General features: G+C 72.4%; 51 protein-coding genes (2 of these 51 cut by a window edge). 33 read left to right on the top strand and 18 right to left on the bottom strand.

The genetic code is table 11. The features are described 5' to 3' along the window. The 8 genes from ACZ42A_RS31685 to ACZ42A_RS31650 form a co-directional block, all read left to right on the top strand. On the top strand, positions 1-485 hold the 3' portion of the coding sequence (locus ACZ42A_RS31685; protein ID WP_468530733.1) for a TetR/AcrR family transcriptional regulator. 133 nt of this gene lie to the left of the window's left edge; only the last 485 of its 618 coding nucleotides appear in the window; its start codon lies off the left edge, out of view; it ends in the stop codon at positions 483-485. 98 nt (positions 486-583) lie between these two features. Next, positions 584-2,854, top strand: coding sequence for a molybdopterin oxidoreductase family protein (locus tag ACZ42A_RS31680; RefSeq protein ID WP_468530732.1), 2,271 nt, complete (start codon positions 584-586; stop codon positions 2,852-2,854). Between the two features lie 155 nt (positions 2,855-3,009). Then, positions 3,010-4,425, top strand: coding sequence for a CitMHS family transporter (locus ACZ42A_RS31675; RefSeq protein ID WP_468530731.1), 1,416 nt, complete (start codon positions 3,010-3,012; stop codon positions 4,423-4,425). Positions 4,426-4,465: 40 nt separating this feature from the next. Beyond that, positions 4,466-5,698: an MFS transporter gene (locus ACZ42A_RS31670; RefSeq protein WP_468530730.1), complete on the top strand. Its 1,233-nt coding sequence runs from the start codon at positions 4,466-4,468 to the stop codon at positions 5,696-5,698. A gap of 67 nt (positions 5,699-5,765) precedes the next feature. Next, complete coding sequence (locus tag ACZ42A_RS31665; RefSeq protein WP_468530729.1) at positions 5,766-6,221, top strand: DUF3574 domain-containing protein; 456 nt, start codon at positions 5,766-5,768, stop codon at positions 6,219-6,221. A gap of 141 nt (positions 6,222-6,362) precedes the next feature. After that, positions 6,363-7,751, top strand: coding sequence for an aldehyde dehydrogenase family protein (locus ACZ42A_RS31660; RefSeq protein WP_468530728.1), 1,389 nt, complete (start codon positions 6,363-6,365; stop codon positions 7,749-7,751). A 15-nt stretch (positions 7,752-7,766) separates the two neighbouring features. Further along, entirely contained in the window at positions 7,767-8,852 is a 1,086-nt protein-coding gene (locus tag ACZ42A_RS31655) for a Zn-dependent alcohol dehydrogenase (RefSeq protein WP_468530727.1), read from the top strand. A 133-nt stretch (positions 8,853-8,985) separates the two neighbouring features. Beyond that, positions 8,986-10,311: an MFS transporter gene (locus ACZ42A_RS31650; RefSeq protein ID WP_468530726.1), complete on the top strand. Its 1,326-nt coding sequence runs from the start codon at positions 8,986-8,988 to the stop codon at positions 10,309-10,311. Here the strand turns inward: ACZ42A_RS31650 and ACZ42A_RS31645 are convergent. The 3 genes from ACZ42A_RS31645 to ACZ42A_RS31635 form a co-directional block, all read right to left on the bottom strand. Then, a complete protein-coding gene (locus tag ACZ42A_RS31645; RefSeq protein ID WP_468530810.1) occupies positions 10,303-11,232 on the bottom strand; it encodes a DMT family transporter in 930 nt (309 codons plus the stop codon). The genes ACZ42A_RS31650 and ACZ42A_RS31645 overlap by 9 nt on opposite strands. Positions 11,233-11,320: 88 nt before the next feature. Further along, positions 11,321-12,043: an ArsR/SmtB family transcription factor gene (locus tag ACZ42A_RS31640; protein WP_468530725.1), complete on the bottom strand. Its 723-nt coding sequence runs from the start codon at positions 12,041-12,043 to the stop codon at positions 11,321-11,323. A gap of 35 nt (positions 12,044-12,078) precedes the next feature. After that, positions 12,079-12,720, bottom strand: a complete 642-nt coding sequence (locus ACZ42A_RS31635; protein WP_468530724.1) for a TetR/AcrR family transcriptional regulator — start codon at positions 12,718-12,720, stop codon at positions 12,079-12,081. A 91-nt stretch (positions 12,721-12,811) separates the two neighbouring features. Between ACZ42A_RS31635 and ACZ42A_RS31630 the strand changes: the two genes are divergently transcribed. From ACZ42A_RS31630 to ACZ42A_RS31620, 3 genes are all read left to right on the top strand, one after another. Then, complete coding sequence (locus ACZ42A_RS31630; protein WP_468530723.1) at positions 12,812-13,963, top strand: acyl-CoA dehydrogenase family protein; 1,152 nt, start codon at positions 12,812-12,814, stop codon at positions 13,961-13,963. Positions 13,964-14,038: 75 nt separating this feature from the next. Next, the gene (locus ACZ42A_RS31625) at positions 14,039-14,263 is read left to right on the top strand and encodes a YiaA/YiaB family inner membrane protein (RefSeq protein WP_468530722.1); all 225 of its coding nucleotides are present in this window, start codon (positions 14,039-14,041) and stop codon (positions 14,261-14,263) included. Positions 14,264-14,556: 293 nt separating this feature from the next. Then, positions 14,557-15,186, top strand: coding sequence for a TetR/AcrR family transcriptional regulator (locus ACZ42A_RS31620; protein ID WP_468530721.1), 630 nt, complete (start codon positions 14,557-14,559; stop codon positions 15,184-15,186). On the opposite strand, the gene ACZ42A_RS31615 is transcribed toward ACZ42A_RS31620, so the two are convergent. After that, complete coding sequence (locus ACZ42A_RS31615; RefSeq protein ID WP_468530720.1) at positions 15,177-15,638, bottom strand: MaoC family dehydratase; 462 nt, start codon at positions 15,636-15,638, stop codon at positions 15,177-15,179. The genes ACZ42A_RS31620 and ACZ42A_RS31615 overlap by 10 nt on opposite strands. Positions 15,639-15,729: 91 nt before the next feature. Between ACZ42A_RS31615 and soxR the strand changes: the two genes are divergently transcribed. After that, a complete protein-coding gene (gene soxR, locus ACZ42A_RS31610; RefSeq protein ID WP_468530719.1) occupies positions 15,730-16,257 on the top strand; it encodes a redox-sensitive transcriptional activator SoxR in 528 nt (175 codons plus the stop codon). A 516-nt stretch (positions 16,258-16,773) separates the two neighbouring features. Here soxR and ACZ42A_RS31605 read toward each other — a convergent pair. Then, positions 16,774-17,508, bottom strand: coding sequence for a 3-keto-5-aminohexanoate cleavage protein (locus ACZ42A_RS31605; RefSeq protein ID WP_468530718.1), 735 nt, complete (start codon positions 17,506-17,508; stop codon positions 16,774-16,776). Between the two features lie 110 nt (positions 17,509-17,618). Then, positions 17,619-18,221 carry a hypothetical protein gene (locus ACZ42A_RS31600; RefSeq protein WP_468530717.1) on the bottom strand — a complete coding sequence of 201 codons (603 nt, stop codon included), beginning with the start codon at positions 18,219-18,221 and terminating at the stop codon, positions 17,619-17,621. Positions 18,222-18,451: 230 nt separating this feature from the next. Here ACZ42A_RS31600 and ACZ42A_RS31595 point away from each other — a divergent pair, with 230 nt between their 5' ends. Continuing rightward, positions 18,452-21,238, top strand: coding sequence for a penicillin acylase family protein (locus tag ACZ42A_RS31595; protein ID WP_468530716.1), 2,787 nt, complete (start codon positions 18,452-18,454; stop codon positions 21,236-21,238). A gap of 32 nt (positions 21,239-21,270) precedes the next feature. On the opposite strand, the gene ACZ42A_RS31590 is transcribed toward ACZ42A_RS31595, so the two are convergent. Both ACZ42A_RS31590 and ACZ42A_RS31585 read right to left on the bottom strand, forming a co-directional pair. Continuing rightward, positions 21,271-22,587 (bottom strand): serine-threonine protein kinase, encoded by a 1,317-nt coding sequence (locus tag ACZ42A_RS31590; protein WP_468530809.1) that lies wholly within the window; start codon positions 22,585-22,587, stop codon positions 21,271-21,273. Between the two features lie 80 nt (positions 22,588-22,667). Then, positions 22,668-23,900, bottom strand: coding sequence for an exo-beta-N-acetylmuramidase NamZ family protein (locus ACZ42A_RS31585; protein ID WP_468530715.1), 1,233 nt, complete (start codon positions 23,898-23,900; stop codon positions 22,668-22,670). Between the two features lie 182 nt (positions 23,901-24,082). Here ACZ42A_RS31585 and ACZ42A_RS31580 point away from each other — a divergent pair, with 182 nt between their 5' ends. Genes ACZ42A_RS31580 through ACZ42A_RS31570 form a run of 3 tightly spaced genes read left to right on the top strand, consistent with a single transcriptional unit; the run spans position 24,083 to position 27,140 of the window. Beyond that, positions 24,083-24,847 (top strand): SDR family oxidoreductase, encoded by a 765-nt coding sequence (locus tag ACZ42A_RS31580; protein ID WP_468530714.1) that lies wholly within the window; start codon positions 24,083-24,085, stop codon positions 24,845-24,847. Further along, positions 24,844-26,520 (top strand): class I adenylate-forming enzyme family protein, encoded by a 1,677-nt coding sequence (locus ACZ42A_RS31575; protein WP_468530713.1) that lies wholly within the window; start codon positions 24,844-24,846, stop codon positions 26,518-26,520. The genes ACZ42A_RS31580 and ACZ42A_RS31575 overlap by 4 nt, the downstream gene beginning before the upstream one ends. Positions 26,521-26,546: 26 nt before the next feature. After that, the gene (locus ACZ42A_RS31570) at positions 26,547-27,140 is read left to right on the top strand and encodes a TetR/AcrR family transcriptional regulator (protein WP_468530712.1); all 594 of its coding nucleotides are present in this window, start codon (positions 26,547-26,549) and stop codon (positions 27,138-27,140) included. A 54-nt stretch (positions 27,141-27,194) separates the two neighbouring features. On the opposite strand, the gene ACZ42A_RS31565 is transcribed toward ACZ42A_RS31570, so the two are convergent. From ACZ42A_RS31565 to ACZ42A_RS31535, 7 genes are all read right to left on the bottom strand, one after another. After that, positions 27,195-28,409: an acyl-CoA dehydrogenase gene (locus ACZ42A_RS31565; protein ID WP_468530711.1), complete on the bottom strand. Its 1,215-nt coding sequence runs from the start codon at positions 28,407-28,409 to the stop codon at positions 27,195-27,197. Positions 28,410-28,414: 5 nt separating this feature from the next. Beyond that, positions 28,415-29,437 carry a phosphotransferase family protein gene (locus tag ACZ42A_RS31560; protein WP_468530710.1) on the bottom strand — a complete coding sequence of 341 codons (1,023 nt, stop codon included), beginning with the start codon at positions 29,435-29,437 and terminating at the stop codon, positions 28,415-28,417. A gap of 153 nt (positions 29,438-29,590) precedes the next feature. Continuing rightward, the gene (locus tag ACZ42A_RS31555; protein ID WP_468530709.1) at positions 29,591-29,887 is read right to left on the bottom strand and encodes a hypothetical protein; all 297 of its coding nucleotides are present in this window, start codon (positions 29,885-29,887) and stop codon (positions 29,591-29,593) included. 223 nt (positions 29,888-30,110) lie between these two features. Then, positions 30,111-30,437 (bottom strand): DUF202 domain-containing protein, encoded by a 327-nt coding sequence (locus ACZ42A_RS31550; RefSeq protein WP_468530708.1) that lies wholly within the window; start codon positions 30,435-30,437, stop codon positions 30,111-30,113. Next, positions 30,434-30,826, bottom strand: coding sequence for a YidH family protein (locus ACZ42A_RS31545; protein WP_468530707.1), 393 nt, complete (start codon positions 30,824-30,826; stop codon positions 30,434-30,436). The genes ACZ42A_RS31550 and ACZ42A_RS31545 overlap by 4 nt, the downstream gene beginning before the upstream one ends. Before the next feature lie 37 nt (positions 30,827-30,863). Further along, a complete protein-coding gene (locus tag ACZ42A_RS31540) occupies positions 30,864-31,379 on the bottom strand; it encodes an NUDIX hydrolase (protein WP_468530706.1) in 516 nt (171 codons plus the stop codon). Positions 31,380-31,487: 108 nt separating this feature from the next. Further along, a complete protein-coding gene (locus ACZ42A_RS31535; RefSeq protein WP_468530705.1) occupies positions 31,488-32,381 on the bottom strand; it encodes a DMT family transporter in 894 nt (297 codons plus the stop codon). A 329-nt stretch (positions 32,382-32,710) separates the two neighbouring features. Between ACZ42A_RS31535 and ACZ42A_RS31530 the strand changes: the two genes are divergently transcribed. The 4 genes from ACZ42A_RS31530 (at position 32,711) to ACZ42A_RS31515 (ending at position 36,822) form a co-directional block, all read left to right on the top strand. Beyond that, positions 32,711-33,664: a hypothetical protein gene (locus tag ACZ42A_RS31530; RefSeq protein ID WP_468530704.1), complete on the top strand. Its 954-nt coding sequence runs from the start codon at positions 32,711-32,713 to the stop codon at positions 33,662-33,664. 83 nt (positions 33,665-33,747) lie between these two features. Then, a complete protein-coding gene (locus ACZ42A_RS31525; protein ID WP_468530703.1) occupies positions 33,748-35,313 on the top strand; it encodes an APC family permease in 1,566 nt (521 codons plus the stop codon). Between the two features lie 179 nt (positions 35,314-35,492). After that, on the top strand, positions 35,493-36,218 hold the full coding sequence (locus ACZ42A_RS31520) for a molybdopterin-dependent oxidoreductase (protein WP_468530702.1): 726 nt from the start codon (positions 35,493-35,495) through the stop codon (positions 36,216-36,218). Continuing rightward, positions 36,202-36,822 carry a cytochrome b/b6 domain-containing protein gene (locus ACZ42A_RS31515; protein ID WP_468530701.1) on the top strand — a complete coding sequence of 207 codons (621 nt, stop codon included), beginning with the start codon at positions 36,202-36,204 and terminating at the stop codon, positions 36,820-36,822. The genes ACZ42A_RS31520 and ACZ42A_RS31515 overlap by 17 nt, the downstream gene beginning before the upstream one ends. A gap of 80 nt (positions 36,823-36,902) precedes the next feature. Here ACZ42A_RS31515 and ACZ42A_RS31510 read toward each other — a convergent pair whose 3' ends face one another. Together ACZ42A_RS31510 and ACZ42A_RS31505 are read right to left on the bottom strand one after the other, a co-directional pair. Then, a complete protein-coding gene (locus ACZ42A_RS31510; protein ID WP_468530700.1) occupies positions 36,903-38,300 on the bottom strand; it encodes a GntT/GntP/DsdX family permease in 1,398 nt (465 codons plus the stop codon). A 108-nt stretch (positions 38,301-38,408) separates the two neighbouring features. Then, positions 38,409-38,927, bottom strand: coding sequence for a gluconokinase (locus tag ACZ42A_RS31505; protein ID WP_468530699.1), 519 nt, complete (start codon positions 38,925-38,927; stop codon positions 38,409-38,411). A 139-nt stretch (positions 38,928-39,066) separates the two neighbouring features. On the opposite strand from ACZ42A_RS31505, the gene ACZ42A_RS31500 reads away from it, so the two are divergent. Further along, complete coding sequence (locus tag ACZ42A_RS31500) at positions 39,067-39,768, top strand: FadR/GntR family transcriptional regulator (protein ID WP_468530698.1); 702 nt, start codon at positions 39,067-39,069, stop codon at positions 39,766-39,768. A gap of 49 nt (positions 39,769-39,817) precedes the next feature. On the opposite strand, the gene ACZ42A_RS31495 is transcribed toward ACZ42A_RS31500, so the two are convergent. Continuing rightward, complete coding sequence (locus ACZ42A_RS31495) at positions 39,818-40,243, bottom strand: YchJ family protein (protein ID WP_468530697.1); 426 nt, start codon at positions 40,241-40,243, stop codon at positions 39,818-39,820. A gap of 366 nt (positions 40,244-40,609) precedes the next feature. On the opposite strand from ACZ42A_RS31495, the gene ACZ42A_RS31490 reads away from it, so the two are divergent. The 12 genes in view from ACZ42A_RS31490 to ACZ42A_RS31435 are tightly spaced (at most 49 nt apart) and all read left to right on the top strand, a layout consistent with a single transcriptional unit that may run on beyond the window. Beyond that, the gene (locus ACZ42A_RS31490; RefSeq protein ID WP_468530696.1) at positions 40,610-42,475 is read left to right on the top strand and encodes a phage tail sheath family protein; all 1,866 of its coding nucleotides are present in this window, start codon (positions 40,610-40,612) and stop codon (positions 42,473-42,475) included. Between the two features lie 34 nt (positions 42,476-42,509). After that, a complete protein-coding gene (locus tag ACZ42A_RS31485) occupies positions 42,510-43,034 on the top strand; it encodes a phage tail protein (RefSeq protein WP_004003113.1) in 525 nt (174 codons plus the stop codon). Between the two features lie 20 nt (positions 43,035-43,054). Next, the gene (locus tag ACZ42A_RS31480; protein ID WP_468530808.1) at positions 43,055-43,783 is read left to right on the top strand and encodes a T4 family baseplate hub assembly chaperone; all 729 of its coding nucleotides are present in this window, start codon (positions 43,055-43,057) and stop codon (positions 43,781-43,783) included. Beyond that, positions 43,776-44,513, top strand: coding sequence for a hypothetical protein (locus ACZ42A_RS31475; protein WP_468530695.1), 738 nt, complete (start codon positions 43,776-43,778; stop codon positions 44,511-44,513). The genes ACZ42A_RS31480 and ACZ42A_RS31475 overlap by 8 nt, the downstream gene beginning before the upstream one ends. A gap of 49 nt (positions 44,514-44,562) precedes the next feature. Beyond that, the gene (locus ACZ42A_RS31470) at positions 44,563-45,420 is read left to right on the top strand and encodes a Pvc16 family protein (RefSeq protein WP_468530694.1); all 858 of its coding nucleotides are present in this window, start codon (positions 44,563-44,565) and stop codon (positions 45,418-45,420) included. A 33-nt stretch (positions 45,421-45,453) separates the two neighbouring features. After that, positions 45,454-47,421 carry an ATP-binding protein gene (locus ACZ42A_RS31465; protein ID WP_468530807.1) on the top strand — a complete coding sequence of 656 codons (1,968 nt, stop codon included), beginning with the start codon at positions 45,454-45,456 and terminating at the stop codon, positions 47,419-47,421. Continuing rightward, a complete protein-coding gene (locus ACZ42A_RS31460; RefSeq protein WP_468530693.1) occupies positions 47,412-47,699 on the top strand; it encodes a hypothetical protein in 288 nt (95 codons plus the stop codon). The genes ACZ42A_RS31465 and ACZ42A_RS31460 overlap by 10 nt, the downstream gene beginning before the upstream one ends. Further along, positions 47,696-54,535, top strand: coding sequence for an eCIS core domain-containing protein (locus tag ACZ42A_RS31455; protein ID WP_468530692.1), 6,840 nt, complete (start codon positions 47,696-47,698; stop codon positions 54,533-54,535). The genes ACZ42A_RS31460 and ACZ42A_RS31455 overlap by 4 nt, the downstream gene beginning before the upstream one ends. Positions 54,536-54,544: 9 nt before the next feature. Then, positions 54,545-55,246, top strand: a complete 702-nt coding sequence (locus tag ACZ42A_RS31450; RefSeq protein ID WP_468530691.1) for a hypothetical protein — start codon at positions 54,545-54,547, stop codon at positions 55,244-55,246. Then, positions 55,243-55,929: a hypothetical protein gene (locus ACZ42A_RS31445; protein WP_468530690.1), complete on the top strand. Its 687-nt coding sequence runs from the start codon at positions 55,243-55,245 to the stop codon at positions 55,927-55,929. The genes ACZ42A_RS31450 and ACZ42A_RS31445 overlap by 4 nt, the downstream gene beginning before the upstream one ends. Before the next feature lie 11 nt (positions 55,930-55,940). Beyond that, entirely contained in the window at positions 55,941-56,309 is a 369-nt protein-coding gene (locus ACZ42A_RS31440) for a hypothetical protein (RefSeq protein WP_468530689.1), read from the top strand. Then, positions 56,302-56,467, top strand: the 5' portion of a protein-coding gene (locus tag ACZ42A_RS31435) for a hypothetical protein (protein WP_468530688.1). 974 nt of this gene lie beyond the right edge of the window; only the first 166 of its 1,140 coding nucleotides appear in the window; the start codon lies at positions 56,302-56,304; the stop codon falls past the right edge of the window. The genes ACZ42A_RS31440 and ACZ42A_RS31435 overlap by 8 nt, the downstream gene beginning before the upstream one ends.

The raw sequence follows: 56,467 nt of genomic DNA, 5'->3' as shown, positions 1-56,467 counted from the left end.
GTGCCGTCGCCCAGCGCGCCGGAGTCCCCATCGGCTCCGTCTACCGCTTCTTCGGCAACAAACGGCAGATGGCGGACGCGCTCGCCCAGCGCAACCTGGAGCGGTACGCCGAGCGTGTCACGGGGCGGCTGAAGGACGCCCGCGCCGGTGACTGGCGGGCGGCCATGGACGCCGTGCTCGACGAGTACCTGGCCATGAAGCGCACCGCGCCCGGCTTCTCCCTGGTCGACTTCGGCAACCAGATCCCCGTCGGCGCCCGGCAGGGCGAGCCCAACCACCGGGTCGCCGACCGGCTGACCGACCTGCTCTCCGGCTTTCTCGGCCGTACCCCCGACGACGATCTGCGCCGGACGTTCCTGATCGCCGTGGAGACCGCGGACACGCTCGTCCAGCTGGCCTTCCGGGTGGATCCGCAGGGGGACGAGCGGATCATCGGGGAGATGCGGGAGCTGCTGCGGTCCTATCTGGGGCGGGTCCTGGACTGACAGCCGGTGGTACGGGAGCCCTCCCCTCCATGCCTACCGGTCGGTATGCTCGGCCACGTCGCGCGTCGCCGTAGCCGCCGGAACCCCGGGAGGACCCCGTGCCCCGTACCGCTCTGCGTATCTGCCCGTTGTGCGAGGCCACCTGCGGGCTGACCCTCACCATCGAGGGCACCACGGTCACCGGCGCCCGAGGTGACCGCGACGACGTCTTCAGCCAGGGCTTCATCTGCCCCAAGGGCGCCTCCTTCGGAGCCGTCGACGGCGACCCGGACCGGCTGCGCACCCCGCTGGTGCGCCGCGACGGCGCACTGCGCGAGGCCACCTGGGACGAGGCCTTCGACGCGGTGGCCGCCGGCCTCCGTCCGGTCGTCGAGCGGTACGGACCGCACGCCGTGGGCGTCGTCCTCGGCAACCCCAACGTGCACACCATGGCCGGCGCCCTCTACCCGCCGGTCCTCCTCGGCGCGCTCGGCACCCGCAGCCTGTTCACCGCCTCCACGGTCGACCAGATGCCCAAGCACGTCTCCAGCGGTCTGCTCTACGGCGACGCCAACGCCATCCCCGTGCCCGACCTGGACCGCACCGACCATCTGCTGCTGATCGGCGCCAACCCGCTGGAGTCCAACGGCAGCCTGTGCACCGCCCCCGACTTCCCGGGCCGGCTGAAGGCCCTCAAGGCCCGCGGCGGCACCCTCACCGTCATCGACCCGCGCCGCACCCGCACCGCGAAGCTCGCCGACCGGCACATCGCCGTCCGCCCCGGCACCGACGCGCTCCTCCTCGCGGCGACGGCGCACGTGCTGTTCGCCGAAGACCTCGTCGACGTCGGCGAACTGGCCCCGCACCTGCACGGCCTCGACGAACTCCGGGAAGCCCTGCGCGACTTCACCCCCGAGGCGGTCGCCGCGGCCTGTGACGTGGACGCCGAGGTGCCGCGCCTGCTCGCCCGCGAGCTGGCCGCCGCGCCCACCGCGGCCGTCTACGGCCGCATCGGCAGCTGCACCGTCCCGCACGGCACCCTCGCCAGCTGGCTCGTCGACGTCCTGAACATCCTCACCGGCAACCTGGACCGGCCCGGCGGCGCCCTCTTCCCGCAGGCCGCCACCGACAAGACGCCCCGCCCGGCCGGTCCCGGCAAGGGCTTCGCGCTCGGCCGCTGGCACTCCCGGGTGAGCGGACACCCCGAGGCGAAGGGCGAGTTGCCGATCTCCGCGCTCGCCGAGGAGATCGACACCCAGACGGAGGAGGGCGAGCCGATCCGGGCGCTCGTAGCGATCGCCGCCAACCCGGTGCTCTCCGCGCCCGACGGCGACCGCCTCGACAAGGCCCTCGCCTCGCTCGACTTCATGGTCAGCGTCGACCCCTACCTCAACGAGACCTCCCGGCACGCCGACGTCGTGCTGCCGCCGCCCCCGCCCGCGCAGAGCCCGCACCACGACTTCGCCTTCAACACCCTCGCGATCCGCAACCAGGTCCGCTACACCCGCCCCGCGATTCCGCTGGAGCCCGGGCGGATGGCGGAGACGGAGATCCTGTCCCGGCTGATCCTCGCGGCGACGGATTGGGGTCTCCCCTGCTCGAGCGAAGCCGAGAGCTTGGGGAAGCACGGAGCCGAACCCGCCGCCGTCGACGCCATGGTCATCGACCAGACCCTCGCCAAGGCGGTCCAGGACCCCCACTCCCCGGTGCACGGCCGCGACCCGCGCGAGCTGGCCGCACAGCTCACCGGCGAGAACGGCCCCGAGCGGCGGCTCGACATGATGCTGCGGCTCGGCCCCTACGGCGACGGCTTCGGCGCCCGCGAGGACGGAGTGACCCTGGAGAGGCTGCTGGCGCATCCGCACGGCATCGACCTCGGCCCCCTGCGCCCGCGCCTGCCGCAGCCGCTGAGGACCCGCACCGGCAAGGTGGAGCTGCTGCCCGGCCCGATCGCCGCCGACCTGCCCCGGCTGAGGCGGGCCATGGCCGAGCGGCCCGCCGGACTGCTGCTCGTCGGCCGCAGGCATCTGCGCTCCAACAACAGCTGGATGCACAACATCCCGGCCCTCACCGGCGGCACCAACCGCTGCACTCTGCACATCCACCCCGACGACGCCGAACGGCTCGGCGTGCGCGACGGGGCGCCGGTGCGGGTCAAGGGCGCCGGGGGAGCGGTGACCGTCCCGGCGGAGATCACCGACGGGGTGCGCCGGGGCGTGGTCAGCCTGCCGCACGGCTGGGGTCACGACCGTCCCGGCACCCGGCTGCGCCATGCCGCCGCCGACCCCGGGGTCAACGTCAACCAGCTCCTCGACGGCAGCCTGCTCGACCCGCTGTCGGGCAACGCGGTCCTCAACGGAGTTCCCGTCGAGCTGGCCCCGGTGGCCTGAAATGCATAGGCCGCTGACCTGAGCAAAGCTGTGACCAGCAGTTTTGCGCTTATTGCTCGCACGTCAACGTCTTGTTAACGCTGCTTGACGGGACCTAACGTCGTCGCACCGCCGGCCCAGGTGGGAGTTCAAGGGCGAACGTTAGGTATCCACTCATGCTGACCATCCTCGGCTTCGCCATGATCGCGACCTTCCTGGTCCTGATCATGATGAAGAAGATGTCGCCGATCGCGGCGCTCGTGCTGATTCCCGCGCTTTTCTGCGTGTTCGTCGGCAAGGGCGCCCAGCTCGGCGACTACGTCATCGACGGCGTGACCAGCCTCGCCCCCACCGCGGCGATGCTCATGTTCGCGATCGTCTACTTCGGCGTCATGATCGACGTCGGTCTCTTCGACCCGATCGTCCGCGGAATCCTCAAGTTCTGCAAAGCGGACCCGATGCGGATCGTCGTCGGCACCGCCGTCCTCGCCGCGATCGTGTCGCTGGACGGCGACGGCTCGACCACCTTCATGATCACGGTCTCGGCGATGTACCCGCTGTACAAGCGCCTGAAGATGAGCCTGGTCGTGCTGACCGGTGTGGCCGCCATGGCCAACGGCGTGATGAACACCCTGCCGTGGGGCGGTCCGACGGCCCGCGCCGCGACCGCGCTCAAGCTCGACGCCAGCGACATCTTCGTTCCGATGATCCCCGCGCTCGCCGTCGGCCTGCTGGGCGTCTTCGTCCTCTCGTACTTCCTCGGCCTGCGCGAGCGCAAGCGCCTGGGCGTGCTCACGCTGGACGAGGTCCTGGTCGAGCAGAAGGTCGAGGAGAAGGAGACCGAGACGGTTCTCGTGGGCGCCGGCGGCTCCGGTGAGGCCAAGACCCCGGTGAGCACGGGCGGCTCCGGCTCCGGCACCGACGCCGAGGACGACGAGGAGGACGAGCGCTTCCTGGCGCTCGACCCGAACCGGGCCACCCTGCGCCCCAAGCTGTACTGGTTCAACGCGCTGCTCACGGTCGCGCTGCTCACCGCGATGATCATGGAGTGGCTGCCGATCCCGGTGCTGTTCCTGCTCGGCGCCGCGCTCGCGCTCACCGTGAACTTCCCGCGCATCCCCGACCAGAAGGCCCGCCTGGCCGCCCACGCCGACAACGTCCTCAACGTCTCCGGCATGGTCTTCGCCGCCGCCGTCTTCACCGGCGTCCTCCAGGGCACCGGCATGGTGGACCACATGGCCAAGTGGATGGTGGACGTCATCCCCGAGGCGATGGGCCCGCACATGGCCCTGGTCACCGGTCTGCTGAGCCTTCCGCTCACCTACTTCATGTCGAACGACGGCTTCTACTTCGGCGTCCTCCCGGTCCTCGCCGAGGCCGGCGCGGCGCACGGCGTCTCCCCGCTGGAGATGGCCCGCGCCTCCCTGGTCGGCCAGCCGCTGCACATGTCGAGCCCGCTGGTCCCGGCCGTGTACGTCCTGGTCGGCATGGCCAAGGTGGAGTTCGGCGACCACACCCGGTTCGTGGTGAAGTGGGCGGCGCTCACCTGCCTCGTCATCCTCGCGGCGGGGATGCTGTTCGGAATCATCTGATACGCAAGCACCGTTCCGGGATTTCCGAGAGGACACGATCATGGCGCCCGGTGGGAACCGCGGCTGGCTGCTCCGCCTCGTCATCGCCTTCAGCTTCGCGCAGGGGGCGGTGTCGATGGCCCGGCCCGCCGTCTCCTACCGGGCGCTCGCGCTGGGTGCGGACGAGCGGGCGGTCGGTGTCATCGCGGGTGTGTACGCCCTGCTCCCGCTGTTCGCCGCCGTCCCGCTGGGCCGCCGTACCGACCACGGCCGCTGTGCGCCCCTGCTGCCGATCGGCGTCGTGCTGATATCCGGCGGCTGCGCGCTCAGCGGCGTCGCCGACTCCCTCTGGGCGATGGCGGTCTGGAGCGGGGTCATGGGCCTCGGCCACCTCAGCTTCGTCATCGGCGCCCAGTCCCTGGTGGCCCGCCAGTCCGCGCCGCACGAACAGGACCGCAACTTCGGCCACTTCACCATCGGTGCCTCCCTCGGCCAGCTGGTCGGCCCGATCGCGGCCGGCGCGCTGATCGGCGGCCACGACATGGCGGGCAGCAGTGCCCTCGCCCTGCTCGTCGCGGGCGCGGGCGCCGCGGTCGCGTTCACCTCGCTGTGGCGCATAGAGCACCGCCGTACGACGCCCGCCTCCCGCACGGGACCGGGCGACCGTGTCCCCGTCCGGGGCATCCTGCGCTCCCGGGGTGTACCGGCCGGCATCCTGATCAGTCTCTCCGTGCTGTCGGCCACCGACATCCTCACGGCCTATCTGCCGGTGGTCGGGGAGGACCGGGGCATCGCCCCGGCCGTGATCGGCCTGCTGCTCAGCCTGCGGGCGGCGGCCACCATCGCCTGCCGTCTGGTGTTGACCCCGCTGCTGCGGCTGCTCGGCCGCACCGCGCTGCTCACCGTGACCTGTCTGCTGGCCGCCGTGCTCTGCGCGGGCATCGCGCTGCCGGTGCCGGTGTGGGCGCTGGCCCTGGAGCTGGCGGTGCTCGGCTTCTGCCTCGGCGTCGGCCAGCCCCTGTCCATGACGACGGTCGTCCAGGCGGCCCCCGACGGCGCCCGCTCCACCGCCCTCGCCCTGCGGCTGACCGGCAACCGCCTCGGCCAGGTCGCCGCCCCCGCGGCGGCGGGCCTGGTCGCCGGAGTCGCGGGCGTGGCCGCGCCGTTCGTGATGCTCGGCGGCCTCCTCCTGCTCTCCTCGGGCGTGGCCCTGCGCTCCCCGGCGAAACCGGCGGCCGAGGAGGAGGGGAAGCGGGTGCGTGAATCCCGTGTCCCCCGCAGGAGCGACGCCTGAGCGCACACCCCGAACGCCTCGGCGCGGCTCCGGGACCCGGCTGTGCGTATCCCGTAAGGGAAGGCGCATGACCACGCACTTCACCAGCCGCACTCGGACCGCCCTGGCGGCGGCCGGGCTGCTGCTCGCGGTCGCCGCGCCGACCGCCTACGCCACCCTCGACGACGACGCCCCGGCCGCACCGCCGCGCGGGACGCCGTACGTCGAGACCCAGCTCTTCTTCGGGACCGAGCGGCCCGACGGCGGCCCGGCCGTCACCGCGCGAGAGTTCACCGAATTCGTGGACCTGGAGGTGACGCCCGACTTCCCCGACGGGCTGACCGTGCAGGAGGGGCGCGGGCAGTGGCGGGACGCGCACGGCATCGTCGAGAAGGAGCGGTCGTACGAGCTGATCCTGCTGTACCCGGTGGCCGAGGCGGAGACGAGCGACCGGAAGATCGAGGAGATCCGCCGGGCCTACGAGAAGCGGTTCGCGCAGGAGGCGGTGGCGCGCGTCGACATCCGGACGCGGGTGGACTTCTGACCGTGGTCTTCTGACGGGCCCGGGTCGACTTCCGGCCCGCTGCCGGGCAAGGTGAGCCGTGCCATGGGGGACGCCCCTGGTGCCGTAAAACTAACGGCGCTAGTTTGGGGGCGACGACGAGGCACGCCCGGAAGGAACGCGATGAAGGCACATCACGGCATGTACATCGACGGCGCCTGGCGCCCGGCCGCCGGACCGGACGTCATCGACGTCGTGAACCCGGTCGACGAGCAGGTCATCGGGCAGGTGCCGGCCGGCACCGCCCTGGACGTCGACAACGCCGTACGGGCCGCCCGCGCCGCCCTTCCGGGCTGGGCCGCCACCCCGCCCGCCGAACGGGCCGCGCGCCTGACCGCGCTGCGGGACACCCTGGTGGCGCGGGCCGAGGAGATCGCCGAGACGGTCACCGCCGAACTCGGCGCCCCGCTGAAGCTGTCGCAGACCGTCCACGTCGGCGCGCCCGTCGCGGTCGCCGGCTCCTACGCCGAACTGGCCGCCGAGTACGCCTTCGAGGAGAAGGTCGGCAACTCCACCGTCTTCCACGAGCCGATCGGCGTGGTCGCCGCGATCACGCCCTGGAACTACCCCCTGCACCAGATCGTCGCCAAGGTCGCCCCGGCGCTCGCCGCGGGCTGCACGGTCGTCCTGAAGCCCGCCGAGGACACCCCGCTCACCGCCCAGCTCTTCGCCGAGGTGGTCCACGAGGCGGGCCTGCCCGCGGGCGTCTTCAACCTGGTCACCGGGCTGGGACCGGTCGCCGGTCAGGCGCTCGCCGAGCACCCGGACGTCGACCTGGTCTCCTTCACCGGCTCCACGGCCGTCGGCCGGCAGATCGCCGCGGTCGCCGGGGCCGGCATCAAGAAGGTCGCCCTGGAGCTCGGCGGCAAGTCCGCGAACGTGATCCTGCCCGGCGCCGACCTGGCCAAGGCCGTCAACGTGGGCGTGGCCAACGTGATGTCCAACTCCGGCCAGACGTGCAGCGCGTGGACCCGGATGCTGGTCCACCGCGACCAGTACGAGGAGGCGGTCGAGCTGGCCCGGACCGCCGCCGCCAAGTACGGGGAGCGGATCGGCCCGCTGGTCAACGCCAAGCAGCAGGAAAGGGTGCGCGGTTACATCCAGAAGGGCATCGCCGAGGGCGCCCGGCTGGTCGCGGGCGGCCCGGAAGCCCCGCGCGAGCAGGGCTACTACGTCAGCCCCACCGTCTTCGCCGACGTCACCCCCGAGATGACCATCGCCCAGGAGGAGATCTTCGGCCCGGTCCTGTCGATCCTGCGCTATGAGGACGAGGAGGACGCGCTGCGCATCGCCAACGGCACGGTCTACGGCCTGGCCGGCGCGGTCTGGGCGGCCGACGAGGCGGAGGCGGTCGCCTTCGCGCGCCGGATGGAGACCGGGCAGGTCGACATCAACGGCGGCCGGTTCAACCCGCTGGCACCCTTCGGCGGCTACAAGCAGTCGGGCGTGGGCCGGGAACTCGGCAGCCACGGCCTGGCCGAGTACCTCCAGACCAAGTCCCTCCAGTTCTAAGGGAGTTCCCTCATCATGGCCGTCCGTGCCGCCGTCGCGCCCGCCATCGGCGCCCCGCTGGAGATCACCGGCATCGAGCTGCCCGACCCCGGACCCGGGCAGGTCCGGGTCCGGCTCGCCGCCGCCGGTGTCTGCCACTCCGACCTGTCCCTGTCCAACGGCACCATGAAGGTGCCGCTCCCGGCCGTCCTCGGCCACGAGGGCGCGGGCACCGTCCTCGCCGTCGGCGAGGGCGTCACCCATGTCGCCCCCGGGGACGGAGTCGTCCTCAACTGGGCGCCGTCCTGCGGCAGTTGTCCCGCCTGCGCGCTGGGCGAGGTGTGGCTGTGCGCCAACGCCCTCGGCGGCATCGGCGCCGTCCACGCCCGCCGCGCCGACGACGGCACCGAACTGCACCCCGGTCTGAACGTCGCCGCGTTCGCCGAGGAGACCGTCGTGGCGGCGAACTGCGTGCTGCCCGCCCCGGACGGCGTGCCGCTCACGGACGCCGCCCTGCTCGGCTGCGCCGTGCTCACCGGCTACGGCGCCGTCCACCACTCGGCGCGGGTCCGCCAAGGCGAGTCGGTGGCGGTGTTCGGCGTCGGCGGGGTGGGCCTCGCCGCCCTCCAGGCCGCCCGGATCGCGGGCGCGTCGACGATCGTCGCGGTGGACGTCTCCCCGGAGAAGGAGGAGCTGGCCCGCGCCGCGGGCGCCACCGACTTCGTCCTCGCCTCCGAGAACACCCCGCGCGAGATCCGTGCCCTGACCGGCAAGCAGGGCGTCGACGTGGCCGTGGAGTGCGTGGGCCGGGCCGTCACCATCCGCGCGGCCTGGGAGTCCACCCGGCGCGGCGGCCGCACCACGGTCGTCGGCATCGGCGGCAAGGACCAGCAGGTCACCTTCAACGCCCTGGAGATCTTCCACTGGGGCCGCACCCTCTCCGGCTGCGTCTACGGCAACTCCGACCCGGCCCGGGACCTGCCGGTGCTCGCCGGACACGTCCGCGAGGGCCGCCTGGACCTGGGCGCGCTGGTGACCGAGCGGATCGCCCTGGACGGCATCCCGGCGGCGTTCGAGAACATGCTGGCGGGGAAGGGCGGCCGGGCGCTGGTGGTCTTCTGACCGGCTGACCGGGGATCTGGGGGCCCAGCCCCCAGATGCTCCGGGCAACCTTCGTGCACACCCGTTGACCCCATACCGTCCGGTCAGTATGTTCCCTCGGAACGTCCCCACGCACCCACCGGAGTGTGCACGTATGGACACCACCCCTTCCGCTCAGCCCCTCCCCACCACCAGAACCCTGCCCGCGGCCAACCGCCGCCGCGTGGCCACGGCGGCGGCGCTCGCCTCGGCCGTCGAGTGGTACGACTACTTCGTCTTCGGCATCGCCGCCGCCCTCGTCCTCGGCGACCTCTACTTCCCGGCCGGCAGCCCCACCGCCGGGGTCCTCGCCTCCTTCGCCACCTTCGCCGTCGGCTTCCTGGCCCGCCCGCTCGGCGGCATCGTCGCCGGACACCTCGGCGACCAGCGCGGCCGCAAGCCGATGCTGGTCCTCGCGCTCACCCTCATGGGCCTCGCCACCACCGGCATCGGCCTGCTCCCGACGTACGAGACGATCGGCGTCGCCGCCCCGATCCTGCTCGTCGCCTTCCGTGTGATGCAGGGCATCGCCGTCGGCGCCCAGTGGGGCGGCGCGATGCTGATGGCCACCGAGTACGCCCCCGAGGGCAAGCGCGGTATCTACGGCAGCTTCGTCCAGCTCGGCGTCCCCATCGGCGTCGTGACCGCCAACACGGTGTTCCTGCTGGCCGGAGCGTTCACCACCGACTCCGCGTTCGCGGCCTGGGGCTGGCGCGTGCCGTTCCTCGTCGGCCTCTTCGTCCTCGTACTCGCCTGGTACATCCACACCCGCGTCGAGGAGACCCCCGAGTTCCGCGAGGCGGAGAAGGCGCTGGCCGAACAGGAGAAGGCCGAGCAGTCCTCCCCGCTGCGCACGATCCTGAAGGGCCACCTCGGCACGGTGCTCCTCGCCGGCGGCTCCTTCGCCGTGAACACCGCGACCTTCTACATCATCATCACCGGCGTGCTCGACTACACGACCCGCGAACTCGGCATGAAGAAGAGCGCCGTCCTCACCGTCTCGCTCTGCATCAGCCTCACCCAGCTGGTGCTGATCCCGGCCGCCGCCGCGCTCTCCGACAGGATCGGCCGCATCCGCATCTACGCGATCGGCGCGGCGGGCATCGCCCTGTGGGCCGTCCCGCTGTTCCTGCTGATCGACACCGGCTCGCTGCTGTGGCTGGCGGTCGGCACGTTCGTCGCCAGCTGCTTCCTCAGCATCATGTACGGCCCCCAGGCGGCCCTGTTCGCCGAGCTGTTCACGCCCGAGATGCGCTACACGGGCGCCTCCCTCGGCTACCAGATCGCGGCCGTGCTCGGCGGCGGCCTCGCCCCGTTCATCATGGTGCTCCTGCTGGAGGCCACGGGCACCTCGATGGCCGTCTCCGGCTACATCATCGTCCTCGCGGTGATCGCCCTGCTGTCCATCAAGGTCCTTGCCAGCAGGGCGCGTTCACGCTGACTCCCGGGTCTGCTCGGGTTGTGGCGAGGCCGCCACGACCCGAGCGGCCCGCGTCCGGGACCGCGACACCGCGACTCCGGCCAGGCACAGCGCGCCGCCCACCAGCGTGAGCGGCCCGGGCACCTCACCCAGCGCCAGCCACGACATCAGCACGACCAGCGCGGGCACCGCGTACGTGGTCGCGCCCATGCGGCTGGCGGTCGTACGGGCCAGGGCGTACGCCCACGTGGTGAAGGCGAGCGCCAGCGAGAAGACGCCGAGATAGACCATGTTGAGCGTGGCGGAGACGGAGGCGTCGGCCACCTCGCCGATCAGCTGCCCGGCGAAGGGCAGGCAGAGGACGGCGCCGACGAGACACCCGTACGTCGTCACCTGGAGCGGACTCGCATGGCCGAGCGCGGGCTTCTGCGCCACGACACCGCCCGCGTACCCGACCGCGGCGAGCAGGCACAGCACCACCCCGAGCACCGATGAGCCGCCCCCGCCCGACATCGACAGACCCACGGTCACCGCACCCGCGAACGACACCGCCATCCCCGCCAGCAGCCGCGGCGGCATCGGGTCACCGAGCAGCCGGGCGCCCAGCAGCGCGATGAGGAGGGGCCCGATGTTCACCACGAGAGCCGCCGTACCGGCGTCCACCTGCTGCTCGCCCCAGTTCAGTACGACGCTGTAGAAGCCGAACCACAGCAGCCCCGATATCGCGATCCCGGGCCAGGCCTGCCGAGGAGGCGGCCCCTCCCGCCGGACGAGGCAGATGACGCCCAGCACCAGCGCGCCGACGAGCAGCCGCCCCAGCGCCAGCGCGCCCGGCGAGTACTCCTCGCCCGCGCTGCGGATGGAGACGAAGGCGGAGGCCCAGAGGACGACGGTGATGGTGGCGGCGCCGGCTGCGAGGAGTTCGGTGCGGCGGGGGTTCATCATGCTCCAGAGGTTAGGGAGGGCGGGGGTTCGGAGGCTCGCGGATTTCGGACTGGGTGTTGATGGGGCCCGGGTCCCTTTGGGGCGCTCAGCGCAGCGTTGCCTCGTCGATGCCCAAAAGCTCGGACAGGGCCCGCTCGCCGGTCGCCGTTACCTTCACGGCTCGCTCGGTGCCGATGCGGACGCACCAGCCCATGTCCAGGGCGTGCCGGCACAGGGCCGCGCCCGCGACGCCCGCCAGGTGGGGGCGGCGTTCGGTCCAGTCGAGACAGGGGCGGGCCAGTGGGCGACGGCCTGTGCGGTCGAGGGAGATGCCGGTGTCCTCGAACCACCGCAGTCCCGCATCCGTCAGAGCGAACCCTGTGTCCTGGCGCAACAGCCCGCGCGAGGTCAGGGCATCCGTGACCGTGATGCCGAGTCGCCCGGCGAGATGGTCGTAGCAGGTGCGGCCGCGGGTCATCGCCGAGCCGGCGCTGGACTCCCGTAGATTCCGGGGCCGTCGGGCCGTCCCCGGGGCCACCTGCGCGGCCAGGTCCTCCACCAGCTGGGCGACCCGGGCGTCGGCCAGCCGGACGTACCGGTGCCGCCCCTGCCGTTCCTCGGCGAGCACCCCGCCCGCGACGAGCTTGCCCAGATGTTCGCTCAGCGTGGAGGGGGCGACGCCCGCGTGCCGCGCCAGCTCACCGGCGGTCCAGGCCCGCCCGTCGAGCAGTGCCAGCAGGCAGGCGGCCCGGGTCTCGTCGGCGATGAGTCCCGCGAGCCGGGCCAGCCGCGAAGCCTGCGGATTCCTGGTGGTCATGCGTCCCAGCATGGAGCACGGATCCTTCGGTACCTGCCGAAGTGTGGCTAGGCGGGCCGTCCGACCTGCTCGTACTGCCGCGCCAGCCCGTCCAGCAGCGCCGCGAGCCCCGTCTCGAAGGCACGCTCGTCGACCTTCTCCTGCTGCTCGGCGAGGCGGTGCGCCTGGCCGAGGTGGGGATAGTCGGCGGGGTCGTAGGCGCTCGCGTCGTCCGGGAAGCCCCCGGCGAACGAGCCGAGCGCGGAGCCCATGATGAAGTACCGCATCAGCGCGCCGATGGAGGTGGCCTGCGCGGGCGGCCAGCCGGCGTCGACCATCGCGCCGTACACCGCGTCCGCGAGCCGCAGCGCGGCCGGACGGCGGCCGGGGCCGCGGGCGAGGACCGGGACGATGTTGGGGTGGTCGCGCAGCGCGGCGCGGTAGGAGACCGCCCAGTCGTGCAGCGCGGTCCGCCAGTCCCGGCCGTCCTCGAACATCGACAGGTCGACCTGCGCGCTCACCGAGTCGGCGACCGCCTCCAGGATCTCGTCCTTGGTGCGGAAGTGGTTGTAGAGCGAGGGCCCGCTCACCCCCAGCTCGGCCGCGAGCCGCCGGGTGGACACGGCCGCCAGGCCTTCGGTGTCCACGAGTTCCCGGGCCGTCTCGACGATCCGGTCGGTGCTGAGCAAGGGCTTGCGCGGTCGGGCCATGGCGCACATAGTAGGGCTGTGCCTTGAAACTAGCAGTGCTAATTTAAATGTGCGACTTTCAATTGGTGACCTACCTGTGGGGTGACGCGCCGTGAACCTGGAGCTCAGCGAGGAACAGACCGCCGTACGGCAGCTCGCCCGGGACTTCGTGGAGCGCGAGATCGCCCCCAATGTCATCGCCTGGGATCGTGCCGAGGAGGTCGACCGGGCCATCGTGAAGAAGCTCGGCGAGGTCGGCTTCCTCGGGCTCACCGTCGACGAGGAGTACGGCGGCTCCGGCGGCGACCACCTGGCGTACTGCCTGGTGACCGAGGAACTGGGCCGCGGGGACTCGTCGGTGCGCGGCATCGTGTCCGTCTCCCTCGGCCTGGTCGCCAAGACCATCGCGGCCTGGGGGAGCGAGGAGCAGAAGCGGCGGTGGCTGCCGGGGCTGACGGCCGGCGAGCTGGTCGGCTGCTTCGGCCTCACCGAGCCCGGCACCGGCTCCGACGCGGGCAGCCTCGCCACCCGCGCGGTCCGCGACGGCGACGAGTACGTCGTCAACGGCACCAAGATGTTCATCACCAACGGCACCTGGGCCGACGTCGTGCTGCTCTTCGCCCGCTCCACGGACGCCCCCGGCCACAAGGGTGTGAGCGCCTTCCTGGTGCCCACCGACACCCCCGGCCTGACCCGCCGCACCATCCACGGCAAGCTCGGCCTGCGCGGCCAGGCGACGGCGGAACTCGTCCTGGAGGACGTCCGCGTGCCCGCCTCGGCGATGCTCGGGGAGGAGGGCAAGGGCTTCTCCGTCGCCATGTCGGCCCTGGCCAAGGGCCGGATGTCGGTGGCGGCGGGGTGCGTCGGCATCGCGCAGGCCGCCCTCGACGTGGCGGTGCGCTACGCGGGCGAGCGCGAGCAGTTCGGCAAGTCCATCGCCCACCATCAGCTGGTCCAGGAGCTGATCAGCGACATAGCCGTCGACGTCGACGCGGCACGGCTGCTGACCTGGCGGGTCGCCGACCTGATCGACCGCGGCCTGCCCTTCGCCACCGAGGCCTCCAAGGCCAAGCTCTTCGCCTCGGAGGCCGCCGTCCGCGCCGCCAACAACGCCCTCCAGGTCTTCGGCGGCTACGGCTACATCGACGAATACCCGGCGGGCAAGCTCCTGCGCGACGCCCGCGTGATGACCCTCTACGAGGGCACCAGCCAGATCCAGAAGCTGCTCATCGGACGGGCGCTGACGGGCGTCTCGGCGTTCTGACCACTTTCCGTCTGAGTACTTCTCTGAGTACGGCGGCGGATGTGGCGCGGGCCACTTCCGCCGAGGCTTGTCCCCATGAGCGACAAGCAGCAGAACACGGCCGCCTTCTACGGCCAGGCCGTCGCGTCCTTCGCCGTCGCCATGGCGGCCACCGCCATCGGCATCTACCAGCTGGACGCCGACCCGTGGGTGCGGGCCTTCCTCGCGATCGCGGTCCTCTATCTGGTCACCTCCGCCTTCACCCTCGCCAAGGTGATCCGGGACCGCCAGGAATCCAGCCGGTTCCCGACCCGACCCTAGGCCCTGTCGTTTGGATCATCCCGGCGTCGCGGGGTCTGGCACGCACATCTGCCGCGTTGTCGTCACTCTCCCCCACGCTCGGCTTCGCTCGCGCGGGGGCACCCCCATCGCTCCGCGTCGACTCCCTCCTCCGCCTTGCAGCTGCACGCACCAGACCCCGCTCGAGTCGGCCAAGACGCACCGCACCTCACAGCCGGGCTGATCCAAACGACAGGGCCTAGCGGGGCGTCTAAGCGGGCGCTCAGGTTCAGCGGTATGGTGGTGCCCCTGTCGGTGAGAGGGGCGAGCGAGCGATGAGTACGGCGGAGGAGACGGCCGGCGGCGAGAGTCAGCCGTGGGCCGAGGTCACCCCTGACGCGGCCCGGCGACTGCTGATCGCCGCCGTGGAGGCCTTCGCCGAGCGCGGCTACCACGCCACCACGACCCGTGACATCGCGGGCCGCGCCGGTATGAGCCCGGCCGCGCTCTACATCCACTACAAGACCAAGGAAGAGCTGCTGCACCGCATCAGCAGGATCGGCCACGAGAAGGCCCTGGAGATCCTGCGCACGGCGGCCCGCCGCGAGGGCACCGCGCGGGAGCGCCTCGCCGACGCGGTCAGCTCCTTCGTCCGCTGGCACGCCGGGGGCCGTACGACCGCCCGGGTCGTCCAGTACGAGCTGGACTCGCTCGGCGAGGACGCCCGCGCCGAGATCCTGGCCCTGCGCCGGGAGTGCGACGCCGAGGTGCGCCGGATCATCGAGGACGGTGTGGCGTCCGGCGAGTTCGAGGTGCTCGACGTCAAGGGCACCACCCTCGCCGTGCTCTCCCTCTGTATCGACGTCGCCCGCTGGTTCAACGTCGAGGGGCCCTGGACGCCCGACGAGGTCGGCGCGCTCTACGCCGACCTCGTGCTGCGGATGGTGGGCTGCCCTCAGAAGTAGTAGCGGGCCACCGACTCGGCGACGCACACCGGCTTGTCGCCGCCCTCGCGCTCCACGGTGAAGGCGACGGTCACCTGGACGCCGCCGGTCACGTCCTCGACGCCGGCGATCCTCGCGGTGGCGCGCAGCCGGGATCCCACGGGTACCGGAGCGGGGAAACGAACATTGTTCGTCCCGTAGTTGACGCCCATCTTCACGCCCTCGACCCCGATCAGCTGCGGCCCGAACAGCGGCAGCAGCGACAGGGTCAGATACCCGTGCGCGATGGTGGTCCCGAACGGCCCGGCGGCGGCCTTCTCCGGATCGACGTGAATCCACTGGTGATCACCGGTGGCCTCCGCGAAGAGATCGATCCGCTTCTGGTCGATCTCCAGCCAGTCGGTGTATCCCAGCTGCTCGCCCACCGCCGACTTCAGCTCGTCGGCACCTGCGAAGATCCTCGGCTCTGCCATGTACCGCCTCCTGGTCGCAAACTCTAAGCGACTGCTTAGCATGGTCGGCCTCGGGGTCCCTGTCAACGGAGGCGTGGGTAGGGTTCGAGGGGTGCCCCAGATTCCAGAGAAGATCCACGAGCTCACCGTCGGCCAGCTCTCCGCGCGCAGCGGGGCCGCTGTCTCCGCCCTGCACTTCTACGAGTCCAAGGGTCTGATCAGCAGCCGCCGCACCACCGGCAACCAGCGCCGCTACAGCCGGGACACCCTGCGCCGGGTCGCCTTCGTCCGGGCCGCCCAGCGGGTCGGCATTCCGCTGGCCACCATCCGCGAGGCGCTCGCCGAACTCCCCGAGGAGCGCACCCCCACCCGGGAGGACTGGGCCCGGCTGTCGGAGGCCTGGCGCTCCGAACTGGACGAGCGCATCAAGCAGCTCAACCGGCTGCGTGACCATCTCACCGACTGCATCGGCTGCGGCTGTCTCTCCCTGGACACCTGTGTGCTCACCAACCCCGACGACGTCTTCGGCGAACGCCTCACCGGCTCCCGCCTCCTGGTCGAACCCCCGGGCGCCCGCCGACGAGGGGCGCCACGAACACGCCAGACCACGACCGACACGAAGCCGGGGAAGCACCGCTAGCCCGACGGCACGCTGTCGCTCACGGCGGGCCGGCCTGGCTGGGTTTGGTGGCTCGCCGCAAGTTGGCATGGCTGGGTGTTGTGGCTCGTCGTGGGCCGGCCTGGGCGGGTGCTGTCGCTCGCTGCGGGCTGGTCCGGCCGGGGGTGTTGTGGCTCGTTGCAGGGTGCCGGCCCGGTCGGACGGTGTGGCTCGTCCTGGGCTGCCCGGCGGGGTGGCTTGTCGCGGGCGGCTTGGCAGAGTGTGGTGGCTGTCGTGGGCGGCCGGCCCGGATGGACGCTGTCGCTCGCCGCTGGCTGCTCCAGCTGAGTGCTGCGGCACGCTGCGGGCGGCCTCGGCCTGGCCCAGCCGGGCGGTGTCGCTTGCCGCGGGCTGGCCCAGCCGGGCGGTGGCGCTTGCCGCGGCCTGGCCCGGCCGGCCGTGTCGCTTCTCGCGGGTGGCCCCAACCGGGCGCTGTGGCGCGTCGCGGGGTGCCCCGCCGGGGCGCCACTGCTCGTCCTCGCCCGCCCCGATCGGCCGCTACCGTTCCCCGCGGGCCGCCCGTTCGTACTCTCTCAGGCCCGCTCTCACCAACTCCGCGTTGGAGGTGGCCCGGTGGCCGTTCGGGAGGGTCAGGGTGTCTTCCAGGCCGATGCGGGTCGGGAGGCCGAGGTGGGCGGCGAGGCGTAGTACGGGCCAGGTGCCGGCGTCCTCGCCGTGCAGCAGCACGGGGCGAGGGAGGAGCGGGCCGCCGAGATCGGACAGCAGGGCGTGGGCCGAGTCGGGTGCCGTCGTCGCGTCCGGGTCCGTCACCTCCGCGAGGACCCGCAGCACCCTCGGGGCGAGGGGTGACCGGCTGAACCGGGCCGCGCCGTCCGTCCCCGACCAGATGCCCGCCTCCACGCCCACGCCGAGGTCCAGCAGCGCGGCGGCAAGCTCCTCCGCGCCGGGCTCATGCCAGTTGACCGAGGCGTGGTCGGGCAGCACGGTCCAGTCGCGCACCCGTGCGAGCCGGGCCGCCGGATCCGGCTCGGCCCAGGCATCCGTGGTCACCCCGACCGGCACCGACACCCGTGCGCGGATCGCCTCCAGCGTCGCGGCGACCAGCCGCGGGGAGATCGTGTCCCGGCCGCAGGGCGTCTTGGGATGGACGTGGACGTCCGTGGCCCCGGCCGTGACGGCCTGTGCCGCGGCCTCGGCCATCGCCTCCGGCGAGAGCGGAACCGCCGTACCGTCGGCGGCAGTCCGGGGCCCGTTCAGACACACCTGCACCATGCCCCGATGGTGCCAGGCCCCACCAGCTCCCTCGGTGAAACCCCCGTTGCCGAACCTCTCCCGATGAACGGGGGTGCGGCATCCCCCTGCGCACCCCCCTGACTACTCCCTCACGCCGACACCAGCACCCGCCCGCGCCGGGCGTACGCCAGCGCCTCGGGGGTGAGCACGGGCCGCGGTACGAGAATCCCGCAGTCCGCGCAGACCGGACCGGACGAGGGCTCGTGATCCAGGTCGTACTTCCAGAACAGCCGTTCACCGCCGCACACCGGGCACCCCGAGCCCGGTTCCCGCTCCAGCGCGGCGATCAGTTTCCGCAGCACCTCCGCCAGCGGCTCATGCGGATGGACCCGGGGGTCGTCGCACCAGGCGACACCGAAGCCGCCCCAGGTCAGCCGGTGCCAGTCGTCCACACTGCCGGGCCTGCGCAGCCCGTCGTGCTTCTCCTTCCTGCGGCGCTCGGCGAACTCCACCTCGTAGGCGAGCCACACCGCGCGCGCCTCCTCCAGCTCCTCCAGCGCGGCCACGAGCCGCGCCGGGTCGGGGGAGCGGTCCTCCGGTCCGAATCCCGCCCGGGAGCACAGATGGTCCCAGGTCGCCCGATGCCCGTAGGGGGCGAACCGTTCCAGGCACTTGCGCAGCGAGTAGCGCCGCAGTGCCAGATCGCACCGGGGGTCGCGTACCTGTCTCGCCAGACTCCGGAAACCGGCCATCGCCTTGCACCTCCGTCACACCTGCACCTGTACTTCGGTCACTTCGGCGTCGTCGTACGGACGTCGCCGAATAGACGTATCGACACGCGATTCGGCTCCCTTCGCGGCCATCCGATTTCCGATGGCCGCCATAAGCGGGCCCGGCGACATCCAAAGATGACGCATGTTCAACTTCAAACTCGGGGATACCGGCGGTAACGACCGGCCCACCCCCGTCGGGAGGAGCTGCCATGCCACGGCGCACCCCACGCAACGTGCTCGACAGACTGAGAACTCCCCACAGATTCCCCGGGTTCCTGAAGACCGCGTCCGTATGCGTACTCGTTGCCGGCCTTTTGGCTCCGCTTTCCCAAGCCACCGCCGCCCCGCAGGCTCCAACCGCGGTGAACGACCACTGCGGTGCCCGGTGCTCCGACATCCTCCCGCCGGGCCAGAACGGCAACGCCACCCTCGCCCAGATCCTCCTCCACCAGGCCTTCGGCACCCGCCCCGCGCACTCCGACGACCAGCTCGGCCCCTACGCCGACCTGGCCACCGGCTACCAGAACCTCACCGACGCGACCATCAACTCCTTCTTCAACGACGCGTCGTTCGGGGTCCCCGCCGATCAGGTCGCCTCCACCGTCCGGCCCGCCGGGCGCGGAGACGTGACGATCGTCCGCGACAAGAAGACGGGTGTGCCGCACATCACCGGCACCACGCGCTACGGCACCGAGTTCGGCGCCGGCTACGCGGCCGCCGAGGACCGGCTGTGGCTGATGGACGTCTTCCGGCACGTCGGGCGCGGCCGGTTGACCCCGTTCGCGGGCGGCGCCGCCGCCAACCAGGGCCTGGAGCAGGAGTTCTGGCGCAATGCGCCGTACACCGAGGCCGACCTCCAGGCGCAGATCGACAACGCCGTCGCTGCCCACGGCGAGCGCGGCCGGCAGGCCCTCGCCGACGTGAACGCCTACGTCGACGGCATCAACGCCTACATCGACGCTTCCGACAGCGGCCGCTACTTCCCCGGCGAGTACGTCCTGACCGGCCACAAGGACTCCGTCACGAACGCCGGCACCATCGAGCACTTCAAGCCCACCGACCTGGTCGCCCTCGCCTCCGTCATCGGCGCGCTGTTCGGCTCCGGAGGCGGCGGCGAGGTGAACAACGCGCTCTCCCTGCTGGCCGCCCAGTCCAAGTACGGCGTGGCCGAGGGCACCAAGGTGTGGGAGTCCTTCCGGATGCGCAACGACCCCGAGGCCGCCCTCACCGTCCACGACGGCAGCTTCCCCTACGCCGTCAGGCCCGCCGCCCCCCAGGGCCTCGCCCTGCCCGACCCCGGCTCGGTGACCCGCGAGCCGCTCGTGTATGACCGTACGGGCGGCGCCACCGGATCGAACGCCGCCGAAGCCTCCGCCGAGGCCGCCGCACACGCCGTCACCTCCGCCAAGCGCGGCATGTCCAACGCCCTCGTGGTGAGCGGCGAGCACACCGCGAGCGGCCACCCCATCGCCGTCTTCGGCCCGCAGACCGGCTACTTCGCGCCCCAGCTGCTGATGCTCCAGGAGATCCAGGGCCCCGGCATCAGCGCCCGCGGCGCCTCCTTCGCGGGCCTCAGCTTCTACGTCGAACTGGGCCGCGGCCAGGACTACGCGTGGAGTGCGACCACCTCCGGCCAGGACATCATCGACACCTACGCCGTCGAGCTCTGCCAGGACGACCACCACTACCTCTACCGCGGCACCTGCACGCCGATGGAGAAGGTCGAGCAGAAGAACGCCTGGAAGCCCACCGTCGCGGACGGCACCGCGGCCGGCTCGTACACGATGCGGGTCTGGCGGACGAAGTACGGGCCCGTCACCCATCGCGCGACCGTCGGCGGCAAGAAGGTCGCCTACACCACCCTGCGCTCTTCCTTCCTGCACGAGGCCGACTCGATCATCGGCTTCCAGATGCTGAACGACCCAGGCTACGTGACCGGACCCGAGAGCTTCCAGAAGGCCGTGCAGCACATCAACTACACGTTCAACTGGTTCTACGCCGACTCCGAGCACACCGCGTACTACAACAGCGGTGACAACCCGGTGCGCGCGGCCGACGTCGACGCCGAGTTCCCGGTGTGGGCACGGCCCGCGTACGAGTGGCGGAACTGGGACCCGGCGGCCAACACCGCCGACTACACCCCGCCCGCCCAGCACCCCAACTCCATCGACCAGGACTACTACATCTCCTGGAACAACAAGCCCGCCCGGGACTACCCCTCCGCCCCGTGGGGCAACGGCCGGGTCCACCGCGGCGATCTCCTCGACGACCGGGTGGCGAAGCTGGTCGAGACCGGCGGGGTGACCCGGGCGTCCCTGGTGAAGGCGATGGCCGAGGCGGGGCTCGTGGATCTGCGTGCCGAGCAGGTGCTGCCGAGTCTGCTCAAGGTGATCAACAGCTCGCCGGTCAGCGACGCCACGGCCGCGGCGGCGGTGAGCAGGCTCCAGGCCTGGCTGTCCGCCGGGGCCAAGCGGACGGAGACCTCGGCCGGTTCGAAGACGTACGCCCACGCGGAGGCGATCCGCGTCCTGGACGCCTGGTGGCCGCTGCTGGTGAAGGCCGAGTTCGAACCCGGCCTCGGCAGCGACCTGTACACCGCGTTCACCGCCAATCTTCCCGTCGACGAGTCCCCGTCCGCCGCCCATGGCCCGACCGGCGCCCACGCGGGCAGCGCCTTCCAGTACGGCTGGTGGAGCTATGTCGACAAGGACCTCCGCGCGCTGCTCGGGGAACGGGTGCAGGGCCCGCTCGCGGACGGGTACTGCGGCGGCGGCAGCCTCACCGCCTGCCGCGACACCCTGATCGGCACCCTGAAGGAGGCGGCCGGCCGGACCGCCGCCCAGGTCTACCCCGGCGACGAACACTGCGCGGCCGGCGACCAGTGGTGTGCCGACGCGATCGTCCACCGGGAACTGGGCGGCATCGGCCACCGCGTCGTCGGCTGGCAGAACCGGCCGACGTACCAGCAGGTCGTGGAGTTCACCTCACACCGATGACAACCCGGTGAGGTCCGCGGGACGGCGGCGGGTCAGCGGACGCGGCCCGCCGCCAGCACCAGCTGTGCCAGCTCCCGGTGCAGGATGTCGCTGTGCGCGCCGGTCGGCGGACCACCGCGCCGGACCACCGCCTGCGCGTCCACGTTCACGCACCCGGACGCGGGCAGCTCCTCGGTCAGCGCCTCGGCGAGCGTCAGCGTCCGCGTGCCCGGCACCGCCCGCACCCCGCCGTACCCCAGCGCACCCCACCGCTCGCGCAGGGCGCGCGCCGGGTCCAGATCCGCCAGGCCCTGGTCGTCGCCCGCCATCCGCGAGGCCAGCGGATAGAACGTGCCGAGCGCGGTGTCGTGCCGGGAGTGACAGCACACCAGCGGGCCGTCGATCCGGTTCTGCCGCCCCTTCAGCGCCCCCGCCGCGCCGCGGTCGTGCGGGAGGCGGGCGGCGAACGCGTGGTGCGAGAAGGCGCCTTGGAGCAGCGTCACGGACTTCACCGTGCGCACCCCGTCCGGCAGCCCGCGCAGCGCGAACGACATCAACCGGGCCCCGAAACTGTGCCCCACCAGATGCACCCGCACGTCGGGCGCCACCGTCGCCAGCCGCCCGAGCAGCGGCCCGAGGCCCCGCTCGCCGACGGTCCCCGCGCGGCGCTTCATCGCGTAGTACGTCGCCTGCCGCAGCACCTCCTTCGCGCCGTTCCAGGGGTTGGGCAGCCGGAAGCCCCGAACCCCGCCGGGGAAGGCGTCGGCGTGGGCCCGGGCGAACTCCTCGCAGACCTCCGCCATGGGGGCGGAGAACATGCGCGGCTCGTCCTGCGGTACGCCGTCGGCCAGGACGTCCGCCGCGAACGCCGCCTGCGGCCCCGGCCGCACCTCTGCCTCCACCAGGAGGCGCACCAGTTGCCCGAACTCCTCCAGCGCGGCCTCCTCGGGCGGCTGCTCGTCGAGCAGGGCGGCCAGCCGGTCCACCACGTCCGCCCGCTCCGCGAAGGTCTCCCGCAGCGCGTGCCGGGTCTCCTCGTCGAGCGCCGGGCCCGACGGCGGTGCGGCCGCCACGGAGCGCGGGAAGTCCGGGATCGGCTCGTCCGCGAACCGCATCGACGGCCACACCACCCCCGCGTACCCGATCCGCGCCTTCGGGGCGAGCCGCGGGAACGGGGCGAAGAAGGCGCTGAAGAGACGGGTCGCGGCCGGGCGGTCGGTGTTCCAGCCGTGCGAGAAGACCACCAGGTCGCGGACGCCGCGGTCCGCGACCTGGTCGGCGAGCCGGTCCCGCTGCCGGCCGTCGGAGTCGCCGTCCTTGTCGAAGGTCAGTCCCCAGTAGGGAGTCACGCTCATCGCCGGATCCGCCATGACCAGCTCCTCCGTCCGCAGGTGGGCGCCGTGGGCGCATCGTCCTGCCAACGGGGGACCTTGGCCAGAGTCACGGTCCGTCAGTACAGCAGGTACTCCTCCCGCACCTCCCGGAAGGCCGCCAGCTCCGTCTGCCAGTCCGCGACCACGTCGTCCGCGCTCGCCCCGGCGTCGATCAGCGTGCGCACCCGGGTGGAGCCGGTGAGCTTGTCGATCCAGCGGTCGGAGCGCCAGGCGAAGCCCGGCCAGGTCCGCTTGGCGGTCACCAGCAGGGCGATACCGGTGCGGACCGGGTCGTAGGCGGCCCGGTCGTGGACGTGGATCTGCACGCCGCCGACGGTCTTCCCCTGGAACTTCGAGAAGGTGGGTGCGAAGTACGCCTCCCTGAAGTGCACGCCGGGCAGGGCGAGTTCGTTCGCCGCGGCGGCCCAACGGCCGTCGACGCCCTCCGCGCCGAGCAGCTCGAACGGGCGCGTGGTGCCCCGGCCCTCGGAGAGGTTCGTCCCCTCGAAGAGACACGTTCCGGCGTAGACGAGCGCGGTGTCGGGGGTGGGCATGTTGGGGCTCGGCGGCACCCACGGCAGACCGGTGGACTCGTGGAACTCCCGCCGCTTCCAGCCCGTCATCCGTACGACGTCCAGCGGCACCGGCGTCGCCAGGAACTCCCCGTTGAACAGCCGGGCCAGCTCGCCGACCGTCATCCCGTGCGCCTGCGAGATGGGCTCCCGGCCGACGAAGGTGGCGAACTCCTTGTGCAGCACCGGGCCTTCGGCGGAGCGGCCGGTGACGGGGTTCGGGCGGTCGAGGACCACCACCCGTTTGCCGGCGAGGGCGGCTGCCGCCATGCAGTCGTAGAGCGTCCAGATGTACGTGTAGAAGCGGGCGCCGACGTCCTGGATGTCGAAGAGGACGGTGTCCACGCCGGACGCGGTGAAGATGTCGGCCAGGGGACGGCCGCTCTTCAGGTACGTGTCGTAGACCGGGAGGCCCGTCGCGGGGTCGTCGTAGCGGCCTTCGGAGCCGCCGGCCTGGGCGGTGCCGCGGAAGCCGTGTTCCGGGCCGAAGACGGCGGTGAGGTTCACTCGGTCGTCGGCGTGCATGACGTCGACGATGTGGTGGGCGTCTCGGGTGATGCCTGTTGGGTTCGTGACAATGCCGACTCGGTCGCCGTCGAGGAGGGCGTATCCGTCTTGGATGAGGCGTTCGAAGCCGGTGTGGAGTCGGCGGGTTCCCTGCGGGGCTGCGGCGGCGGGAGTTGTGGTTGCGGTCAGTGCTGCGGTGCTGGCCAGGACGGTGCGTCTGGACAACTTCATGCGGTGACCTCCGTTTTGGTTGGAGTGCTCCCGCAGGCAGTGTTGCAGGTGCGGGCGGGTGGGGGCTGGTCGCGCAGTTCCCCGCGCCCCTTCTTTTGCTTCCCCTTCCTTGAGACATACCGACCGGTTAGTCTGACGTCTCGCGGGGGCTGGGCCGTGTTTCGTCGTGTCGAGGGAGACCCATGGTGGGAGCCGTGCAGGGTGCCGGAGTCGTCGTTACCGGGGCCGGTGGCGGGATCGGGGCCGCGTTGGCGCGGCGGTTCGCCGCCGAAGGGGCGCGGGTCGTCGTGAACGATCTGGACGCCGAGAAGGCCAAGGCCGTGGCCGAGGAGATCGGCGGAACAGCCGTTCCCGGGGACGCCTCCGCGATCGTCGGGGAGGCGCGGGACGCGCTCGGCGGGACCGTCGATGTCTACTGCGCCAACGCCGGGGTCGCCTCGGGCGGTTCGGAGGCAGCCGGGGAGGACGTCTGGGCGCTGGCCTGGGACGTGAACGTCATGGCCCATGTGCGGGCGGCGCAGGCGTTGCTTCCCGACTGGCTGGAGCGGGGGAGTGGGCGGTTCGTGTCGACCGTGTCGGCGGCCGGGCTGCTCACCATGATCGGGGCCGCGCCCTACAGCGTCACCAAGCACGGGGCGTACGCCTTCGCCGAGTGGCTGTCGCTGACGTACCGGCACCGGGGTGTGAAGGTGCACGCGATCTGTCCGCAGGGCGTGCGGACCGACATGCTCGCCGGGACCGGCAGCGCGGGTGACCTGGTGCTGGTGCCGACCGCGATCGAGCCGGACGCGGTCGCGGACGCGCTGTTCGCCGGGATCGAGGAGGACCGGTTCCTGATCCTGCCGCACCCCGAGGTCGCCGGGTACTACCAGGCGCGGGCCGCCGATCCCGACCGCTGGCTGGGCAACATGAGCCACCTCCAGCAGAAGTGGGAGGCGGCGCGGTGAGCGGCTCCCGGTACGCCGGCAAGCCCTGGCTGGGCCTGCTGGAAGAGGCCCAGAAGGCGCCCGTCAGCCCGGCGGACTCGCTGGTGCACGCCCTGCGGCGCGGGGTCGCCGAGGCCCCGGAGCGGACCTTCCTCGCCTACTTCGACGGGCGGCTGAGCTATCGGGAGGTCGACGAGCTGAGCGACTCGGTCGCGGGGCACCTGGCCGCCAGGGGGCTGGAGCGCGGGGACCGGGTCGCCGTGCTGCTGCAGAACTCGCCGCACTTCGTGCTGGCCGTGCTGGGCGCCTGGAAGGCGGGCGCGGTCGTGGTGCCGGTGAACCCGATGTACAAGTCGGGGGAGGTGGCCCATGTGCTGCGGGACGGCGAGGTGGCCGCGCTGATCTGCTCCGACCGGGCCTGGGAGACGTATCTGCGCGACACGGCGCGGGACTCGCCGGTGCGGATCGTGCTCACCGGGTGCGAACTGGACTTCCAGACGCGCGGCGACGCGCGCGTGCTGAGCTTCGAGCGGCTGCCGCAGGCCGGCGACACCGACGACCTCACGGCCGTGGCCCGCGCGGGGCACAAGGCGCCCGAGGGACGCGAACCGGGGCCTGGTGATGTGGCGCTGATCAGCTACACCTCCGGGACGAGCGGCACGCCCAAGGGCGCCACCAACACGCACGGCAACATCATGTACAACGCCGAGCGGCAGCGGACCGGGCTCGGGCTGCCCGAGGCGCCGGTGTACTTCGCGATGGCGCCGCTGTTCCACATCACCGGCATGGTCTGCCAGTTCGGCGCCTGTCTGAACAGCGCGGGCACGCTGGTGCTGGCGTACCGGTTCGAGGCGGGGGTGGTGCTCGACGCGTTCGCCGAGCACCGGCCGCACTACACGGTCGGCCCGTCCACGGCCTTCATGGCGCTGGCCGCCCATCCGTCCGTCAGCCGGGACCACTTCTCGTCCTTCCGGGTGATCTCCTCCGGCGGCGCCCCGCTGCCGCCCGCGCTGGTGGAGAAGTTCCGGGCCGGCTTCGGGCCGTACATACGCAACGGGTACGGGCTGACGGAGTGCACCGCGCCCTGCGCCTCCGTGCCGCCGCATCTGGAGGCGCCCGTCGACCCGGCGTCCGGGACGCTCGCGGTGGGCGTGCCCGGGCCGGACACGGTCGTGCGGATCGTCGACGACGGGGGCGCGGAGGTGCCGTTCGGGGAGCAGGGCGAGATCGTCGTGTCGGGCCCGCAGGTCGTGCCCGGCTACTGGCGGCGGCCCGACGCCACCGCCGAGACCTTCCCGGACGGCGAGCTGCGCACCGGGGACATCGGCTTCATGGACGCCGAGGGCTGGCTGTACGTCGTCGACCGCAAGAAGGACATGATCAACGCGTCCGGCTTCAAGGTGTGGCCGCGCGAGGTCGAGGACGTGCTCTACACGCATCCGGCGGTGCGCGAGGCGGCCGTCGTCGGGGTGCCCGACGGGTACCGCGGGGAGACCGTGAAGGCGTACATCAGCCTCCGTCCGGGCGCCGAGGCGGCCCCGGAGGAGCTGGCCGCGTACTGCAAGGAGAGACTGGCCGCCTACAAGTACCCGCGGCAGGTGGAGGTCCTGCCCGACTTGCCGAAAACGGCGAGTGGGAAGATCCTCCGTCGGGAACTGCGTTCCCGCACGCTGGACAAGCAGGACAATCGGTAAGCGACACGGAAAGGCAGGTGGCGGCAGTGCCCAGGACGACGGACGGAGACGGGGCTCCTGTGCCGCAGCGGCTGCTGGCCGCCGCCACCCGGCTCTTCGCGGAGCAGGGTTACGACCGCACCTCGGTGCAGGAGATCGTCGAGGCGGCCGGCGTCACCAAGGGGGCGCTGTACCACTACTTCGGCTCCAAGGACGACCTCCTGCACGAGGTGTACGCGCGCGTGCTTCGCCTCCAGCAGGAGCGGCTCGACACCTTCGCGGACGCCGACGAGCCGGTGGAGAAGCGGGTGCGGGACGCGGCGGCGGACGTCGTGGTCACCACGATCGAGAACCTGGACGACGCGTCCATCTTCTTCCGCTCCATGCACCATCTCAGCCCCGAGAAGAACAAGCAGGTGCGCGCCGAGCGGCGGCGCTACCACGAGCGCTTCCGCGCGCTGATCGAGGAGGGCCAGGAGGCGGGCGTCTTCTCCAAGGCGACCCCGGCGGACCTGGTGGTGGACTACCACTTCGGGTCGGTGCACCATCTGTCGACCTGGTACCGCCCCGACGGCCCGCTCAGCCCGCAGCAGGTCGCCGATCATCTGGCGGATCTGCTGCTGCGCGCGCTGCGGCCGTAGCGGTACGACGTGTAAGGGGCGGCTGTCCATGGCAGCCGCCCCTTACCGGTGTCCTCACACGTACTTCTTCAGCTCCCGCCGTGCCAGCGACCGCTGGTGGACCTCGTCCGGGCCGTCGGCGATCATCAGGGTGCGGGCGCCGGCGTACAGCTCGGCCAGGGGGAAGTCCTGGCTGACGCCGCCCGCGCCGTGCAGCTGGATCGCCCTGTCGATGATGTCGACGACCGCGCGGGGCGTGGCGATCTTGATGGCCTGGATCTCGGTGTGGGCGCCCCGGTTGCCGACGGTGTCCATCAGCCAGGCCGTCTTCAGCACCAGCAGCCGCAGCTGCTCGACGGTGACCCGCGCGTCGGCGATCCAGTTGTGGACCACGCCCTGCTGGGCCAGCGGCTTGCCGAAGGCGGTGCGGGAGACCGCCCGCCTGCACATCAGCTCGATCGCCCGCTCGGCCATGCCGATCAGCCGCATGCAGTGGTGGATGCGGCCGGGGCCGAGCCGGGCCTGGGCGATGGCGAAACCGCCGCCCTCCTCGCCGATCAGGTTCGACACCGGCACGCGCGCGTGGTCGAAGATCACCTCGGCGTGGCCGCCGTGGTAGTGGTCCTCGTAGCCGAAGACCTGCATCGCGCGCTCGACGGTGACGCCCGGGGTGTCGCGGGGGACCAGCACCATGGACTGCTGGCGGCGGATGTCCGGCCCGTCCGGGTCGGTCTTGCCCATCACGATGAAGATCTTGCAGTCCGGGTTCATCGCCCCGGAGATGTACCACTTGCGGCCGGTGATGACGTACTCGTCGCCGTCCCGCTCGATGTGCGTGGTGATGTTGGTGGCGTCGGACGAGGCGACCTCGGGCTCCGTCATCGCGAACGCCGAGCGGATCTCGCCCGCCAGCAGCGGCTCCAGCCACTGCTTCTTCTGCGCCTCGTCACCGAACTGCGCCAGGACCTCCATGTTGCCGGTGTCCGGGGCCGCGCAGTTGGTGGCGGTCGGGGCCAGCTGCGGGGAGCGGCCGGTGATCTCGGCGAGCGGGGCGTACTGGAGGTTGGTGAGGCCGGCGCCGTACTCGGCGTCGGGCAGGAAGAGGTTCCACAGGCCCTGCCGCTTCGCCTCCGCCTTCAGCTCCTCGACCACGGCCGGGGTGTCCCACGGGGAGGCGAGCCGGGCCCGCTGCTCCTCGGCGACGGCCTCGGCGGGGTAGACGTACTCGTCCATGAAGGCGAGCAGCTTGGCGCGCAGCTCCTCGGTGCGGGCGTCGAACGCGAAGTCCATGCGGATCAGCCTTCCTGGAGGGTCGTCAGACCGTGCTGGATGAAGACCGGGACCAGGTCGCCGATGCGGTCGAAGCCGCGCCCGACCGTCTGGCCCAGCGTGTAGCGGTAGTGGATGCCCTCGAGGATCACGGCGAGCTTGAACCAGGCGAACGCCGTGTACCAGGAGACCGCCGAGACGTCCCGGCCCGAGCGGGCGGCGTAGCGCTCGATCAGCTCGGCCGGGCTCGGGTGGCCGGGTGCCTCGGCCGTGGTGGAGACGGGCGAGTCCGGCATGCCCAGCGGCATGCTGTACATCACCAGCAGGCCCAGGTCGGTCAGCGGATCGCCGAGGGTGGACATCTCCCAGTCGAGGATCGCCTTGATGCGGTCGTCGTCCCCGATGAGAACGTTGTCCAGGCGGTAGTCGCCGTGCACCACGGCCGGGGCGGGGGAGCGGGGCAGGTCGCGGCCGAGCGCGGCGTGCAGCTCGTCGATGCCGGCCAGGTCGCGGTTGCGGGAGGCGTCCAGCTGCTTGCCCCAGCGGCGCAGCTGGCGGTCGAGGAAGCCCTCGGGGCGGCCGAAGTCGGCGAGGGCCACCTCGGCGGGGTCCACGGCGTGCAGCTCGACGAGGGTGTCCACCAGGCCCAGCACCACCTCCCGGGTGCGCTCCGGGCCGAGCGGGGCGAGCTGGTCGGCGGTGCGGTACGGGGTGCCCTCGACGAACTCCATGACGTAGAAGGGCGCCCCCAGCACCTCCTCGTCCTCGCACAGCAGCACGGGGCGCGGCACCGGCACGTCCGTCGGGTGCAGGGCGCTGATCACCCGGTGCTCGCGCCGCATGTCGTGCGCGGTGGCCAGGACGTGGCCGAGCGGGGGCCGGCGTACGACCCACTTCGACGTGCCGTCGGTGACGGCGTAGGTGAGGTTCGACCGTCCGCCCTCGATCAGCCGGCCGGTCAGGGGGCCGTGCACGAGACCGGGGCGCTCACGGTCGAGCAGGGCGCGCAGCCGGTTCGGATCGAGGCCTGGCGGGTGGTCGGAACTCATCGTCGCTCCTACGGACGGGTGAAGTGGTCCCGACTTATGATGCCGACCGGTCGGTATGCCGTCCAGTGGGCGGAGCGAACGTGATCAGGGCCACGATAGGCCGACGGCTCCCCGCGGGGGTGCGGGGAGCCGGTCCGGGGTGCCGCGGGGTGCTCAGTGGTCGTCCCAGTGGCCCTCGTGCTCGGCGTGCCGGTGGCCGTCGTGGAGGTAGTCGATGTGGTCGCCGTGCAGGACGGTGGCGTGACCGCAGTCCTCGCCGTGCCGGTGGTCGTGGTCCAGGTGGGTGGTGTGCTCGTCGGGCTCGCACTCGTCCCAGTGGCCGCCGTGCTCGCGGTGCAGATGGCCGTTGTGGGCGTAGTCGATGTGGTCGCCGTGCGGGACCTGGGTGTGTCCGCAGTCCGGGCCGTGGGTGTGGCTGTGGGCGAGGTGTTCCTGGTGGAGGGTCGTCATGGGGGCTCACTTCCGGGAGATGTGCGGAGTGGTACGGGGTGAAGAGGCGTAGGGGGACGGTGGACCAAAGGGGCATTCCCGGCAATCAAGGTTGCATGATGTCCGCGTACCCCGCAGTGTCCGGCGGCATGAAAGCGATCGGTTACCGCCGATACGGCGGAGCCGACGTCCTGGAGTGCGGCGAGCTGGTGACGGTGGACTGAGCTTGGGGCCGGCCCGCGGCTCAGATGATCAGGGCCGCCGCGCAGACCGCCAGGGCCACGGTGCACAGCGTCGTCGTCGCGGCGTGGCGCGGGGGCAGGGCCGGTGGGTGGGGCGTTGCGGTGAGGGTGCGGATGCGGTGGTGGGCGAGGAGGAGGAAGCCGAGCCAGAGGGCGAAGCACAGGGCGCAGGCGATGACGCCCGGGGTGGACGGGCCCTCGTGCAGCGAGGTCCGCATGGCGAGCACGGCGGCCACGGTCATGGAGAGGGTCGTACGCCGCCAGGCCAGCCGGGTGCGTTCGGGCTGGAGCCCCGGGTCGCGCTCCCCGGGCGCGGCCTCCTCGGTCATCCGTCCCATCCGAACAGCACGACCACGACCATCGCCACGGCCACCACCGCCACGACCAGGCTCAGCAGCGCCGGGAACCGGGACACGGGCAGGTCCTCGCCGCGGCGCATGGCCCGCTCGCAGCGGATCCAGTGGTTGACCGCGCGCAGCGCGCACAGCACGCCGGCCGCCAGCAGCGCGAGCGCCAGGCCGACCCGCCAGCCCCAGCGCAGGTCCGGCAGGAACTGGTCCACCGCGAAACCGCCGCCGATCAGCGCCAGTGCGGTGCGCAGCCAGGCCAGGAAGGTGCGCTCGTTCGCCAGCGAGAACCGGTAGTCGGGCGTGCCGCCCTCGTCCCGGACCCGGGCGGGAGCGAACCACAGACGGGCGTTCCGCAGGACTTCGATCACGCGTACGACAGTACCGGGAGGAGATCGTCGGGGCAGGTCAGCCGGTCGGCCGGTGGCCCCGCAGCCGTTCGTACGCCGCCAGGCCGTCCGGGACCCACTCCCAGTCGGGCAGGCGCTCCTCCAGCTCCGCCTCCGGAAGGAAGGCGTGCCAGGCGACCTCCTCCACCTGGGGCCGGACCGGTAGCTCGCACCGGACCTCGTACACCGCCGACCACCAGGACTGGCCGGCGCCGTTGTCGTAGAGGAACTTGAACAGGTACCGGGGGCGCGGCAGCCCGCTGACGCCCAGCTCCTCCTCCGCCTCGCGCAGCGCCGCGTCGTCGTACGACTCGCCCGCGCCCACCACGCCGCCGACGAACATGTCGTACAGCGAGGGGAAGACCAGCTTGGTCGGGGTGCGCCGGTGGACGAAGATCCGGTCGTCGGCGTCGCGCGCCTGGATGAACACGCAGCGGTGCCGCAGGCCCCGCGCGTACGCCTCCCCGCGCGGGTGGCGCCCGATGACGCGGTCGTTCTCGTCGACGATGTCCAGGATCTCGTCCGCAGCGCTCATGGGCCCATCCAAGCAGGCCCGCGACCATGCCGGCAGGCCCCCTCCGGGCCGGGGCGCGCGCCTCAGCCGGGCTGGAGGGCGCGGACGAGCCGGGCCGGAGCGCGCGCCTCAGCCGGGCTGGAGGGCGTGGACGCGGGCCGGGGCGGCGCAGCCCTTCGGCATCGCGGGATGCAGGCCCAGGAGCACGATGCCGCCCACCACGGCCGCCAGCCCCGCCGCCTGCCCGGCCAGCGCCGCCGAGTCGGCGTGCAGCCGGTCGCCGAGGAAGCCGACGCCGCACAGGATCCCGGCCAGCGGCTGAGCGGCGGTCAGGGCGGGCAGGGACGTGCGCAGCGGGGCGGTCTCGAAGGCGCTCTGCACCAGGATCAGCGCGGTCAGGCCGAGCAGCAGCACGGCGTACGGCTGCCAGCCGGTGAGCAGCCCGGTCAGGCCGCCGGCGGCGAACCGCTGCCCGCTCTCCCGGGTCAGCGCGTCCTGCACGCCGTACAGCAGCCCCGCCGCGACCGCCAGCAGCATCGGGCCGGAGCCGAGGGGCGCGCGGCGGGCGTAGCCGGTCAGGAGCAGGGCGATACCCACCACCACGCCGATGATCAGCCAGTGCCGCAGCGGATCGCCCACGGCGTGGCCGCCGCGCGGCTCGCCGGCCATCAGGAACGCGGTCACGCCGCCCGCCAGCAGGGCCAGGCCCAGCCAGCCCTGGCGGCCGAGCGGCTGCCGGGTGCGGTGCCGGGACAGGGCGAGGGCGAAGAGCAGGTTGGTGGCGAGCAGGGGCTCCACGAGGGAGATCTCACCCTGGCCGAGCGCCATCGCGCCGAGGGCCATGCCCACGGCCATCAGACCGATGCCGCCGAGCCAGCTCGGCACCTTCATCAGGTCCAGCAGCAGGCGCGGCGAGAGGAAGTCCGCGAGGGGTGCGCGCTGGGCCGCGTTCTGCTGCAGCACGAAGCCGAAGCCCAGGCAGCAGGCGGCGCTCAGGGCGAGCACCAGAACCGTGATGGACAAGCCGCTCCCTGGGTGATCATTCGACAGAACCGGGCAAATGGGACGCTTCCGGCCATGTTGAGCGGTGCGGCGAGGGTGCGCTATGACGTACGTCACATTCGGTTGCGGGGTGGGTGGGGTGCGGACCGGCCCGTCGCTGCAAGTCCCGTGGGTGTGAACGGCGTTGACGCGTGTCATGTACCAGCGGCGCTTGACGGAGAGCCTTGGCTGAGGGTTTGCTGTGCGTGATCGCCCGATGGCAGAGCACCACCCGAGTCAGCCCCGAGTCACTCCCGAGTCAGCCGAGTCAGCCCGAGTCAGCTCAGAGAAAGCCCCGAGGAACGTCCGAGGTGTCCCCGCCCCCGCCTCCCCTCGGCCGCGGTCGGCGCCAGCGCGCGGACCGGGGCCTCGACTCGGCTCTCGACGACACCGAACTCACCGCCGCCCGTGCCGCGCTGGCGCAGGGCCGCTGGCAGGCCGCCCGCTCCCTCCTCGCCCGCACCGGCGACGACTGGGACCGGCGCGGGCATCGCGTCACCGTGCTCGCCCGCGAGCCGTACACCGCCGCCTGGGCCCGTGAGTGGCTGCTCGCCGAACCCGACTCCGCCGACGCCTCCGTCCTGCTCGCCCTGGCCCAAGTCTGGCGGGCACTGCGCGGCAAGGAGAAGCCGGACCGGGTCCGCGAGGCGTGCCTCGGTGCCGCCGCCCGGATCCCCGCCGACCCCACGCCCTGGCTCGGCCTGCTCCTGCTGGAGCGGCACCTCGGCGGCCAGGAGGAGGTCGTGCGGACCTTCGAGCAGGTACGCGCCCGGTACGCCGACCACCACCACGCCCACCATCTGATGGTCGCCCGGCTCGCCGAGCGCCGCGCCGACGCGGGGCCCGACCCGCTGCACGAGGTGTACGACTTCGCCGCCTGGGCCGCCGAGCAGGCCCCGGCCGACTCGCCGCTGGCGATCCTGCCGGTGGTCGCGCACGCCGAGCGCTACCGGGTGCTGGCCGCGGGCGGCTTCGAGCCCGCCGACCCGGCCGCCTCCGGGCACTGGGTGGGCCGCCGGGCCCGGCAGGTGATGAAGGCCGCCTTCGACTGGTGGCTGGAGTGGGAGCACGACGGTCACCCGCGCCGCCTCGTCGACCTGAACTTCCTCGCCCACGCCAAGTACTGCGAGGGCCGGGGCGCCGAGGCCGCCGCCCTGTTCCACCGCATCGGCGAGCACGCCACCGCCGAGCCGTGGTCGTACCCCGACCGCGATCCGCTCACCGCCTTCCGCGCCGCGCGCGACCGGGCCCTCGGCACCGGGTGATCCCCAGGTCCACCCCTCCGACCCCCACCGCCCTCCCGCACGCCCCGACAGCCCTCACCCCCGACAGCAAGGACGGTCTTCCGATGACGACGGGCAGTTCGAGTTCGAGTACGAGTGCGAGCACGAGTACGAGCAGCACCGCCGGCGCCGACGGCATCAGCACCTTCAAGGGCGAGGAGCGCGCCCTGCGCGCCGACCGCCTCGGCACGGGCGGTCTGCTGCTCTCCGTGCTGGCGGCGACCGCCCCCCTCATGGTGGTCGCGGGTGTCATGCCCACCACATTCGCGGTGATGGGCATCGTCGGCCAGCCGCTCCTCTTCGTCATCCTCGGCGTGGTGCTCGTCCTGTTCGGCGTCGGCTACGCCGAGATGAGCCGCCACGTCCACAACGCCGGCGCCTTCTACGCCTACATATCCCGCGGCCTCGGTGGCACCGCGGGCGCGGCTGCCTCCCTCGTCGCCCTGGTCGCCTACAACGCCCTCCAGGTCGGCATCTACGGCATCTTCGGCTTCGAGGTCGCCGGGCTCTTCGCCACCTACGCCGAGATCGAGATCGCCTGGTGGGTCCCGGCGCTGGCCGCCGTGGCCCTTGTCGGCGCACTCGGCTGGCTGAAGATCGACGTCAACGCGCGCGTGCTCGGCGTCCTGCTGCTGATCGAACTCGTCCTGGTGGTCATCTTCGACATCGCCGCCGTGGCCGACCCCGGCCCGCAGGGCCTGTCGCTCGCGGCCTTCGATCCCGGCACCCTCACCGGCGCCGGCGTCGGCACCGCCCTGTGCTTCTGCATCGCCGCCTTCACCGGCTTCGAACAGGCCCCGGTGTACGCCGAGGAGACCAGCCGCCCGCACATCCTCGTGCCGCGCGTGATGTTCCTCGCCGTCGGTTTCGTCGCCGTCTTCTTCGCTCTCAGCAGCTGGGCGCTCACCGTCGCCACCGGCCCCGACAAGATCGTCGGCACCGCGCAGGAACAGAGCGCCGGACTGCTGTTCTTCCTCACCGAGTCCCGCCTCGGCGGCACGTTCACCGACGTGCTGCACGTCCTCTTCGTGACCGGCATGTTCGCCGCGCTGCTCAGCTTCCACAACGTCGTCGCCCGGTACGCCTTCGCCATGGGCCGCGAGGGACTGCTGCCGCGCGCCTTCGGCCGGACCACCGGCGCCAGCGGCGCCCCCGGCACCGGCTCGCTGCTCCAGACCGTCGTCTCCGCCGTGGTCGTCATCGCCTTCGCGATCGCCGACGACAAGCCGGCCGGCGACCCCACCGAGCCGGTGCTGCACCTGTTCACCTGGTTCGGCAACGTGGGCGCCCTCGGTGTCATCCTGCTGATGGCCACCGCGTCCCTGTCCGTCGTCGTCTTCTTCGCCCGCCGGGGCGCCGCGGGCGCTCAGGCCTGGCGGCTGGTCACCTCCACCCTCGCCGGACTCGCCCTGCTCGTCATCGCCGGCTACACGGTCAAGGACTTCGACGTCCTGGTCGGCTCCGGCCCCGAGTCCGCGCTGCGCTGGGTGCTCCCCGGCATCATCGTCGCGGCGGCGCTCGCCGGCGCGGTCCTCGGCCTGGTCCTGCGCTCCCGCGCCCCCGAGGTCCACGCCCGCATCGGGCTCGGCAACGAGGCGTTCCAGCTGGACAAGGCGGCGCGCAAGTCGTAGCGCCGGGGGGCGGGTGCTCGTCGAACACGGACGAGCACCCGCGCGTCCCGGCCCCGGTGGAAGGCTCGGGCACGTGCGGGTGGGCAGTGCTTACGGAACTCTCTGGGCAGTGCTTACGGAACTCTGACGCATGCCCGCGACCCCTGGCCCCGCCGGGGTGCGGGTGCTCGAATGGGCGGGTGAACACCGGACAACCCGAGGAGCAGGGCCGCCCGGTCGGCCGGCGGGTGTTCCTCGGCACCCTCGGCCTGGGCGCCCTCGGCGTGGTCGCCGCGCCCTCCCTGCAACGCGGCCTCGAGTCCTTCCTCGGCAGTGCCGCCGACAAGGACCCCACCGGTCTGACCGGCCTGCTGCCCAACGGCGGCGGCTTCCGTTACTACTCGGTGGCCTCCTCCGTACCGCGCAAGGACGCCGACGACTACCGCCTCACCGTCGACGGCCTGGTCGACCGCCCGACGACGTACACCCTGGCCGAGCTGCGCGCCCTGCCCCGGACCAGGCTGGTCCGGGACGTCCAGTGCGTCACCGGCTGGCGGGTCCCGGACACGCCCTTCGAGGGGGTGCGCCTGTCCCGGCTGCTCGACGCCACCGGAGTGCGGGCCAAGGCCACGGCCGTACGCTTCACCTGCTTCGACGGCACCTACTCGGAGAGCCTGACCCTCGCCCAGGCCCGCCGCGCGGACGTCCTGGTCGCCCTGCGCATGCAGGACAAGGACCTGAGCCACGCCCACGGCGGTCCCGTCCGCCTCTACGTGGCGCCCATGTACTTCTACAAGTCCGCCAAGTGGCTCTCCGGCATCACCGTCACCGAGGACGTGGAACCCGGCTACTGGGAGAAGCGCGGCTACGACGTCGACGCCTGGGTCGGCCGGTCGAACGGACGGGACGATGAACCCACCAGCTGACGCACCCCCCGCCGTGCGGGTCCGGCGCTTCAGCCGCGCCGAGCGGTGGGCGCACCGCACCACGGCCGCGCTGACGGGCGTGTGCGTGCTGACCGCGGCCTGTCTGTACGTCCCCGAACTCGCCCAGCTCGTCGGCCGCCGCGCCCTCGTGGTCACCGTCCACGAGTGGGCCGGTCTCGCCCTCCCGGTGCCGGTCCTGGCCGCCCTGGTCTCCCGTGCCTTCCGCGCGGACCTGCGGCTGCTCAACCGCTTCGGCCCGCACGACCGCCGCTGGCTGCGCGCCGCCGTACGCCGCGACCGACGGCCCGGGGCGCGCCCGGCGGGCAAGTTCAACGCCGGACAGAAGATCTACGCCGCCTGGATCGCCGGGGCGACGCTGGTGATGCTCGGCACCGGGCTGCTGATGTGGTTCACGCATCTCACCCCGCTGGTCTGGCGCACCAGCGCGACCTTCGTCCACGACTGGCTGGCCCTCACCATGGGCATCGTCCTCGCCGGTCACATCGGCATGGCCCTCGCCGATCCGGAGGCCCGCCGGGGGATGCGGACCGGGACGGTGAGCCGGGAGTGGGCGGAGCGCGAGCACCCGCTGTGGCGGACGTGAGGGCGAGACGGGCGTGAAAAGGGCCCACCCCGGGGGAGAGTGGGCCCTTTTCGTCTCAGGGGCGGATCATCGGCGTACGGCTAGATGATCAAGGAGAGCAGGAGCACGAAGGCGCCCGCGACCACCGAGATGATCGTCTCCATCACCGACCAGGTCTTGATGGTCTGGCCGACGTTCAGCCCGAAGTACTCCTTCACCAGCCAGAACCCGGCGTCGTTGACATGGCTGAAGAAGAGCGAGCCGGCGCCGATGGCGAGGACGAGCAGCGCGGCGTGGGTGGTCGACATGTCGGCGGCCAGCGGGGCGACGAGGCCCGCCGCCGAGACCGTCGCCACGGTCGCCGAACCGGTCGCGAGCCGGATCGCCACGGCGATCAGCCAGGCCAGCAGCAGGGCCGGGATGGACCAGTCCTCGGAGATGTCCAGGACCATCCGGCCCACGCCGGAGTCGATCAGCGTCTGCTTGAAGCCGCCGCCCGCGCCGACGATCAGCAGGATCCCCGCTATGGGCGCGAGGCCCTTCTCGACCATCCCCGAGACGCGCTCCTTGGAGAATCCGGCGGGGCGGGCCAGCGTGAAGATGCCGAGCAGGACGGCCGCGAGCAGGGCGATCAGCGGGGAGCCGACGACGTCGAAGACACGCTGGACGGTGTTCTCGGGGTCGTCGATGACGATGTCCACCAGCGCCTTGGCCAGCATCAGGACCACCGGCAGCAGGATCGTGGCCAGGGTGGCGCCGAAGCTCGGGCGCTTCTCCAGGTCGTCGGAGGCGCGCTGCGGAAGCATGCCGTCGGGCGCCGGGACGTCGACCCAGCGGGCCGCGTACCGGGAGAACAGCGGACCGGCGACGATCACGGTGGGGATGGCGACCAGCACGCCGAGCGCCAGGGTCACACCGAGGTTGGCCTGGACGGCGTCGATGGCGACGAGCGGGCCCGGGTGCGGCGGCACCAGGCCGTGCATCACCGACAGACCGGCGAGCGCGGGGATGCCGATCCGCATCAGGGAGTAGTTGCCGCGCTTTGCGACCATCAGCACGACCGGGATCAGCAGGACGACGCCGACCTCGAAGAACAGCGGCAGGCCGATCACGGAGGCGATGAGCACCATCGCCCAGGGCATCGAGCGGCCGCCCGCCTTGGCGAGGATGGTGTCGACGACCTGGTCGGCGCCGCCGGAGTCGGCGAGCATCTTGCCGAGGATCGCGCCGAGCGCGATGAGCACGCCGACGCCCGCCACGGTGGACCCGAGGCCGGTGGTGAAGCTGGCGATCGCCTTGTCGAGCGGTGCCCCGGCGAAGGCTCCGAGCGCCAGTGACCCGATGGTCAGCGCCAGGAAGGCGTGCAGCTTGAACTTGGTGATGAGCAGGACGATGACGGCGATGCCCGCCAGCACGGCGATGCCCAGCTGGGCGTGGCCGGCCGAGGTGATGGGCTCGACGGTGTCCGCTGCCAGCATCTCGACGCTGAGTCTGGTCACGGGGTTCCCTTTGCAGGTACGGGGATGGGGGAGGGGGCGCCCGGGCAGGCCGGGCCAGGGGGGTTGGCGCGGGGGGTCGGGTTAACACAGGGGGTTGCAAGCGGGGGTCTACCGGGCCGGGTCGGGAAGCCGGTCCAGCGCCTGGACCGCCCGCTCGGTGATCTCCTCCGGGCTGCCGGAGACGTCCACGCCGACGCCCGCCTCGTCCGCCTCGAGCGGCTCCAGCGTGGCGAACTGGGAGTCGAGCAGCGCCGTGGGCATGAAGTGACCCTGCCGGTGCGACATCCGGTCCTCGATGAGCGCGCGGTCGCCGGTGAGGTGCACGAAGACCAGTCCGGGCGCGGCAGCCCGCAGCCGGTCCCGGTACGACCGCTTCAGTGCGGAGCAGCTGACCACCCCGCCGAGTCCGGCCCGCCCGTCCGCCCAGCCGCCGATGGCGTCCAGCCACGGGAGCCGGTCCTCGTCGGTGAGCGGGGTGCCGGCCGACATCTTGGCGATGTTGGCCTGGGGGTGGAAGTCGTCGCCCTCGGCGTAGGGGACGCCGAGCCGGGCGGCGAGCAGGGGACCAATGGTGGTCTTGCCGGTGCCCGCGACGCCCATGACCACGACGACGTGGGGGGTCTTCATCGCTGCCTCGCTGTCTTCACTGTCTTCGTCGACACGGTGATGCCGAGCAAATGAAACGCTTTAGGTACGACGAATTCAAGAGCCTGTGATGAATAAGTCTGACTTTTTGATCGCGTGACCCGCCACGTACTCTGTGTGCATGAGCACACCGGGCCGGGGGCTGCACGGCCATGTACTGGACACCCTTGGCCCCGAGATCACCGCGGGCGAGTACCCTCCGGGCAGCGTGCTGCGCACCGACGAGCTGGCGCAGCGCTTCGACGTGTCACGCTCCGTGATGCGCGAGGCGGTGCGGGTGCTGGAGTCGATGCATCTGGTGGAGTCCCGGCGCCGGGTGGGCGTCACCGTCCGCCCCAAAGCCGAGTGGAACGTCTACGACCCGCAGGTCATCCGCTGGCGGCTGGCCGGCGCCGACCGGCCGCACCAGCTGCGCTCACTCACCGTGCTGCGCTCCGCTGTCGAGCCGGTGGCCGCGCGGCTCACCGCGCAGAACGCGACCGCCGAGCAGTGCGCGGAGCTGACCGAGTGCGCCCTGGGCATGGTCGCGCACTCACGCGGCCACCAGCTGGAGGGCTACCTCCTGCACGACATCGCCTTCCACCGGGTGATCCTCACCGCCTCCGGCAACGAGATGTTCGCCCGGCTCGGCGATGTCGTCGCCGAGGTGCTGACCGGCCGTACCCAGCACGAGGTGATGTTCGAGGACCCCGACCCGGCCGCCGTCACCCTGCATGTGCGGGTCGCGGAGGCGGTCCGCGAGCGGGACGCGGACCGCGCGGAGCGGCTGACCCGGGAGATCACCGTGGGGGCGCTCCAGGAGCTGGACATCCTGGCGCCGTAAGCCGGTCCAGGGCCTGTCTGCGACGCCGGCATGATCCGGAAGACAGGCCCTAGTCGTCGAGGAAGTCCCCGTCCACGTACACCCACGCCCCGTCGACCCGCTCGAACCGGCTGCGCTCGTGCAGCGTGCCGCCCCGGAACGAGGCCCGGAAGGTCACCGTGCCGGTGGAGTGGAACGCGGTCCCGTCGGTCGTGTCCAGGATCTCCAGGCCGGTCCACCGCATCCCCGGGTCGAAGTCGACGCCGGGCGGGCGGGTGCGGGGGTGCCAGGTGCGCAGCAGATACGCCTCGTCCCGCTTCACGAACGCGCTGTAGCGCGAGCGCATCAGCCGCTCGGCGGTCGGTGCCGCGCCCTCACCCCGGTGGAATCGGCCACAGCACGCGTCGTACGTCTCCGCAAGACCGCAAGGGCACAGGGGCTTGTCGGCGGGGGTGGTGGCGGTGCGGCGCCGGAGATGCGAGCTGCGTCGGGACATGCACCCCATTCTGCTGCACCATCGCCTGTGCGAAGAGTGTGAAGCTCCCGTCGCGACATGCGCACATCGTGTGCGAGTCGTGCGCGGCACCCTCCATGGAACCTCCCTCAGGGCTGGCGTGAACACGTCTTGTTGTCCCAGCCGCCCAACCCCCAACGTGTATCGGGCACTTGAGCATCAGGAGTCACAAGCGTGCTGCTTGACCCGGACGGCCGTCCGCCCGGGGCACTGACGGGGGAAAGCTGATGCGGTGCCCACCGATCGGGGATGTCCGACCACACCCCGCTGACGTTCGCGCGCACCGCCCTCTCCCTTCGCCGTCTCTTGGTGCCTATGACCGGTGCCCGAGAAGGGATTGGAGGGGGAATGCCGACGAATGCAGTGAGCGCCGCCAGGCCGACGTATCCCGGCGTCTACGTCGAAGAGCTTCCCAGCAGCACCCGCACCATCTCCGCCGTGACCACGTCCGTGACGGCCTTCGTCGGCCACACCCGGCGCGGCCCGCTGAACGAGCCGGTGCGGGTCACCGGCTTCACCGAGTTCGAGCGCCGCTTCGGCGGCCTCGGCTCGCAGAGCGCCGTCGCGCACGCGGTGCACCAGTTCTTCGGCAACGGCGGCACCGTCGCCGTGATCGTCCGGGTCGCCAAGGCCGGCAGCGGCAAGGCCGCCTGCGTCGTCCTGGAGTCCACCGACGGGCACAGCGAGAGCCGCGTCCTGGAGGTCCACGCCAAGGAGCCAGGCGTCTGGGGCAACGGGCTGCGCGTCGCCGTCGACTACGACACACCGCACCCCGACGAGACCTTCAACCTGCGGGTCCACGACGCCAAGGGCGACACCCGGGAGAGCTTCACCGGCCTGTCCATGGACGCCGGACACGGCCGCTACGCGCCGACCGTGATCAACGCCGCCTCGCGGCTGATCCGCGTCGAGGCCGTCGGCGAGGGCCGCCCCGACCCCTCCGGCACCGTCTCCAAGCCGTTCGGGCACCGACTGCCCGACCTCGCCGTCGACCTGACGGTGAAGATCGGCGACGTGGAGCGCGAGTTCACGCTCCACGACCCCGACTGCGACGGCGAGGCGCCCACCACCGTCGCCGAGCTGGCCCTGCTCCTGGAGCGCAAGCTGCGCGCCCTGCCCGACGCACCCGGCAAGCACGCCTTCGCGGGCGTCGAGGTCACCGCCTTCGGCCGCCGCCTCCAGGTCGTCGCCGGCTCCACCGACCCCGACGACGTCGTCCGCTTCCTCGGCGAGTGCGCCAACGACCTCGGCCTGGAGGCCTCTGTCAACCCGCCGGTGTTCCCGCTCGCGGGCGGCGAGGACGGCGAGGCACCCGGCCCCCGCGACCTCATCGGCTCCGAGGCCGACAAGACCGGCATCCAGGCGCTGCGCGGCGTCGCCGACGTCAACCTGCTGGCGCTGCCGGAGATCGCCGGGTACGAGAAGACCGAGGACATGCTCACCGTCGTCTCGGCCGCCCAGCGGCTATGCGCTGAGCGGCGGATCTTCCTGCTGGTCGACGCCCCCAGCAGCTGGGTCAGCGTGGACACCGCGCGCGCCGGTATCGCCGCGTTCGACGCGGTGCGCGGCAACCACGCCGCCCTGTACTTCCCGCACCTGCAGCTCACCGACCCGCTCACCGGGCGGCTGCGCGCCTTCCCGCCGTCCGGCGCGATCGCCGGCGTCATCGCGCGCACCGACTCCGAGCGCGGCGTGTGGAAGGCACCCGCGGGCACCGAGGCCCGCCTCGCGGGCGTGCACTCGCTCACCGTCGACCTCACCGACCGCGAGACCGGGCTGCTCAACCCGCTCGGCGTCAACTGCCTGCGTACCTTCCCGGTGACCGGCCCGCTGGTGTGGGGCGCGCGCACCCTGGACGGCGCGGACGCGCTCGACAGCGAGTGGAAGTACGTGCCGGTGCGGCGGCTCGCGCTGCACGTGGAGGGGAGCCTGCACCGCGGACTCCAGTGGGTGGTGTTCGAGCCCAACGACGAGAGCCTGTGGCAGCAGATCCGGCTGTCCGCCTCCTCGTACCTGCACACGCTCTTCCGCCAGGGCGCCTTCAAGGGCACCACCCCGCGCGAGGCGTACTTCGTCAAGTGCGACCACGAGACCACGACCGCCGAGGACGTCGCGAACGGCGTGGTGAACGTGCTGGTGGGCATCGCGCCGGTGCGCCCGGCCGAGTTCGTGATCGTCAAGATCCAGCAGACGTCCGGGCAGTTCGAGCTCTGACAAGCGCCCGCAAGGAATCCGAGGACTGTTTTCGATGGCTGAGTTCACGGTCAACGCCCATCGGTTCGACCCGTACAAGAACTTCAAGTTCCTCGTCCTGTGGGACGGTCGTACGGTCGCCGGCATCAGCAAGATATCCCCGCTGAAGCGGACCACGGAGGTCGTCAAGCACCGCCACGGCGGCGACCCCTCCTCCCCGCGCAAGTCGCCCGGCCGCTCCGAGTTCGAGGGCATCACCCTGGAGCGCGGGGTCACCCACGACCCGGAGTTCGACCGCTGGGCCAACAAGGTCTGGCAGGTCGGCGCCGGACTCGGCTCCGAGGTGTCGCTCGCCGACTTCCGCAAGGACATCGTCATCCAGGTCCTGAACGAGGCCGGCCAGGTCGCCGTCTCGCACAAGCTGTACCGGACCTGGCCCAGCGAGTACCAGGTGCTCGGCGAACTCGACGCCAACGCCAACGCGGTGGCCATCCAGTCGCTGAAGCTGGAGTGCGAGGGCTGGGAGCGGGACTACGAGGTGCCCGAGCCCGAGGAGCCCTCGTTCCTCAACCCGGCCTGAGCGGACCGGATGCGATGACCATGGCGATCACGGGGGCCGCCGGGCTGCTGGCCGCCTGGGAGGCGGGACTCGCCGCACCGCCCGCCGGACGCGCGCTGCTGCTCCACCGCACCGCGCGTCCCGACCTCGACGACGGGGCGCTGCCCGGGCTGCCGGTCGGCGAGCGCGAGGCGGACCTGTTCGCGCTGCGCCGGGCACTGTTCGGGGAGCGGATGCAGGTCCGCCTGGACTGCGCGGAGTGCGGCGCGGACATGGAGTTCGAGCTGGACGCCGGGGAGTTCGCCCGCACCCTGGGCACCCACCCCGACCCGGTCGTCCGGGTCGAACAGGACGGCTGGCGGGTCGAGTTCCGGCTGCCCGGCGTCGCCGACCTCACGGCGGCGGCCCGCACGGCGGATCCCCGGACGGCGCTGCTCGCGCGGTGCCTCGTCACGGCCGAGCACGACGGGCGGGCCGTTGTCGCCGCCGAGCTGCCCGCCTCCGTGCAGCGCCGGATCGCCGAGGCCGTCGAGGCGGCCGACCCGGGCGCCGACGTGACGCTCAACGTGGCCTGCCCCGAGTGCGGGCAGGCCACCCCGGCCGAACTGGACATCGCCTCCTACCTGTGGACCGAACTGGACGCCTGGGCCCGCGACCTGCTCCTCGACGTCCATCTGCTCGCCACCGCCTACGGCTGGAGCGAGCCGGAGATCCTGGCGCTCAGCCCGCTGCGCCGCCGCTACTACCTGGAGCTGTGCGCCGATGTCTGACCTCACGACTCCGCAGGGCGGTGACTTCCTCGACCGGCTGATCGCCCGGCACGCCCCGGTGGCCGGACCCCGTCCGGGTGTGGTGCGGGTACGGCCCCGGCTGCCCGGCCCGTTCGAACGGATCGAGGCGGTACGGGCCCGGGGGGCCGGGGCGGACGAGGAGGACACGCTGGTGTGGCCCACCGCCACGCCCTCGGCCGAGCCGCGTGGCGACACACCGGCGCGCCCGGCCCCGGCCGCCGACCCGGCCCGCCTCCTGGTCGAGCGGGAGCGGACCGTCGTACGCGCCGAACCGGCGCCCGGCGACCCGCGGCCGCTCACCCCGGCCGTGCCCGAGGCGCCGCTGCTGCGGCCCGCGACACCGGTGACGCCCGCCTTCCGGCCGGTGCCGGACGCCGGGCGGCGCACGGCGGGGCGGCCGGAGCGGGCCGCCACCCCGACCGCGGCGTCCGCGCCCATCCCCCCGGGCGCGGACGCCGCTCCCCCCGCGGCCCCGGCCGCCGCCCCGCACCCCCGGGCCGCGGACACGGCCGCCGCCCGGGACGCCGTACGGCAGGCCGCGGTACGGCGTTCGGGGCGGGCGCCCGAGCAGGTGGTGCAGGTGCAGATCGGACGGCTGGAGGTGACGGCGGGGCCGCCGCCGGGCGGCGGCACGTCCCGGCGTACCCCCGCGGAACGCCCGGCCGCGACCGTGAGCCTGGCCGACTACCTGGCCCGGGGGCGCGAGTGAGGCGCACCGCCGAGACCAGCAGGACGAGAGGAACCGAGGAACCGACGTCATGAGCAACGCACTCGCCATCGCCCATGTCACCCAGGCCCTCGCCCTGCTCATCGAGTCCAACGTGGGGCCGGAGTTCGGCGAGGCCGTGAAAGTGGAGCCGCGCAAGCCGCCGGCCGAGCCGCCGGACCACCCGACCGTCAACGTGTTCCTGTACCAGGTCACGCCCAACACCGCGATGCGCGGCAACGACCTGCCCACCCGGGCGTCCGACGGCACGCTGGTGAAGCGCCCCGCCGCCGCGCTCGACCTGCACTACCTGATCAGCGCGTACGGCGACGAGACGGAACTGGTCGGGCAGCGGCTGATCGGCTCGGTGGTGCGGACTCTGCACGAGATACCGGTCCTGCCGAAGGACGTCATCGAACAGGCCGGAGAGCGGCCCTACCTGACGGGGAGCGACCTCGCGGAGGCCGCTCAGCGGGTGCGGTTCACGCCGACGGTGATGGACATCGACGAGACGTCGAAGCTGTGGGGGATGCTCCACCAGACGCCGTACTCCCTGTCGGTGGTTTATCAGGCGTCCCTGATCCTCATCGACGGGCGCGGAACGCCCGTGCCCCGCAAGCCCGTGGAACGCCACGACGTACGGGTGCTGCCGTTCGGCGCGCCGGGGGCGCCGGTCCCTCCGGGAGGCGGCGGGGCCGACTCCGGTACGGCGGCGGAGCGCGCGGAGACGAGGGCGGCGGCGCCGGCGAAGACACCCACGAAGACACCCGCCGAGCCGGCGGCGAAGACACCCACGAAGACACCCGCCAAGGCCGCCGCCAAGGCACCCGCCCGAGGGCGCAGAAGCCCTCGGAAGTCCGCCGAGAGCGGCGGCGGCGCGCGGGGCGACGGCGGGACCAAGGAGAACTGACACAGCATGCGCACGACGGGGGCAGGTGAGGACATGGGGACGACGGACGAGACCGGCACGGGGGACGGGACCGGCGACGGGGCGGCGCTCGGCGCGGAGATCCGCCGCGTCCTGGCGCGCGTCGACGCGCACGCGGCCCGCAGCGCCGACCCGGGCACGCCCCCGCCGGCCGAGGAGCGGGACGTGACGCCCGTACCGCCTGGGGCGGTGCCGCTCGACGCACTCGTCGCCTGCTTCGGCCTCACCTCCTTCGAACGGGACCTCGTCCTGCTCACCGCCGCGCAGGAGGTGGAGCCGACGGCCGCCGCACGCTGCGCCGCCGCGAGCGGCGACCCGGAACGGGCCTACCCCACCTTCTCGCTGGCCCTCGCCGCGCTCGCCGACCCGCACTGGAGCGCGCTCACCCCGGTCGCGCCGCTGCGGCGCTGGCGGATCGTCGAGCCGGCCGACGACACATCCCTGACCACCGCCCGGCTCCGGCTCGACGAGCGGATCCTGCACTTCCTCCTCGGCTCCCCCTACCTGGACGCCCGGCTGCACGGCCGGCTGCGGCGCGCCCCCGTGCCCGGCCGGCTGCCGCCGTCGTACGACCTGGCGGCGGACCGGATCACCGCCGCCTGGACGACCGGCGCCCGCGCCGACATCCCGCCGCTGGTCGAGGTGACCGGCGGCGACCCGCGCAGCCGGGCCGACATCGCCGCCGCGGCGGCCGCCCGCGCCGGGCTCGGCCTGTACGCCATGAACGCCGAGGACATCCCCGCCGACCCGGCCGAACGCGACCGGCTGGCCCGGCTGTGGCAGCGCGAGGCGATCCTGCTGCCGGCCGCGCTGCTGGTCGAGGCGGGCGAGCTGGACCGGGATCAGCGGGCGGCGACCGAGGCGTTCCTGGCCGGGGCCGCCGTACCCGTCGTGGTGTCCGGGCCGGACCCGCTGAGCGCGGAACACCCGCACGGCACCCGGGTGCCGGTGCCGCGCCTGGACGACGAGGAACAACTCGGCGTGTGGGCCGAGGCGTTCACCGAGGTCGGCCTCGACGAGGGCGAACTGCGCTCACTCGTCGCCCAGTTCCAGCTGCCGCCGCACGTCGTACGCGCCGCGGCCGACACCGTACGCCGCGACCTGCCCGGCGAGGACGAGCTGGACGCCGCCGGACTCGCCTGGCGGGCCGGGCTCGAAGAGGCCCGCCTCGGCATGGACGCGCTCGGCCGCCGTATCGAACCCCAGGCGGGCTGGCAGGACCTGGTGCTGCACGAGCGGCAGACCGCCGTGCTGCGCGAGATCGTCGCCCACGTCCGGCAGCGCCCCACCGTCCACCAGGAGTGGGGGTTCGCCGCCACCCTGCGCCGCGGCCTCGGCGTCACCGCGCTGTTCGCGGGCGGCTCGGGCACGGGGAAGACGCTGGCCGCCGAGGTGATGGCGAGGGAACTCGGCCTGGACCTCTTCGTGATCGACCTCTCCCAGGTCGTCAGCAAGTACATCGGCGAGACCGAGAAGAACCTCCGCAAGGTCTTCGACGCCGCAGAACGCGGCGGCGCCCTGCTCCTCTTCGACGAGGCCGACGCGCTCTTCGGCAAGCGCAGCGAGGTCAAGGACAGCCACGACCGCTACGCCAACCTGGAGGTCAGCTATCTGCTGATGCGGATGGAGGCCTACCGGGGCCTCGCCATCCTCACCACCAACATGAAGAAGGCCCTCGACACCGCCTTCCTGCGCCGCATCCGGTTCGTGGTCGACTTCCCCTTCCCGGCGGAACAGGAACGCGCCGAGATCTGGCGCCGGGTGTTGCCGCCGCAGACACCGACGAAGGACCTCGACCCCGCCCTCCTCGCCCGGCTCACCGTCGCGGGCGGCTCGATCCGCAACATCGCCCTGTCCGGGGCGTTCCTCGCCGCCGAGGAGGGCGAGGCGCTGCAGATGCGGCACATGCTGGCCGCGGCGCGCACCGAGTATCTGAAGCTGGAGCGCTCCCTGACGCCGACGGAGGTGCGGGGATGGGTGTGAGCAGGCAGGCACCGGAGCCGCGCGAGATCCGCGTCGAGATCGGCGAACTGGCCCTGGAGGGCTTCCGGGTGGACCCCGACCGCGTCGGCGAGGCCTTCACCCGGGAACTGACCCGGCTGATCGAAAAGCACGGCGTCCCCGCCGACGCCTCCTGGACCGCCGAGGCCCTGACCGGACTCCCGCCGCTGCCCGAGGGGCTGTCCGCACGCCGGCTCGGGCAGGAGCTGGCCCGCGCCGTCCACGAAGGTCTGTCCGGCCACGGGGAGGTGACCCGGTGAGCGACGCCCGGAGCCAGGACGCCCGTGCCGAGCAGTCGGCCGAGCAGCGCCGCCGCAAGCGCAGGGAACGCGCCGCGAAGTCCCGTACGCCCGAACCCAAGGACATCGTCAGCGGCGCCGGCCAGCCGCTGGACCCCGGCATCCGGCGGGAGCTGGAGGAACGCCTCGGTCACGACCTGAGCCGGGTCCGCCTGCACACCGGCCGGGACGCCGGGCGGCTCACCGAACTGCTCGGCGCGGACGCGGTCGCCGTCGGCCAGGACATCTTCTTCCGCGAGGGCATGTTCAGGCCCGGCACGGACGAGGGCCGCCGCCTCCTCGCCCACGAACTCCTGCACACCGTGCAGAACCCGCACGGCCTCGGCGCGTTGAGGGCCGGGCGGGAGCTGGGCGCGGTCAGTCTGCCGCAGCAGCCGATCGAGCGGGAGGCGGAGTCGGCGGCCCGGGAGCTGGTACACGGCCGGGAGCCGGGGCAGGCACCGGTCGAGGTCCGCGAGGACCAGGGGACGCCCGGCTGGCTGCGATACACGACCGTGGACGCCGACCGCCGCCGCATGGAGCAGCTGGATCCCGCGACCGTCGTCGACCGCATGGCCAACACCCTCCTGCGCTCTCTGCGCGGCGACCCCGAGGACCGGTCGGGACGGGTACGGCTGCAACTGGCACGGATGGCCCCGCAGGTGCAGGACATCGTCCTCGACCGACTGGAACAGCGGCTGCCCACCCCCGCCCTCGACCGGCTGCTGGAACTGGTCGAGGAGACCGAGCGGGGACCGCTGCCGCTGGACGCGGCCGGGGCGCCGGGGGCGGTGCCCGGGGCGGCGGAGGAGATCGAGGCGGAACGCGAGCGGGAGACGGCGCGGGAACGCGCGGAGGACGGCACCCGGGAGCGCGAGCCCGAGGGCTCCGAGGGCAAGGGCTCGGAGGGGTCGAAGGACGAGCAGGACCGGCAGGGTGGCCCCGCTCCGGGCGGGGACGCCGAGCAGGAAGGCGCTGAGGGCCGCGACGAGGGCGGCGCGCGGCAGCGGGAGCGGTCGCAGGAGCGGCAGGACGAGCGGGACGCCTCCGGTCGGCAGGCACAGCAGGACGCGGCTGACGAGGGCAGGGACGCGGCCGCGGCCAAGGACGAACAGCGGGCGCAGGACGCTCGCGAGGACGGCGACGAGCGCGAGGAAGCGCCGCGGGACGAGGCCGCGCCAGAACCGGAGAGGCAGGCCGGGGAGCAGGAACCGCGACAGGCCGCCCCGCGGCAGGCGGCCGCACCGGCGCCGGTGGACCGCAGCGGCGCGGAGCCCGGCGAGAAGCCGCGTACCGGTCAGGACGCCGGTGCGGCCCGCATACCGGGCGATCCGGAGAACCGGCAGGACGCCGACGACGAGCCGTTGGGGCTCGAGGAGGAAACGGACGAGGACACCGAGGCGGAGGAGCGCGCCGGGGACGCGGACGACGCGCCTCCCGTCGGCGAGGACACCGCTCCTTCCGGGGACGACGCCTCGGCAGACCCGCTGCTGTTCGAACGGCGTAAGCGGGGTGCGCCCCCCGCTCCGGAGCTGTCGCCGCCCGGCTCCGAACCGGCCGCAGACGAGACGCAGGACGCGACGGAACCCGAGGACGCCCCCGCGCGCACCGACGAGGACGACTCCGAGGACCGGGCGGTACAGGAGCTGGGGGACGTCCTGGCGGACGACGGGACGGAAGGAGACGCCGCGGCCTCGGCGCCCGCTGCCGGCCTGCCCGCGTTGGCCGCCGGCAAGGAGTGGGAGCGGCCGGCGGCGGACGAACGCCGGGAGGACGCCGAGGCGGCGCGCCGCGAGGACGAGGCACGGGCCGCCGACGATGCCGGACCGCAGACCGCAGCGGCTCCCGGTGAGGCCGCCCGACCCGAGGAACTGGCCAAGGCGGGTGAGGACGCGCGGACCCAGGGAGCGGCCTCGGCCGGCGGGACCGCGACCGCCGGTGAGGGCGCGGACTCCTCGGAACGCAAGGAGCGGGAGGCCGGGCGTGACGCGGGCAACACGGCGAAGGGGACGGAACGGCAGGACGGCACGGGAACGGACGGCCAGGGGGACAAGGGCACGGAGCAGGGGTCCGGCAAGGACACCGGGTCGGGCACGGGCTCGGGGTCGGGCACCGGGTCCGACACGGGAACCGGGTCTGGCACGGGAACCGGGTCCGGCACGGGCTCGGACACGGGCGCCGACCGGCCCGGGGACACACCGAATCCCGGAGAGGGCCGTACGGACTCCCCCTCCGGCGACGGAGAGGTCACCGAAGGCAGGGGCCCGGCCACCACACCCGCCCCCCGGACCGGTCAGGACAAGGTCTCCGCGCCGGGACCCGCCAACGCCCCGAAACTGGCTCCGGGCAACGGCCCTTCCTCCGTAGCTCCGGGACCGGAAGCGGGGACCAACCCGCCCAAGGCCGCGGAGGCACCGCGCTCCGGCGGCACCGGCGGTGCGGGGGGCGCGCGCTCCCGCCCGGCCGGCGGCCGGCGCCAGGCTGCCCGCCAGGCCGCGAGGACGGCTTCGCGTCGCGGCGGAGGAGGCGGCGGAGGCCGTACGGCGTCCGCACCGGCACCCGTACGCTCCGGCGGCCGGACCGCCTCCGCCGGCCGGGGCGGGGCCGGGCCGAAGAAGGAGGCCGCCGCCCCCGACGTCTCCAACGCCACCCCCGAGGCGGGACTGGCGACGGCCGCCTCGCTCAAGCCGCACCAGGCCCTGCGGACCCTGAGGGGCGTCGACGGCGCGGTGAGCCGCTCGGTGGACAAGGAGCGCTCGGCGCTGCGCAAGGCGCCGCCGAAGATGCAGCGGCCGTCCGGCTCGCCGCGTATCGTCCCCGGCGGTCCGAAGGCCGCCGCGCCCGGCACGTACACCAACGCCAAGGTCGCCCGCACCGAGGCGACTCCCGGCAAGACGCCCGAGATCACTGGCGAACAGAAGCCGGAAGGTGAGGTTCCGGGCGCGGACGTGCCGGAGCCGAGCTGGTGGGACATCGGGCTCACCATCGGCGCTCAGCTGTTCGGGAAGCTGCTGAAGGAGATCCTGCCGCTCGACGACCTGATCGACTCGATCCTCCAGCTCCCGACGCAGGACGAGGGCCTGCGCAGCGCCCGCGTCGGCGACGCCCCGAGGCTGCCGCTGGAGAACGACTCGGACCCGCAGCGCACCGACGAGCAGAGCCGCAAGCTCGACGAGCGCAGGACCGAGCTGCACACGGCCGGCCGGGAGGACGCGGCCCGCCCGATGGGCGAGGACCAGATCTATCCGGACGTGCCCAAGGAGACCCTGACCGGCAAGGCGACCGCCGGGAAGAAGACCGCGAAAGCGGGCGGCGCCCGGTCGGTGTCCGGGGGCGGGGTGCCGATCGAGTCCGCGTCCGCCGTGGCCGAGCACGACCGCGGCCCGCAGATCCAGGCGGGCTTCGCCGACGGCCGGCAGAAGATGACGCAGGAGCGTCAGGCGAAGGACAAGAAGGCCACGCAGGACCGGCAGAAGCACGACCAGGACCTCCAGCGGGAGGTCACCGCCAGCAGCAGGAAGCAGGCCGACGCCCGAGACAAGGGCCGCTCCGACATCGCCGGCTCCCGCGACAAGTGGCGCAAGGAGCAGGACGACAAGGTCGCGGAGATCGACGGCAAGAAGGGCAAGAAGTACGAGCAGGTCCGCAAGGACATCGACGACAAGCAGGAGCAGACCGACAAGGACGTCGACAAGCGGACCGAGGACGACAACCAGAAGATCGAGGACGAGCAGACCAGAGCCGAACAGGACGCGGAGAAGAAGCAGAACGAAGGCAAGGACGACGCCGACAACTGGCTCGAAGAGGCCATCGAGAAGCTGAAGGAGTTCTTCGAGGAACTCAAGAACGCCATCAAGAGCATCTTCGAGAAGGCCCGTCAGGTCGTCACCGACCTCATCGACAAGTTCAAGCAGCAGGTCTTCAAGCTCATCGACGACGCCCGCAACTGGGTGATCGACCAGATCAACACGTTCGCCGACGCGCTGATCGCCCTCGGCGACGAACTCCTCGCCGACTACCCGGCGATGCGCGACAAGTGGCGCAACACCATCGACGGCGCCCGGGACTGGGCGGTACAGAAGGTCAACGAGGCGGCGGACGCGCTGAAGGAGGTCGCCGGGAAGCTGCTGGACGGGCTGTGCGGGGCCCTGCTGGCCGGACTCGACGTCCTGGAGTCCGGCATGCTGGCCGCCGTCGACATCGCCGAGACCGTCACGGTCGGCGCGCTGGAGTTCGGCGCCGCCGCCGTCGCGGCGCTCGGCGAGTGGGCGGCGATCTTCAACGACATCGTCTCCGACCCGGGCGACTGGATCAGCAAGGCCGGGGCCGCCGCGGAGACGGGGGCCAAGGAGCACCTGTTCCAGGAGATCAAGACCGCGGTCAAGGCCTGGTTCAACCAGAAGGTCCAGGAGATCATCGGCATCCCCGCGGAGGACTTCCAGGAGCTGGTCTCCGGCGGCGTCACCGTCGAGCAGATGGCCCAGATGGCGTGGGACGAGGCGGTGCCGCAACTCCCGTTCATCATCGGTGTGCTGGTGGTGGAGAAGGTCGTCGCCAAGCTGATCCCCGGCGCCGGCTGGGTCATGGCCATCATCGACGCCCTGCAGACGGCGTGGGGCGCGCTGAGCGAGATCCTCGCCGCCTTCGGCCTGTTCATGGACTTCCTGAAGGCGGTCAAGAGCGGCAACGCCGCCCTGCCCTTCGCGAAGGCGGTCGCGGCGGGCGTGGTGGCGCTGCTGGAGCTGGTCTACACGTTCCTGATCGAGGGTGTCGGCCGGTTCATGGGCAAGGTCGCGGACCGGCTCGGCGACATGCTCAAGAACATCCGCAAAAAGAAGGACGAGCCCGGGCAGCCGGACGCGCCGGGCCAGCCGCCATCGCCGAACAAACCGAAGGACGACAAGCCGAAGGACGACGATCCGAAGGACCAGGACCAGGACCAGGACAGGGACAGGTCGGCCGGTTCCCCGGCCCCGCGCAAGCCCTCGCCGGACAAGACGTCCCGTCCTCCGTCCCGGCCTCGCCCCGGCAAGCGTTCCTCCCCGGAGAAGAAGCCGCCGCCCTCGCGCACCACTCGGCCGAAGAAGCGCCGCGACGATGACGAACGCCGTGAGGAGGGCCGCGAGGTGACCGCGGCCAGGCGGCGGGCACGCGATGCGGAGCGCCGTACGCGTGACGAGGACCGGGACGACCGTACGACCACGCGCCGCGGCCCGGCCCGGGACACCCTCCGCAAGGACCGCGACCGGGACCGTGACCGGGACCGCGACCCGAGGCGTACCCGCCCCGACGACGACCGTCGGACGAACGACCGGCGGGACACCGACGACAGGCGCCCCGCGGACAACCGACGCCGCGACGACGACCGCGACCGGGACCGGGACAGGAAGCGGGAACGGCCCCGCCGTCTCCGCCGTGCCCGCCAGACCGTCAAGTCGGCCGCCAACCGCGCCCGGCGCGCGGCCCGCAGGCTCTACGGCAAGGCACGCCGCAGGATCGGCGGCCGTCTGAACGACCGGCTGCGCCGGCTGCGCGACCTGTGGCGGCGCCGCCGGGACCGGCTGCGCGACGACCGGTCCCGGCGCCCGGGCCGTGACCGCCGCCCGGACCGCCGCTCCGGCGGATCGGAGCCGGTCGACCTGCCGAAGGTGCCGTACGTCGACGCGGACGACGGTGAGCGGCACACGCTGACGTACCACGGGCGAGGCCCGCGCGCGCCGCTGTACATCCACAGCACGCCGAAGGAGGTGCCGCCGTTCCTGGACGAGTGGCTCGCCGACCTCGACCGGCCGGAGGCCCAGCAGGACAAGGCCGATCAACTGCGCTACCTGAAGAAGGCGAGGCAGCGGTACGAGGAGTCCCTGGACATCCAGGCCGAACTACCGGTGGAGACGGACAGCAAGAAGAAGAGGCAGGAGGCGAGGAAGAAGAAGAACAGGCTCAAGAACAAGCTGGAGGAGTTCGCCCAGCAGGCCCGCCACCGCCTCTACTACGACATTCCCGAACCGGATTTCCAGCCGTTCGCGAACGTCGATCTGAAGGAGAACGAACGGCGTCCCGAGGAGAACCACGAGTCCCGGTATCTCGGCACGTCCGCCAAGACGGTGTTCGGCGGCCCCGGGGAAGAGGCCCCCGAGGCCGACGACGACCAGCCGCCCGGCTGGGACGACATCACGGACCGGGAGCTGGGCGAGGGCTCCCGCTGGGTCCGGATGCACCTGCTGCCCGAGCGGCTGGGCGGCAAGGCGAGGAACGCCGGCAACAACCTCGTCCCGGCCCGGGGACACTCGACGAACACCGACTTCCGTGACGGGATCGAACTACCCGCCTACCGGGCGATTCCGGACACCTGGACGCTCATCTGGTACCGGTCGGGTGCGAAGTTCGACCACCCCGACTGGCCCCGCCTGCCCAGCTACATCTATGCGCAGTACGGCGGCTACGAGAAGGTCCGCGGTACCGGCAAGGAGCATGACGACTGGGACCGCAAGGAGGGCGGGCCCGTCTTCAGCCGGAGTCCCCAGCCGCTCGCCGACAACGAGAAGACCCGCCTGTCCATCAACAAGATCGGCCGTCCCACCGTCAACAAACGGCTCCTCGACGGCAAGAACGAGACGCTGGCCAGGCTCTTCGTGGACGCCCGCAAGGCCATGCCCACCCCGAAGTTCACCAAGGCCGGCGGAACGGGTCAGGTCAGAGAGGTGCTGAGGAAATTCGCCGAGGAGAAGGGGGTCGCTCTCGGAGAGGACATCGAGATCCTGACCGCCAACTACCGCAAATTCATCGCCGAGGGCGAAGTGGACTGGAGCCTGGAGTAGGGAACCGCCATGACAGGAAACAACGACACGGAATTCCGGTACCCCTTCGAGGAGCGCTGTGCCAAGGCCCTCCGCGAACTCGGCGATGCCCGGGAACTCGCGGTGCGGCGCGCGCAGTTGGATGAGATCCCCTACGGTTTCGAGGACGCCCAGCCCGTCTTCGAGGGCCTGGCCCAGCACGACGACCTGCCGTTCGGCCCGAGCGTCCGCGCGCACTACTTCCGGCATGGCCAGATCGAGGCGCACTGGCGCTCCAGCCGCCCCGGCTCACGGATGGTCGGCGAGTTCCGGCTCGCGCACCTGCTGACCGCCGTCCTCGACCAGCGCCTGGACGTCGTCGCGGAGGGCGAGGACGACCAGGAACGTGCTCTGTACCGGGAACTGCGCTACTTCGACGACACCCCCCGCACCGGCGCCGGCCGCATGGCCCTGCTGCGTGCCACCCCAAAGGCGACGGACCCCGAGATCTGGTTCTTCGACAGCCGTCAGGGCGTCATGCCGATGGAGCTGGACTACGCCGGCTACCTGGACACGCTGCTCATCACCAAGGGCGTGATGGGCTGGCAGTACCTGTACTGCGAGCCGGTGTACTGCGGGCTGGGCTTCGTCTCCAGCGCCGCCGGCCTCAAGGAGATGGCCGAAGTCTTCCCCCGCCTCTTCCCCGATCACGACTACACGGACCTGCGGACCCGTCTGGAGGAGCGGCTGTGACCCGCTACGCCGACATCCCCAAACCCATCCGCTCCGGCATCGTCGTCGTCAACCCCGACACCGGCACCCCGCAGCGCGTCATCGTGCTGCAGTTCAACCCGGACACCCTGGAGCGGAGCGTGTCGCCGCAGTCCGCCGGGGACAGTGGTGACGCCGGAGGCGGCGGTGCCGGCGGCGGGGACCGGAACGAGGCGCTGCGGCTGAAGGGCCCCGCGCAGGAGACCTGGAAGTTCACCGCCGAGATCGACGCCACCGACCAGTTCGAGATCGCCGCGCCCGACGGGATCCATCCGCAGCTGGCCACGCTGGAGATGCTGGTGCAGCCGACCACCGCACAGCTGCGGGCCGCCTCCCGGCTGTCCCAGAAGGGGACCATCGAGATCAGCCCGATCGAGATGCCGCTGACCCTGTTCACCTGGGGCAGCAAGCGGGTCATGCCGGTGCGGCTGACCGAGCTGTCCATCAACGAGTCCGCGTTCGACGTCGCCCTCAATCCGATCCGGGCCTCGCTGAGCATCGGCATGAAGATCCTCACCGTCAGTGACCTGCCGGCCGGGCACCGAGGTGCGGATCTGTATCTCGCGCATCTGGCGCAGAAGGAGCGGCTGGCGGCCGCCGCGCGGGGTGCGGGTCTCGGATCACTCGGGCTCGCCGGAACCGGCGTCGTCACCGGAAGGGGCTGAAGCACACCGCCATGGCCGACATCGAGCCGTACGAGAACGCCCTGGACGCGATACCCGGGGCCCATCCGTATCCGCGGACCAGCCGGTACCACGATGCCGAGATCGGCGTCCACCGGCTGCCCGACGGGACCGAGGTCCGGTACGCCAAGCGGCGGTTGCTGCCGCCGCTCCCGGCGGAGTCGGAGACGCAGCAGCACACCGTGGGCGCCGGGGAGCGGCCCGATCTGCTCGGGCAGCGGTACTTCGGCGACCCAGGGCAGTGGTGGCGGATCGCCGACGCCAATCCCGTACTCGACCCCGACGAGCTGACCGATGAAGCCGGCCGGACCGTTCGGATTCCGCTCGCCGGCGGGTTCGCCCAGGGGGACCGGCGTGTTTGACCTGCCCGTGGGGCAGGGCCCCGTCCACATCACCCTCCTCATGGGGCCCAAGCTGGTCCGGCCCGTGCCCGCCGAGGTCACCGAGGCCCTGCTGTCCGCGCAGATCACCGCGACGGCGGGGGAGCGCAGCGGCTTCCAGCTCGCCTTCGATCTCACCA

The sequence above is a fragment of the Streptomyces sp. NPDC030838 genome (assembly GCF_055572035.1).
Note: the sequence above shows the minus strand (reverse complement) of the source record. Positions and strands in the feature narration are given on the sequence as shown.

Excerpts from the sequence above, each read along its gene's own strand:
- ACZ42A_RS31675 (WP_468530731.1), top strand. The coding sequence starts at position 3,010 with ATGCTGACCATCCTCGGCTTCGCCATGATCGCGACCTTCCTGGTCCTG.
- ACZ42A_RS31670 (WP_468530730.1), top strand. The coding sequence starts at position 4,466 with ATGGCGCCCGGTGGGAACCGCGGCTGGCTGCTCCGCCTCGTCATCGCC.
- ACZ42A_RS31665 (WP_468530729.1), top strand. The coding sequence starts at position 5,766 with ATGACCACGCACTTCACCAGCCGCACTCGGACCGCCCTGGCGGCGGCC.
- ACZ42A_RS31660 (WP_468530728.1), top strand. The coding sequence starts at position 6,363 with ATGAAGGCACATCACGGCATGTACATCGACGGCGCCTGGCGCCCGGCC.
- ACZ42A_RS31655 (WP_468530727.1), top strand. The coding sequence starts at position 7,767 with ATGGCCGTCCGTGCCGCCGTCGCGCCCGCCATCGGCGCCCCGCTGGAG.
- ACZ42A_RS31650 (WP_468530726.1), top strand. The coding sequence starts at position 8,986 with ATGGACACCACCCCTTCCGCTCAGCCCCTCCCCACCACCAGAACCCTG.
- ACZ42A_RS31645 (WP_468530810.1), bottom strand. The coding sequence starts at position 11,232 with ATGAACCCCCGCCGCACCGAACTCCTCGCAGCCGGCGCCGCCACCATC.
- ACZ42A_RS31640 (WP_468530725.1), bottom strand. The coding sequence starts at position 12,043 with ATGCTGGGACGCATGACCACCAGGAATCCGCAGGCTTCGCGGCTGGCC.
- ACZ42A_RS31635 (WP_468530724.1), bottom strand. The coding sequence starts at position 12,720 with ATGGCCCGACCGCGCAAGCCCTTGCTCAGCACCGACCGGATCGTCGAG.
- ACZ42A_RS31625 (WP_468530722.1), top strand. The coding sequence starts at position 14,039 with ATGAGCGACAAGCAGCAGAACACGGCCGCCTTCTACGGCCAGGCCGTC.
- ACZ42A_RS31620 (WP_468530721.1), top strand. The coding sequence starts at position 14,557 with ATGAGTACGGCGGAGGAGACGGCCGGCGGCGAGAGTCAGCCGTGGGCC.
- ACZ42A_RS31615 (WP_468530720.1), bottom strand. The coding sequence starts at position 15,638 with ATGGCAGAGCCGAGGATCTTCGCAGGTGCCGACGAGCTGAAGTCGGCG.
- ACZ42A_RS31605 (WP_468530718.1), bottom strand. The coding sequence starts at position 17,508 with ATGGTGCAGGTGTGTCTGAACGGGCCCCGGACTGCCGCCGACGGTACG.
- ACZ42A_RS31600 (WP_468530717.1), bottom strand. The coding sequence starts at position 18,221 with ATGGCCGGTTTCCGGAGTCTGGCGAGACAGGTACGCGACCCCCGGTGC.
- ACZ42A_RS31595 (WP_468530716.1), top strand. The coding sequence starts at position 18,452 with ATGCCACGGCGCACCCCACGCAACGTGCTCGACAGACTGAGAACTCCC.
- ACZ42A_RS31590 (WP_468530809.1), bottom strand. The coding sequence starts at position 22,587 with ATGGCGGATCCGGCGATGAGCGTGACTCCCTACTGGGGACTGACCTTC.
- ACZ42A_RS31585 (WP_468530715.1), bottom strand. The coding sequence starts at position 23,900 with ATGAAGTTGTCCAGACGCACCGTCCTGGCCAGCACCGCAGCACTGACC.
- ACZ42A_RS31580 (WP_468530714.1), top strand. The coding sequence starts at position 24,083 with ATGGTGGGAGCCGTGCAGGGTGCCGGAGTCGTCGTTACCGGGGCCGGT.
- ACZ42A_RS31565 (WP_468530711.1), bottom strand. The coding sequence starts at position 28,409 with ATGGACTTCGCGTTCGACGCCCGCACCGAGGAGCTGCGCGCCAAGCTG.
- ACZ42A_RS31560 (WP_468530710.1), bottom strand. The coding sequence starts at position 29,437 with ATGAGTTCCGACCACCCGCCAGGCCTCGATCCGAACCGGCTGCGCGCC.
- ACZ42A_RS31555 (WP_468530709.1), bottom strand. The coding sequence starts at position 29,887 with ATGACGACCCTCCACCAGGAACACCTCGCCCACAGCCACACCCACGGC.
- ACZ42A_RS31550 (WP_468530708.1), bottom strand. The coding sequence starts at position 30,437 with ATGACCGAGGAGGCCGCGCCCGGGGAGCGCGACCCGGGGCTCCAGCCC.
- ACZ42A_RS31540 (WP_468530706.1), bottom strand. The coding sequence starts at position 31,379 with ATGAGCGCTGCGGACGAGATCCTGGACATCGTCGACGAGAACGACCGC.
- ACZ42A_RS31525 (WP_468530703.1), top strand. The coding sequence starts at position 33,748 with ATGACGACGGGCAGTTCGAGTTCGAGTACGAGTGCGAGCACGAGTACG.
- ACZ42A_RS31515 (WP_468530701.1), top strand. The coding sequence starts at position 36,202 with ATGAACCCACCAGCTGACGCACCCCCCGCCGTGCGGGTCCGGCGCTTC.
- ACZ42A_RS31505 (WP_468530699.1), bottom strand. The coding sequence starts at position 38,927 with ATGAAGACCCCCCACGTCGTCGTGGTCATGGGCGTCGCGGGCACCGGC.
- ACZ42A_RS31500 (WP_468530698.1), top strand. The coding sequence starts at position 39,067 with ATGAGCACACCGGGCCGGGGGCTGCACGGCCATGTACTGGACACCCTT.
- ACZ42A_RS31495 (WP_468530697.1), bottom strand. The coding sequence starts at position 40,243 with ATGTCCCGACGCAGCTCGCATCTCCGGCGCCGCACCGCCACCACCCCC.
- ACZ42A_RS31490 (WP_468530696.1), top strand. The coding sequence starts at position 40,610 with ATGCCGACGAATGCAGTGAGCGCCGCCAGGCCGACGTATCCCGGCGTC.
- ACZ42A_RS31485 (WP_004003113.1), top strand. The coding sequence starts at position 42,510 with ATGGCTGAGTTCACGGTCAACGCCCATCGGTTCGACCCGTACAAGAAC.
- ACZ42A_RS31480 (WP_468530808.1), top strand. The coding sequence starts at position 43,055 with ATGGCGATCACGGGGGCCGCCGGGCTGCTGGCCGCCTGGGAGGCGGGA.
- ACZ42A_RS31475 (WP_468530695.1), top strand. The coding sequence starts at position 43,776 with ATGTCTGACCTCACGACTCCGCAGGGCGGTGACTTCCTCGACCGGCTG.
- ACZ42A_RS31470 (WP_468530694.1), top strand. The coding sequence starts at position 44,563 with ATGAGCAACGCACTCGCCATCGCCCATGTCACCCAGGCCCTCGCCCTG.
- ACZ42A_RS31465 (WP_468530807.1), top strand. The coding sequence starts at position 45,454 with ATGGGGACGACGGACGAGACCGGCACGGGGGACGGGACCGGCGACGGG.
- ACZ42A_RS31460 (WP_468530693.1), top strand. The coding sequence starts at position 47,412 with ATGGGTGTGAGCAGGCAGGCACCGGAGCCGCGCGAGATCCGCGTCGAG.
- ACZ42A_RS31450 (WP_468530691.1), top strand. The coding sequence starts at position 54,545 with ATGACAGGAAACAACGACACGGAATTCCGGTACCCCTTCGAGGAGCGC.
- ACZ42A_RS31440 (WP_468530689.1), top strand. The coding sequence starts at position 55,941 with ATGGCCGACATCGAGCCGTACGAGAACGCCCTGGACGCGATACCCGGG.